Below are 57,671 nucleotides of genomic sequence, written 5' to 3' on the forward strand. Positions count from 1 at the left end.
TTACCGCTTTCCTGCCATGCTATGTTCCCGTGTCAGCTTTCGCCTTTCGGTTGGACAGGTTGACAATAGCGTTATCTTACTATGCGGCACCTTAAACCGCTGTTGACATTGCCCTATCTGGGCGCACGATTTCAAAACCTATATGCGTATCATTTGCACTGCCACCAGCATGCCAGCCTCTATGGTTCCACGGCAGGGTTTGATAAGTAGCTATAGAACCATCTTTCAGCTTGCCAATAAAGGCATGGGTACAAACTTGCCGACCATCTGGCCTATCTTGATTCCAGTGATTGTTGTACTGGTTTACCCCTAATAGACCATCATCAGGTCCGACATACCTTCTAAGATTAGGATTATTTGCACCGGTACTATGAACCATAATGCCTTTTGGTGTAATCTTTCTGCCCGCCTTATAACAAGCATTGTTTGTAAAAATAAGTTTCCTTAAATTCATTATTCATTTCCTCCTTTGTTGTGTAGTTGTGCTAAGATATCCTTCAATTTCTCTGGTATTGGAAGTCCCAGACGTCCTGCATTTTCAAGCATGGAAACCCCCTCGTTGGAGCAATAGAAAAAGATAATTGCCGTCCTAAGGACACTTCCATCCCCGATAAGATTTGTATCGATGATATGACCAATTCCCACCATAACAAAGATGAGCACCTTCTTGAAGATGCCCTTAAACCCGATTTCACTGGATAGCTTCTTATCAACAATGGCACACATAACTCCTGTGATATAATCGGCTACCATCAGTGCAACCAATGCATATAAAAATCCATCAAAACCTCCTAGAAACCAACCAAAGAATCCCCCAATAGCAGTAAGAGCAACTTGTATCCAGATCCAAATTTCCTTCATGATTTTTACCTCCTTCTTGATTTGTGAGTATATAAAAAGGAGTGCCTGCTATATTTGCAAACACTCCTGAATTGTTGTTTTTTTCTATATTTGTTTAGGCAAAGCTTCCCATAACCGCATATCCTCTTGACCCAGCGACCATATGGCAATTCCTCGTAGTTTCCATCGATATGCCGCTTCATTTGCCCAATAGACAAGGCTATCCACATCCTGATAATAAAGAATAGAAAACCCATCTGCATCCCCTAAAAACAGCCTTGATAACCAAACATTAATATCCTTGGGCACAATTTTTACTGCATAATCATTTCCACAGGTTAATGGAAGCAACTCGGAATGAAAGAAATCATAATCCATGGATATGTCTTGACTTCGTGTGGAAGCTTCCTCTACATCACTGTTTACCGTAAAAACTTGAAACTCACTGTCCCATGTCACACCAGTTCTTGCTAATCTGCCATATTCCGTAATAGTTCCATCTGGGAAGGTTACATCAAATCTTTCATAAGGCTCATAGGTCCAAGCATCACCAAGTCTTAACAATTCGCATAGAATTCGCCCATCAGATCGGACTCCGGCATAACCACCTGTGAATCCACTGATATTTGCTGTAAAGCGTAAAGTATTACTTGCTCCTGAATACACCCTTACAGAATTCCCACGAATCCGCATCTCTATGGTGTACATCCTTGGATTGAATCGCAGTTCAGACTCTGATGTTTTAGAAATCTCAGTAGGGTAACTTCCCAATAGGGGAGAACCATGATATAGCTCAATGCGCTGGGTATTGAAATTGAAACAGCAAAAAACACTGCCACAAAAAATTCCTGCACGACCGCTACCTTCTGGGGTAAAGGCTAGTCTTGCCCGTAAATGGACATCTGAAAAGCTGTTATAATTCCACGCAAGTTCTCCATACCCATCAAGCTGTGAGTATGGACGACTGGCTGTATCATCGGGGTTTTTCCACACCTGCCACTGACCGCTCAATGTTGTCCAGTAACTAGATGGAATTGGGATGTCATCACGAAAGTCCTCATACCATGCTAATGCAGAGTCTGGTCTTCTACGCAATACTTCAGTGGTTAATTTGAACCCTCGATCCGGCTCTGCCATCACCCCATTCACATCCTTAAATTTTCTAGGGGATAGCGTAAATTCTGCTTGTCCTGCAGAAGGTGACTGGGCGAAATTCGAGCAAACACGGAACCCATAAAATTGGACTCCTGGCACACCAACACTGATGCTGACTGTATGGGCCCCCGCTGAAAGGAATACATCAGAAGCCAAAGTAAGCCAACAAGTCGTCCGCCAATATGGCCACCATAACCTATTTTCACTGAAGGTAGTATTTACTCCGTCCAGTGCAACATGAATACTATTCCTATCCCATAAGGGAAAAGAGATACGAATGGCCACATCATAAACTCCAGCAGAGGAGATTTCAAATTGATATTCTGCTTCACCTTCTTCTCCAAGGGTAACCATTTGAGAAGAAACAGACACACTGCCTGAATAACTATCAGGTGTGCCACCTCCTCGATCTATATAAATCGTACCAAAGTCAGTGGATTGCTGTTTGCTGTAGGAGGTCAAATACCTGCGACGGTTATAGGTTTCTCCCAGTAAAGGGTATGTTCTAGAAATCGCATCCCATCCTTCCATATAATCGTATACTTGTGGCAAAGCCCAAGGCACCTTATCATAGTCGTCCCAATAAGCAATTATAGGGATCATAGGTTGCGGTGGGGCATCCCCCGTAAAGTTATATCCTCCAGTCATCCAAAGCTGTGCAGCATAATAGGTGTTTGATATTCCACGATACGTAATACCCAGATTTTCAGGGGTATCATGTATCCGCCAGTTCCAGCCATAACCAGGTAATCCTAAGAATACCTTCTCAGGTGTCATGACCCGAACCGCATAATTATAAATTCCTTCCAGCCAATTCCTAGGGGATACTGGCCCCGGTGCAGAACCCGCCCAAGCCATGCCATAACTCATAATTGCTGCAGTATCGCAGTATGGGTCTAAGTCCTCATAGACACTCCAGTTTTCTCCACCTACCGAGCCTTGCACACCAGTCATTCCTGGCAGACAAATGTTGACTAGCTTAGCCGAATTATAGGCTTTAACCGTATTATAGATATCTCGAAAGAGAGCATTGGCCGCATCTTTATTTTCATAGCCACCACCACGTTCCAAGTCGATGTCCACTCCAGCACACCAGGGATACTTATTCATAATACGAATAATCTCAGTAAGGAATTTATCCTTCGCACCATTTGTATTATTCCTAAGGGCAGTAAATATGGATGCTGTACCATGATTCATAATGGTAAGCAGCCACTTGATGTGCGGCCATCGGTTGATGTAAGTAAGCATACTGGAGATGCTTGTGCCCGTTTCTGTTATTGTTCCGGTAATATCTACCTCAAAAGTAAAAATTCCTACCGTATCCAAGCGATCCCCATAATCACGTAAGGCTTGATACATACGAGCGTTGCCCATGAAACTCCAAACCATGCACCGTTTCCCTTGCAGATAATCCCTCATGACCGCTCACTTCCTTCCTGCATTTCTTGAAACTCGAATAACACCCGAGCGGATTTTCTATCCTCCAGCTTGACTATATGTTTGCTGTCACTGGCTGCGGTATATTGAAAGAAACCCTCTTTGTCCGTTGGATTGCCATTCTTTAAACATTCTCTGGTTGAAGCCAATAGGGACAACTTATCACCTGGGTCTGCACTTTCTTTAAATTTCACCTTGTGCGCCCCAGCGCCTTGTGACAACTCGATACTTCCTTCCGCCATACTTTGAATCGGATAGATGTGACAATCCAAACCAGCAGAAGTTGAACCAAGATTAAACAGCACGATAGTCTCATTACTACGAACAATCCCATTATAAAATCGAACAGGCACAATAGCGCCATCTTCCCGATATTTTTGGAGCATGGTTTCTGTATGTGGGACATATCCTGTCAGGTTACTACCTTCCTGTGCCTGTATATCGGTAAAATAAACCGTACCGGTGCAGTCTTCAATAAGTAACTTCACTGTTATGCTTACAACTCTTTTATCCTCTTTACAATGAATGGTCTCAGCAAATCTTGTAAATATAACTGACAACTGCATCACCTACCCATCTAACGTCCACTGAATCTCGGATACGTGTCCAACCCAACCTGTAGCAATGGTGCCGCCTTGTAGAAACATATCTGTAAAGAAAATCTCCCCAGTGCAGTCTGTAATAAAAAGGCGAATGGTCAGGGATTTAATTTTGCTTAAACTCTTCGCAGAAATAACATGTGACGTCTGTGTGAAATATGCCATAGCACCACCCCTTTCCTAAAATAGATCAATAAGTCGTGTTTCCGTTGTACCATCCTCATATTCAATGTCAACTTCAATTCCTACTTGGCCATTTGGCCCTTTTTGTAGATTCTCCGATGCAATCTGTGCAGAGAGTGTATAACTTCTTCGGCTTGCTGGATAGACCGTTTGAGATAGGCTCTTTGTCATCCACAGTACACCATCTGCCTTAAAGGAGGCCTCTCCTGATACCCCATTATTAGGGTCAACGGTAAAGCCTGAATTGAGCCAATAGGTTATGCCATCATCGGCTCTTGAGTTGCGCAAATGGTTAAAGGGTACTAGGTCTTTAACCTCCTGCCTGTCAAGAACGTCCGCAGAGGAAAGGATATCGGCGGCTTTATCCCACCCAGCAGATGCATCCCCCAGTTCTCTTAAAGTTGTAGATAGTTCCAGTACTGTTTTCCAAGGCTCTTGTAGATTGTATTGTCTGCGTACTACACGGGTTTTTACAGATAGATTTAAGTCCCTATCATCTACGGTCACTATATCCCCAAGATTCCATGCTTCATGTTCATAGCCTGTCAGCACCGACAGGTCCATGGCTGAAAGGACATAAGAAATTCTCGGTCTTGCATATTGAGCCAACCGCATATTGGCAAACTCCAACATCTGATAGGGGCTACTAAAGGAAGAAGCATCCAGCGTTGCCACCCTTATTTCCGATGAGTAGCTGTAATCCTCCACATACTCTCTGTTGCCATTAATGGAAGCAAAGGTCATACCCTCTTTGCCATAGGCATAAAGCCGTGTAACAAGACTTCTTGTATCCACTACCCGCTGTATGCTTTTCATGTTTTTTCTGTAGCTAAACAGCGCACCACTATCGATGCCACTAAAGGTCAGAAGGTGCACCTCACGATTGGCACTATCAAAAATCAAGTCACCACCATGGATGTTTTGTGTGGCTCGAAGGATAGATAAGGCATTCTTTTCTGTGGACTCCCATGTCCTTCTGGTACTGACAGTAACATTCCCCAGCACCCAACCCGTATTAAGCAATGCATAACCCATTGGTACTTCTGGTGTCTCTGCAGTAAACTCCATGGGTTCTTTCGCTGTGCTAAATGAAAGATCATAGAAGGCTGCTTCTGCATATACTTGAGTGACCACTCTGCCATCGGAGTTTTTCTCATCTGATACCGTCCGAATGCGATACACATCATTAACGATTTGCACTTGCTTTTCATTGTCCAGGGTTTCTCGTTTTGGATCATGAAAGGGTAGCTTAAACTCTAAAAAATCGGCGCCATTCACTTCACTGGTTACCAAGATGTCAAAGGCATTTTCCAATACTGCTTCCCATGCACCGCTTTCATCCAACAAAACCGGTCTGGCAAACCCTAATTGCTCATAAGGCGGCTTTGGAATGTCATGGAGCTGTATCTCCAGAAGTCTCGGTGTTCTGCTGGTATCTTGAGTTGATAGGGTAATGCGATAGCGAATATAGGCTCTATTGGGCGATTGCAATTCGCCACTTGCACCGACTGTCTGCCACTGTGTCCAACTATCCAAGTCATCCGAAGTGGATGTTTCTACTAGGCTTATGGCCGTAATTCCAGCAGTGTATTCACTGGTGGCTGATACCCGCCCTGTTCCCGAAAGACCACAGGCTGTAGCAGTGGTATAAAGCTGACCACTTGGAGCAAAAACTCCATTTGTTTCTTTAAGTAAAACCGCACCGGGTTCGGTTAAGGCATCTACATCAGCAGTACTGTCACCACCGTTTGCCAATATGGAAGATTTGAAATGGGAAATAAGATCCTCCATTGAAAGAGCAGAATCCTTTTCATAAAACCAGTCATCAATCCCTCCTGCATAGTAGTAGGTATCGGCATGCATTCCCATGACAATATCTGCAACACAGCCTTGATTCAAATCTCCGGCAAATGTTCGGACCGGAGATTGCCAAATAGCACCATCACTACGGTCACAAAGTAAGTTCTGTACTCTTTTATTGCTTACCTCAATGATGGAAGCGATAAAATACCAACCGTTATTCCTTAGAGTAATGGCAGGTGTTTCTGTTTGATCATAAATCAGTGTTCCCGAAGCATTATACAGCATCAGACGTGGTCTGCCTTGATATAAAGATACATAAAAGATTGGCTGGTCTGGTCCTTGTCTGGTATTGAAAATAGGGATAAAGTTCTGACCAATGGAATAAGTGGTAGGATTTATCCAACCACCTACAACAATCTTCTCCCCTAAATCGCTAAAAAAACTACCGTCATTGGTAGCCACTAAATAGGTTCTTTCACTTGTTGGATTAATAATGTTCTGTCTAAAATACCTTCCCAATCTACCGGATACCAAGCTTGCTGATGTGCCTGACCATCCCGATACAAAGAAGTTTCTGTTGTAGCCTGAAGCATCCAAAAGCATTGTGTTGCCATCTGGTGTAGCTTCATTAAACCGCCACAGAGCGACTGTCTTATCATTTACTGGAAACTCACCTGTAAAATCTGTCTGTACTGTTAAAATTGATTTAATCGCCACCAGATCACCTCCATCTGCTCTTTGCTAAAACTCTTAATTCAGAAAATGTGGCTCCAACCACTGATACCGTTATTTCATTATCTCCTTTATGAAGAACAGGGAAATTCAATTCATCCAGACCAGGCAGTCCATTTCTCAGTGTATTTCCATTCAGATCGGTAATCTTAGCCGTCACCAGACCACTGTCAATGACTAAAACTTCATCTGCAGATAATGCACCCACCACTCGGAGTTCTTCACCATTTGTTGAAATAGAGATATAAGTTGATGCAGAACTACTAATAACACCCCTTAGCTGATATACAGGTTCAGAATCAGCGTTTCCGGTCACTCGCTCAACCTCATGGCTTCCTTCATTTGAAATCGTAAATATCTCGTCTGCTAAAGCATAAGCATGGGGATCAGGACAGATAAACTTTAAATCAAAAGAACCGGCTGTTCTAAGTATTCTCTCACAATCCACCTGTTCAGAAAGGCGAGCGTTAAAATAGCGATTAGGAATATCTTCTAACACAATTTGCTTTAAACCATTCATGGGATTTAGCCATTCAGCCAAATCATCGAGTGCACCGACTAAATCGGCAAAGCTTTTTTGCGGGAACACGTTGCAGTTAACAACAATAATCCGTTCTGCACTGTCACATCCAAAATCAGCGACACCTGCTTTTCCCGGTACAATTTCATAGGAATTTCTAAGGGCGGGGGATGCCTGCCAGCTTGTCAATCTTGCTTTTATTTTCATGTCCCTTGAGTTAATCCCATTATAAACAAATCCCATAACCGCCCTCCTTTAAGTTGTAATAAATCGTCCCTGTGCACGGGAGCCTGTTTGCATCAAGTTGTATAATTCCTGCGATACCTTTCGAATGTCATCCTCACTTCGAACAATCATCTGCTGAACTGTTACAAGGGGACCTCCACCCATCCCAGCAACATATCCACCAATGCCGTTTAAATTGACATTTGAGTTTACATCAAAATCCGTAGGGATTGCACCTTGGATATCCTCTGAAACCTTGCCCATTGCCTTGTCAAAACCATCACCCAAACCTTGGGCCATATTGTCCCCAATTCCAGCAAAGACAGTAGATGGCGATTTAATCCCTAGTAAACCTTTGACACCACTTACAATACCGCCTACAAAATTGCTCACTTTATCCTTAATCCAAGTAACCATTGAAGCGATTCCATCCCATAAACCTCTCACAATATTTTTACCTACCTCGACAATTGAAAGAGCCGCTTTGCCTATGCCTGTGATTATGGCAGTCACAATTTGAGGTAGACTCGCCACTAACTGTGGTATTGCTTTTATAAGACCTACAGCAAGCTGAAGTATGAGCCGAATACCCATATCAATGATTAGCGGTAGGCTATTGGTGATAAAATCAATAATTGCACTGATTATTTTAGGCAAAGCTTCAATTAACCTAGGCAGTGCATCCATAAGTCCCTTTGCCAGTCCCATGATGATTTTTAAAGCGGCATCCAAAATCTGATCCATATTGTTTAAAAGGGTTTCTACGATTAAATAAATGGCTTCAATAATTGACGGGATTAACTGTGGCAATGCATCAGCTATGCCAAGAGCCAATGCCACTACTATTTGAATAGCCGCTTCTATAAGCAAGGGTAAATTTTCTATGATGAATTCTGCTACCGTCATAACAAGATAAACCACCATATCAATAAGTGGCCCAATATTTGTAGTGATTGCATCAATCAATCCATTAAGTAAAGCAATGGCTCCATCCAGTAGTGGTGGTAGAAGGGTAGGAAGTAAGGCTACCAACACATTTACAAGTTCTGTGAGCATGGTCGATACCATGTTGATAACTTCAGGAAGATACTCACTAATCCTATTTATCCCTTTCATTAAAAAAGATGATATCTTTTCACCTATGGCTTCGATATCACCTTCTTGAAAACCGTCATTTAAGATTTCTGTTACTTCCCTTACCAGTGTGGTAACTTCTCCTACAGCATTCCCCGCCATATCAGAAAACTGCTCGCCGATAACTATCTGTAGTCCTTCATATGCCGACTTTAAACTACGAACGGAGCCTGCAAGTCCGCTCTCCATGGTTTCAGACATTTGTACTGCGGCACCTTCTGCATTGGCAAGCTCGTTATAAAGGTTGTTCATTTCCTCGCCAGTGCCTGAAAGCAGGGCATTGATACCGGCGATATCTTGTTTGTTAAAAATATTGCTTAAGGCATTTAATTTATCTGCTTCTGAAAGACCGCTAAGTTCAGTATTTAGTTCCGTTAATATTTCATTTAAGTCGCGGATATTGCCATCTGAATCGCTGACGCTTATCCCAAGGTTATCCAGTTCATTGGCGGCTCTTGAGGTAGGGGAGGTTAAAGCCATTACTATGTTCCTTAGCTTCGTTCCGCCTTCTGCACCTTTAATACCACGATTGGCAAGGACTCCTAGCATAACATTTAATGTATCTAACTCTTGTCCTGCATTTTTCATGGTGGCACCGGCTACTAAGATACCCTCACCTAATTGCTGAACATTGGTGTTAGACCTTTGAGAAGTCCTTGCCATCATGTCCATGTATAAGTCCATATCTGAAATTCCAAGCCCTAGAGCTGCCATAGAGTCGGTAACAAGATCCGATGCTCTTGCTAAATCCATACCACCTGCAGCGGCAAGGGTTAATACCCCTGGAAGTGCATCTATAGCCTGCTCAGCATCATAACCAGCAAGGGCAAGATAATTTAAAGCCTCCGCTGATTCTGAAGCAGTAAACCTCGTACTGGCACCTGCTTCTTTAGCAGCATCTGAGAGTTTCTTAAAAGCTTCTTCACCCTCTTCTCCAGCAAGACCCATGGTTGCTTGAACCTGTTTCATGGCATCTTCATATTCGGCGTAAACATTAAGGGAATCTTTTATCCATTTTCCTGTGGCAACTGCCCCTGCTCCAATTGCCGCCATAGCCGCTGCCGCCGCTTTTAACCCTGCGACTAAAACTCTCCCTGCAATGTCGCCCGCTTGTTTTAGTCCACCTACGAGTTTATCCAGTTTTTCCCTGTTGAGCTTTTTTACTTCTTCCTGGGATTCTTTTAGCTCACGCTCCATGTTATTTAACTCGGCATTGGCATTGTTTAGTTGTGTTTGCCAAGATAGGGTCCTTCTATCGTTTTCACCAAAGGAGGCGGCAGCATTGGCTAATGCCTTTTCAAGGGTAGCTACTTTCTCTCTTTGTGCATCTATTTCTTTATTTAGCTGATTATTTCTTGCTGTTATCGCTTGAATGGATTTATCATTTTTATCAAACTGGGAGGATACCAGTTTCATTTCAGAACCGAGCACCCTAAAGCTTTGATTGATCTCCCGCAGGGCATTTTTAAATTGCTTTTCACCCTCAATCCCAATTTTTAAACCAAAATTATCTGCCACCTTACCACCCCCTTAAATCCCTACTGGAATAATGTCATCGATAAATATCTCCCTTTTGGGTTTTGCCATGTCGGTGAACTGTTTATGAATCTCCCATTGATCTAAAAGTTCTCCAATGGGCATCAGCCAAACTTCTATCTCTGGTCTGTGAAGCTGGGTCACTCCGTAATAAATAAGTCGAGCAAACAATTCTTCATTGCTTACTCGACCTGAACGTTTTTTGAGTCTGTTTCCTCAGACGCTATATTTCGTTTTGTCCCTTTAAACATAGCCTCCATGATGGCATCCTTATAAGTTGCAAGTTCCAAAGGGGATGTAAGAAGTTCCACATCATCTTCAACTAAAAGTTCTCTTTTATCACCCTTTAGCCGGTTGCCAATCAAGATACTTTGATTGGCAAGCAAGGTGATAAGCCAGACAATCTCATCAAGGGCCATTTCAAAGTTTTCTGCGTTCATTAGCTTTTCACCTAAGTTTTCTAGTCCACCATACCTTTTTGCGATTTCCTTCGTTGCCTTTGTGGTTAAAATAAGCTCGTATTCCTGACCACCGATATTAATCAGCGCACTGCGTTCCTTATCCATAAAAATCCTCCTTATTCTCCTGATTCGCCGTTAGCAAATGTAGGCTCATATACTTCACTGAACCAGCCGGTAATAACTGCCTGATTTACACCTTCATCGCCCTCATTAACCTCTGCTTTCCATGGATGCTTCCCTTGACCATCCAGCATATTTCTGCGAAGTACAGTCCCTTCAATGGTAGGTGTTGAAAATGTAATGGTGTCACCCTTTGTGGCAAGGTTTGTTGCAGGGATACCAAACTTCACCCGGTACAGCCAAAAGTAACGGTATTTTCCGTTTGCTTTCTTTGCCCTAAAGCCAACAGCAACAGGATCACCACCGTCCTCACTGGTTGATATCAAAACATGATTATCATCAATTGTTGCACCTGTTAAATCCCCGGCAGCTTTCAGTCCAATATCATCAATGCCAAGGGATAATGTTCCGTTTCTGAATTCTTTAATGATCTCCGCCGCGCCATCGTCAGCATAAAGCGTTGCTTCAGCAAGTTCCACTGAAAGCTCTGCACTGATTGCTTTAGCCAAAGGCACCGGAGTTTCATAGGTTTCATCACCGTTTGACTCTTCAGTGATTTTTGCATAATAAAGTCTGTCAAGACCGATTGTAGCCATGTTTTAGCCCTCCTTTTCTATTTGAAATTCGTATGTTTTAGCCACATCTATGGCATAGTGATGATAGCCGGTATCATCTTCATGCCCGATATACCGGCGATCTGTTATCGTAAAATCCGCACCCAACAGAGTGCGGACAATTAAATTTTTTAAAATGGTATAGCTACCTTTAGCAAACAAAGAAAGCCTTACTTCTTGTACTTCATATTCCGGTGTGTTATCAGCATGAACCTCAAACAAATCAACTAGAGGTGTTATCACAAGATAAACATCAGGTGGAACACCGGAAAACACACCTGTTTCTACTGGAATGCTACACAAGTCTGCTATGAGATTTAATTCTTTTAAGATACTCATATCTTATCCACCTCTTCATCAAATCGCTGTTTCATGGCTTCGATACAGGGCTTTCTTGAAGTTCTTTTTGCTGGCTTTAAAAAGGGTTTAGGTGGTTGACCGGATTTCCCGTACTCTATGATATTGGCAATCTTGGCATTGCTTGCACCGTCTTTTCGTGGTTCTTTAAAGCCGACCTTCACGTTAAAATTACCGCTCCTATCCATTTTGGTAGGGGAGACACCTAGTGAAGCAACGAGTTCTCCTGTGGAACGGTTTTTTTCTTTTGTTCCACTACCGATAACACCTTGCAGATTGCTTTTTACTTTTGCTTCTACAACTTCTCCACCGGATTCCAATACTTTAGCAATGATTTCATCTGTCTTGTTTCCTAGCTTTGAAATTTTTAGCAGAAAATCCTCCGGCATTCTTACATCGACTTTAGCCACTTGACGCCACCACCTTTTTTGCTAGAACTTCAATATACATCCCTCGACTTTTTACATCTTCTACACCTGTGATTTCATAGCGTCCATCACTGCAAACAATCACCATCTTGGTAGTCACTGGGGTATCTGGTATCTTGCGAAAGCAAAATAGCGCAGTTGCTTCAGAAAACACCGCTCTATTTGACCACTTTTCACTGGCATGTCGCTCCTCCTTATATGCCCTTACTGAAGCGATAATTGTGTCTTCAGTCTTTCCAAAACCCTCGTTATCTTTGATTGTTTCAGTAGTTATGATAACGATATAAGTACTCATCTTTCCAAAACTCATAAACTACACCTTCCAATCCCGGTCAAGCCGTAAGAGTACATTGACCGTTTCCCTTGCCTGTTGTCCTGCCAATGCACTATCAGCAAAGAAGCCGCCAGTGCTACCATCCCTACTTTCATAGAAGTGGGAAGATAACATGATGACGGCTTGCTCGGTAGTTGGGGACATTGTATTTTCAGCATAATGCCCTTCCGGTAAATGCTGATAGCTTTCAGCATAGGATATGGCGGCATCGATGTAGCTTTTTAGAAGTTCATCATCTCGGTCATGCTCTAAAATCAAATTCATTTTGACTTTTTCAAACAGCGTCATCTCCGCCACCATCCTTTCATTAAGGTATATCTGCAGTCATAAGTCCTGCATCCTTTAATTTGGTAAGCAGAGCATTAAAATCCGTCACCAGAGCTTCTACGGTATCAGCAGTACTCACTGATTGATTTTCAAGAACAGGGAGGCCCGTTACTGTGGCTTCCTCTTTAATTTCTAGCACACCGCCAATAACCGTTTTTTCTCCACCCTGCTCGGTATAGTTCTTTGTGTTATAACTCATCATTTGCACCTCCCATTAAGCCTTTTGCTGTAGGATTTTAACAGCTTCAGGAAGGATCAATTTACCATCCACACGTTGACTTGCAAGGAAACCAACTTGACCAGTGGTTGCAAATAGCTCATTTAAACGCTTGAAAGAACGTCCTTGTCTGTCCGCAATCCAGTAGTAACCAAAGTCACCAAATGCGATGGTCTTTGCCCCAGCCTCAATAATTGGAGCATAGGCTGAAGTATATACTGGACGGTTTAGCAATGTATCTGGAGTACCCGCAGTCAGCGATGGCTGCCATAGATATTGGCCCTGTCCGTCTTTTAGTTTACGGATTGCTTTCACCGTTGCATCATTCATTAAGAACACTGCATTTTTTCTGTATGGTGCTTTTAATGAGTAGACAAGATCGATAATCTCATCTGCTGTAATTGCTGTAGCCGATCCTGCAGTAATCCCAAGCTGTGCTCCACCAGTCGCATTGAAAATGCCTGTAGGTTTTCCATCAGCATCTCCAACAAGAAATGCTTCCTCTTCCTTTGCTCCAATTCTTCTGGCAAACTCAGTGGAAATATAGCTTTCAAGATTAAATACACTATCGTTTAAGAGTTCATCCGAGACTTTGATCATCGTACCCAACTTATATGCACCAATGGAAGTCTGACCAAATACAGAATCACTCTCATCAAATTCCTCGCCTTCATCAAGCCAAGCCGCAGTTCCTTTGGTCACCACAACAGGAATTTTTCTGTCACCGCTTGAAGTCTGAATAATCTTTGCCAGCTTACGGAACACATTTTCTTCCTCAAGGGTTTGAATTAGGGTACGTTCAAATTCATCTGGAACAAGATATCCACCCTCAGAATCAGTTCCTACAGATAGGGAATTGAGTACATCATGTCTAGGATTTTTGCTTCGCATGACATTCCAAAATAACTTCTTATAATCATCACTTGCTCTTCCAGTCTTTGTTTCCATCCCTGGAATATTTGGTTTTCCAGTAAGAGGCATGTTCACAGGTTTGTTAAGCTCTGCTTCAAGTGCCTCTTGGCGTTCCAGTCTTGCGATTTCCTTACCTAGATTAACAATATCTGCCTCCATTTTGTCGTAGGTTGCGGCATCTTCTGCAGAAACAAGTCCATCACTGCCACGTTTTGAATCAAGAAATGCCTTTGCTGACTCCCATGCTTTTGCTCGTTTTTCACGCAGTTCAAGAATTTTACTCATTTTCATTTCCTCCTAATATTTTAATAAATTTAGCCGCTCATAAAGCGGCTCGGTTGACTGTTTTAAGTCTGGTTTTTGAAGTTTATCCATAAGTGAATTGGTCACTGCTCTTCTGCTAAATACAAAGCTATCTTGTGGCGGACTTTCTCCTGGCTTGAACATAATGGCATCTGCAAATCCAAGTTCAAGTGCCTTATTGGCATTCAACCATGTTTCAGCATCCATTAGTTGTGATAGCCTTGTTCGTGATAAACCGGTTTTCAGTTCATAAGCATTGATGATACTTTCCTTTACTTCATCTAGCATTTGTATTGCCTTTTGCATCTCCTCACTATCACCGATGGCAATGGTAAATGGATTATGAACCATCATCAGGGAAGTGGGAGACATTAAGATTTCAGTACCTGCCATGGCAATGACTGAAGCTGCCGATGCTGCAATGCCATCAATCTTGATTGTTACATTTCCTTTGTATTCCATAAGCATGTTGTAAATCTGTGATGCTGCGATACAATCACCACCAGGAGAGTTGATCCATACAACGATATCCCCTTCACCAGCCATAAGGTCTGACTTAAAAGCCGCAGGTGTTACATCATCTTCAAACCAACTCTCCTCTGCAATTGCCCCGTTTAAGTAGAGGGTTCGTGATTGTGTATCTTCATCACGCACCCAATTCCAAAATTTCCTCATTCGGTTTTTACCTCCAATCCTTCTTTATTTGCAAATATGCCCGCATCTGCCAGTTTGGTCATATTGCCATTGATAAGGTATAAATCACCACCTAGTTCAACTGGGATTCGGTCAAGATTCTCCAGTTCTCTGATATCGTTGGCACTCATCCAGCCATTTTGTCTGGCGGTGGCATAGCCGTTCATCCTTGAAACATAGTCCCCTCGAAGCAGACCGTCCACATTGAACTTGGAAAAATACATCTTCTTTTCATCTGGTCTTAAAAGGGATCGACTGATTGCCTGCTCCCATCGAATCACCCAAGGGTCCAAGGTGTATTTCACAAACTCAAGGGATTGTTGCTCAATATTAGAAAAGCTCGACTTTTCCAAGTCTCCAACCATATGGGGAGGCACACGAAAAATTCGAGCGATTTCATTGATCTGAAACTTCCTTGTCTCTAAAAACTGTGCCTGTTCTGGCGAGATGCCGATTGGCTGATATTTCATACCTTCCTCAAGCACTGCCACACGGTGTGAATTAGCGCTTCCTTGATAAGCCTTATTCCAGCTTTCCTTCACTTTTTGAGGGTCCTTAATCGTGCCGGGATGTTCAAGCACTCCTCCAGGCGCTGCTCCGTTGGCAAAAAACTTGGCTCCGTATTCCTCAGTAGCCATGGCCAGTCCCACAGCATTCTTCGCCATTGCAATGGGTGAGTAGCCTACAAGTCCATCAAAGCCAAGACCAGGAATATGCAGCACATCGGATGGATAGAGATAAACTTGGCTGTCTTTCCCAAGAGTAGGTGCATCCTCCGAACTTTGCTGATACAAATAAAAAAGCCGGCCGTTTCTGTCACGGTCGACCACCATTTTGTTAGGCATCAGCGGATATAAAGCAATGACTTCACCTTTCCCGTTTCTAATTATCTGGGAATAGGCATTTCCCCATAGTAAAAGGTGCGTCATTAATGTTTCCCGGAAAATGAAGGAGCTCATTTCAGGGTTTGGCTCATCATGCAATAAAAAGTATAGCGGATGATTTAGAGCTTTCTCTTTGCCACCGCTTGATGTGTATTTGTATAGATGAAGGGGGAGGCCTGCCACAGCCTCTGCCAGTATTCTTACACAGGAATAAACCGCAGTCATTTGCATAACTGTATGCTCATTCACTGGTTTCCCACTCGTTGTTCCACCAAAGAAGAAACTATAATTGCTTCCTGCTATCCTATCCTGTGGTTTATCACGTGCCTTGAAAATACTTTTTAGTAGTCCCATCTACTTCTCTCTCCTCTCCTAAAACACAAGTAGTCCTCGACCGTCATAAACCGAAGCACTCGTATCATTGCCACAGCGAATTGCTCTATCTAAAGCCATAATAGTGGCAACAGCACCATCTATTTTTTCTGTTGATTTCTCTTTATCTGGTTTAATGTTGCCCGCTGGATCAGTACGAATAAAAATATTATCCATCATCCATCTAAGAACAGGATGTCCACCATGTGCGACCTTTTCCTCCAAGGTTAGTTTCATAAGTTCCTTGGTTGGCGGACTCATATCTTTAAATCCCTGTCCAAATGGAACAACAGTAAATCCCATGCCTTCAAGGTTTTGTACCATCTGAACTGCACCCCAACGGTCAAAGGCAATTTCTCGAATATTATATTTCTCACCAAGACTTTCAATAAACTTCTCAATGAAACCATAATGCACAACATTGCCTTCAGTAGTTTTAAGGTAACCTTGCTTTTCCCATACATCATAGGGAACATGGTCACGATTTACTCTAAGATTAAGGGTTTCTTCCGGTAACCAAAAATAGGGAAGAACAACATATTTGTCCTCCTCATCTTCTGGTGGAAAAACGAGTACAAAGGCTGTTATATCAATGGAACTTGAAAGGTCTAAACCGCCATAGCAAACTCTTCCAAGTAAGTCTTCCTCATTCACGGCAAAAGTGCATTTATCCCACCTATCCATTGGCATCCAGCGAACTGCTTGTTTGACCCATTGATTAAGTCTTAACTGCCTAAATGTATTCTCTTCTGCAGGATTTTGCTTTGCAGATTCACAAGCGGCTTTTACCTTGTCGATTCCCACTGTAATCCCTAGGCTTGGATTTGCTTTTTTCCATACTCTTGGATCAGTCCAATCATCAGATTCCTCTGCTCCATAAATAACTGGATAAAATGTAGGATCAACCTTACGCCCTTCCAAGAGGTCTTTCGCTTTTTGATGTGTCTCATAGCAGATAGATTTGGTGTCTGACCCTGCAGTGGTAATAAGAAAATACAGCGGTTGGGTTCTTGCATCACCAGAACCCTTGGTCATAACATCAAAGAGTTTTCTATTGGGCTGGGTATGAAGTTCATCAAAAACAACACCGTGTATATTAAAACCATGCTTTGAATAGGCTTCAGCTGAAAGCACTTGATAAAAACTATTTGTCGGCTGAAAAACAATACGCTTTGTTGCCGACAGGATTTTAACTCGTTTACTAAGTGCCGGGCTCATACGCACCATATCAGCTGCAACTTCAAATACTATCGATGCTTGCTGACGATCTGCAGCACAACCATAAACCTCCGCTCTTTCTTCACCATCACCACAACAAAGAAGTAGGGCAACAGCAGCCGCAAGTTCTGATTTACCCATTTTCTTTGGTATCTCAATATAAGCTGTATTAAACTGTCTATATCCATTTGGTTTAAGTGTTCCAAAAATATCTCTGATGATTTGCTCTTGCCAATCTATGAGTTCAAAAGGCTTTCCTGACCATTTACCTTTGGTATGGCTTAAGCACTCAATAAAGTTGACCGCATAGTCTGCAGCATCTTTATCGTAATAAGATTCCTTTGCCATAAAAGCTGTCGGTTTATATTTCTTCAACTTTCTAATATGCGGTCACCTCCCAACAAGCATAAAAATAGACCTGCATCAAGCAAGCCTTATCACTCTATCTATACGAGAAACAGAGCCAATTTTGGCACTGTCCTCTGTTAATATTTAGTTATGTTCCATTAGTAGGATAGCAAGCGCAATTTCTGCATCCTCATCCACAGGTTCAATGTCCCAACCTCGGTCATAATTTGCAATAATCTTTCCGTTACGTTTAAGCATCAGCTTAGAGATGCGCCCTTCGTCAATGCCAAATTCCGAGCCATTCTCATAGCATTTTACCCAGTAATGGATGATACTGTCCTGAACTTTGATGCTACCTTCTCTCCACACGGCTTTATTCCTCCTTACCAGTCAGAATGAACCTAGAATAAGCCCCGATGTTATCTGCAAGGTAAAGAAGTAACTCGTCATATCCTTCCCTTAGAGCGATTTCCTGTACTTTTCGTACATCAAACATATTGGTTTCACCTGTGTCACGAATAGCAAGAATCTGTTGTTTTATCTTATCTGTCATCGTGAATCCTCCTGCACAGGTCTTCGCCAAAAGCTACTGAGAGGCTGGAGCCTGAATCCCAACGCACCATAATAGAACCAATATCGTCAACTCCTACAACTGTTCCTTTTGTGCCAATCTTTGGTGCTTGAATATCATCCATCTTTAATAGTTCTACTCGACATCCAGCAGGGTACTTCTCACGAAGGTTTAGCAGTTGTTCTTTACTGATTTTCCTCATTTTTTACTCCTCCTTTGAATGCCGCAGAACCGGTTAGATTTCTGAGCAATATTTTTCGTTCTTCTTTATACTCTTTGCCAATAAAGCCAAGGCGGAGTAAAAAGCATCTAAATGCGTATTTTTCATTTGGGGTTTCCTTTTCTTTTGCAGTAATGCGTTTCTGGTTTTGCGCCATCTCGCAAAGTGCAGAAATAAAATGGTTGTAAGCCTTAACCTCTTCTAGTGTTGGTATTTCTTTAAACCATGGGAATGAAACTTCATCTTCAGAAATTTCAATCGGCAAGTCTTCTGCTTCTAGTGCATGACGGATAAGATCGCCTTTTGCCTCAATAATCGCTTTTAGGTTTTCAAGTGCCTTTTCTGTAAAGCTACTCCTTGGCATTGATACGCAAAGGCTTAAAGCCTCACTGTCTGCGGTTTGTTTGCCCTCAGTGGCGTCAATTTGCTCCTCTGCGATAAAACCCTCCCTTGCCAAACACTGGGCCACCTTTTCGATTTCTTCGCTATCTGCCTTATCACTAAATTCAAGGATCCCATTCTTGTTGATGATAAAGGCATCCACCTCGTAAGCCATGCTGGGCATTCCAAGGTACTTTGCTTTAACACCTGTGATGTCGCTAAGTGCTGTCACTAACCTCTTTCGCTCTGACCCTGTTACGTTATAATTAATGATCATGTACAAAACCTCCTTTGTTTTGGTATGTACATATATCACTCTAAAACACTTATTTATCAAGCTTTTTATCGCTAATTCAGAATAGAAATATGGATTAAGTATTTCCTTCTAATTGTGTATACCAGACAATGCCTGACAGCACAAAACATACATTTGGAAGGGCTACTCCATTGCCCCACATCTTATACTCAGCAGAATCAGAATGCGGATTCTTTAGCCACTTAGATATTTGCTTTAGTGTCTTGGCTTTTGAATAACTACCGGTCACTTTACGGTGTGTTTCAAATATGTCATACCAGGTGCGAAGGTCATCCATCGTAGGGTTTTCTATCCCTAAATCACTACACCACCAATCGGGGAAACCCTGCAACCTTGCACACTCAGTTGGAGTTAGTCTTCTCACCGTATAATCTATCCCGTCATTATCATTGATAAGTGGCGGATCTTTGTAGTCGGTAGCAACTAAAGTATTAGCAAGTTCTTTCTCGGCATTTGTAAAAAATGATGCCTTACTTGATGAGTAGGTAGGAGTTGCCACTGCACTGGGACCCTGTGCATTCAGTGTTGAATTAATTCCATCTTCAGTAATTCCAAGATTTCTAGCATAGTTTTGACCGCAGTTGAAAGACTCCCTATCAATCGCATAAACGACAGCGTGCTTATCCACAGTATTTAAAGTAAAGCTGACTTCCTCATTAACACCATCACCTCGTGGTCCATTCTTGTCATCTCTGCCTATCATAGAACCTTGCAAGGCATAACTTTCTACCACAGCAATACCACCTTGATTGCTATCCGGAGCATTGCCGGACGTATCAATGGTTCTTGCCGTATCACTTTCATAGACATTTGAACGTGCATTGATTGTTCCTTCTGAGGTAAATCGCACATCGTAGGTCTTAGGATTTTCCACAACAAATGGCTGATTGTTGCCGCCTGTTCCATAAGTTGCAGAAATAGTTGGTGCAACATCAATCGGCCCACTAAAACGAGTATCCTTTCCGTGATTATCAAAAACAGCTGTATCCATAACACAAGGTGGATGATTTGACTTAGCACGTAGGGTACAAGTAATATCCTCTGTCACATCCATACGATTGCCGCCCTGGTCATTTAAGCAGATTGTGCCTGCCTCTCCAGTGCTGTCTGCAATATAGCTGGTAGCACCTTGCCACGAGCGGATGCTCTCCTTAGAATACCCAGACAAGCCTTCTGACTTAAATAGTATTTCTCCGGCACCCCCACCTGCAAAATCTGCGACAAGGAAGATTCGTTTTCTTCGTTGGGGAACTCCCCAGTATTGAGCATCCAGCACTCGCCAGGCAAGGGAGAAATGATCTCCCACGATACTTCCTGCTTGTTTCCATTTATCAGTTTTAGGAATTGATATGGTTTCATCTTCGATGTGGCAGATGCCTTCAAGGACACATCTGAAATCTTCTCCTTTGTTTGATGAGAACGCTCCAGGCACGTTTTCCCAGACAATATATCTTGGCTTTTTGCCATCTGTAGCACACCTCATTTCTTTTACGATTCGGATGGCTTCATAAAAAAGACTTGAACGTTTCCCATCCAAGCCATCACGCTTACCTGCTATGGATAAATCTTGGCAAGGGGAGCCAAAGGTAATAATATCTACTGGTTCTATCTTGCTGCCATCCATGCAAGAAATATCTCCATAATGTTTGATAAAAGGCAGCCTTTTGGTTGTCACCCTAATAGGAAACGGTTCAATCTCCGATGCCCATACTGGGGTAATACCGGAAATTAAACCGCCTAAAGGAAAACCGCCCGAGCCGTCAAAAAGACTGCCTAGGGTCAGTTTATTCATTGGCTACCTCCAATTCATCATATTTATAACTGAGTCCGTCCCTTTGAACACTTACTTCTTTTGAAGTGCCGACTTGCTCAATATGGCGTTTTACAATAACATCACAGAACTTCTCATCCAGTTCCACTGTGTAGCAAATACGCTCTGACTGCTCACAAGCAATTAATGTACTTCCACTTCCACCAAAGGGATCGAGTACAATTGTATTACTCATAGAGGAATTCAAAATAGGATAGGCAAGAAGAGGAATCGGCTTCATCGTTGGATGATCACCATTTCTCTTTGGTTTATCAAACTCCCATATGGTAGTTTCTTTTCTTCCTGTATACCACTGATGTCTTCCTTTCTTCTTCCAACCATAAAGCACAGGTTCGTGTTGCCATTGATATGGTGAACGTCCAAGTACAAGGGAGTCCTTTTTCCATATACAGCAACCGGATAAATAAAAACCGGCATCCGAGAAGGCTTTTCTAAAATTAAACCCTTCGGTGTCGGCATGAAATACATAGACGGAGGCATCGTCTGCTAATGCTTCCTCAATATTGATAAAGGCATCTAAGAGGAATTGATAAAAGGCATCATTTGTCATATGATCGTTTTTGATTTTCCCTGCAGAGCCTTCATAATTTACGTTGTAGGGAGGGTCTGTCACACACAAATTCGCCTTGTTTTTATTCATCAGCAGATCATAGGTTTCTTTTTTTGTGGAGTCACCACATACCAGCCGATGCCTACCTAGCGTCCATACGTCACCAAATTTGCTGATTGCAGGCTTTTTTAATTCTTCATCCACATCAAAGTCATCATCGTGAATTCCATCTTTAATGGTATCTTTAAATAAGTCATCCAGTTCTTTAGGGTCAAATCCAGTAAGAGATACATCAAAATCTGCTCCTTGTAAATCAGCAATCAAGAGGGCAAGTTTATCCTTATCCCAATCACCGCTAATTTTATTAAGGGCGATATTGAGTGCTTTTTCTTTTTCCTCATCCATCTCAATGATGACACATTCGACTTCTGATATACCCATATCAATGAGCACCTTAAGTCTTTGATGACCACCTACAACATTGCCGGTCACCTTATTCCAGATAACCGGCTCCACATACCCGAATTGCTCAATCGAGCGTTTCAGCTTTTCATACTCTGCATCACCTGGCCTTAAATCTTTACGAGGATTGTATTTAGCAGGAAGCAGGTCTTTTATATTCTTTTTTTCAATTATCATTTTCATTTTCCTTTCCGAGCTGATAATAGCCGCTCCATTAAATCATCTTGTGGACTTCTGCCACCGAACTCTACAGAGCAGTTTTCTTTTACAATCTGGTATATCTGATACCAACACTGATTTACTTGTTTCATGTATTCACGGCTCATAGCAACATACGGTGATGCTATGGCTGCTGATGTAGTAGGATGCTTTGCAAGAAATCCATATTCTGAAATACACTCCTCGCACTGAATCCAACGAGAAACACTCATGGCATATTGCTCGATTAGCTGGTTGTTTACTAACATTTCGCAGCTACGATCCTTTAACCATTTATAGGTTTCTATATAAATATCTTCTGCACAGAGGTCTTTACCGTTTTTCTGAGCCGCCTTTAGATAATCTTTTACTGGAGGAACATCCGTGCCTTCCATTTCTGCTGGCTCCGGCAGTACTTGAGCCCCGTTTAATCTGCCATCAGCAATTTTATCTGTTAGAGCTTTTGATTTTCTTCCTGCGCCAACACGCTGGCCACCTCTTGCTGTACCGTCCTTTGCCATTTTTCCACCTCGCTTTTCTAAAAGTCTTTAATACCCCCTTTGATTTCTGATTTTTACACGCAAGACCCCAGGCCGTTGTCCGCTATAAAAGGTGTAGAGATTTGAACCGCCCCTGGCTCACTTACGAATCTGTCTATCACCAATTTCTAAATGTATCTTGTTGTGGCAGGACTTACATAAAGACATCAAATTACTTTTGTCATGCGTACCGCCTAAAGAAATGGGGAGGATGTGATGTACTTCTTCAGCAGAGGTAAGCCGTCCGTTTTTCTCGCACATCTCACACAAAGGATGTTCCCTGGCATATCTGTCACGGATTCTCTTCCATGCTCTACCGTACTTTTTATTGACATCCGGTGAACGTTCAAATTTATCGTAGCGCCTGCGCTCCACTACTCTATGGTCCTCACAGTACCTCCCATCGGTTAGGTTAGGACAACCTGGGGTACTGCACGGTCGCTTTGGTCTTTTGGGCATCATTTCACCTCGCTTTCCGGGCATAGAAAAAGCCCTGCGAGGAATTCCCACAAGGCTTGGTAAATATTCTATTTTGCTGATTATATACTAACACAAATGCAATAGTGGTATCTTGTTGCAAAGTGTTGCAAGTTGTGCAAGCTATATTTTAATAGGATCTTTAGGAAGAGTTACATGGTTAAGAGCTGCATTATGCCATCTGTAGACTGTTGTTCTATCGGCATTAAGTTCATCGCCAATTTGCTCCCAGGTTAGGTTATGGACATACCGATACCGTAATACCATGCGCTCATCAGTGTCTGCAACCTCGTTTATAACACGCCTTATCTGCTCCTTGAGTGCTACAAGATTATCTACTTCTGTGTTTATTTTTCTTTCCAAATCCATAATCCGCTCCAAACACCTTACAAACTTGGCATCGGCATTTTGTGAGGTTTGAACTTTTTCATCCCAACTTGGTGATGATACACTTGTTGCCATTTCTCTTAAGGATTCCATTTCTTCGATGTCTGATTGTATTCTTTTATCAAGCCTGTAAGCTTGGTGTAAATATTCCTTTACTTTCATATCTCTCTTACCTCCGATTTTAATTTTTTGATTAGGATGTTCCCATCAACAGAGGTAAGTTCTCTATACCAATCAGAGCGGAAGAACCTCTCCACCTCGTTTTTCATTATTTTAGCCGGCTCATAGTTTGAACGTTTTTTAAGTTTCTTTAGTGCATCCCTATAATCTTTAACTGCCATTAAAATGATGGCATTGGATAAGTTTTCATAAGGTGTGGTCATCGCATTACCTCCAACTTTGCCTTTACAGCATCAATAAGAGAGGCTTGTGTTTCTTCTTTTCTTGTAAGAGCAGTCATTACATCTTCATCAATAGTACCTTTGGTAAGTATGTGATGGATAATAACCGTCTCGTTTTGACCTTGCCTATAAAGTCTGGCATTGGTTTGCTGATATAACTCCAATGACCAGGTGAGTCCAAACCAAATAAGTGTCGAACCACCGCTTTGAAGATTAAGACCATGTCCTGCACTTGCTGGATGAATCACAGCGATAGGGATATTGCCATCATTCCAATCTTCAATATCCTTCGATGCTTTTATTTGCCTCACCGGAAATCTATTCTTAATTCTCTCTAAATCATGTTTGAACCAATATGCAACGAGTACAGGTTTGCCATTTGCACCTTCAATTAAATCTTCTAGTGCATCAAGTTTTTTGTCATGGATGATATGTGTCTTGTTTTCACTATCATAGACAGCCCCGTTTGCCATCTGTAGAAGTTTTCCTGAAAGCACAGCAGCATTAACTGCATCAATCTCTTCATCACCTAATTTTGTGACCATATCATCTTTCAATTTAGAGTATATGTTCCATTCCTTTTCACTTAAAGTTACGAACACCTCATTGCTGACGTATTCTGGCATGGTGAGATAATCGGTAGATTTCATAGAAATGGTGATGTCTGATATTTGTTTGTAGATTTCCTCTTCAGCACCTTGCAGTGGTTTATAAGAAAATATAATCTGAGCATTTCGCTTATCTGGCTTAAAATAGGTATTTCGATAATGACTAATGTAGCGTCCGAGCCTTTGACCCAAATCAAGAATGCGAAACTCTGCCCATAAATCCATCAATCCATTACTGGAGGGAGTTCCGGTAAGGCCGACTATTCTTTTTACAGAGGGTCTTACTTTAAGTAGACTCTTAAACCGCTTTGCACCATAAGACTTAAAGGATGATAGCTCATCAATGACCACCATATCAAAATGAAAAGGAATACCACTTTTATGAACCAACCAATCCACATTCTCACGGTTGATGATGTATAACGTTGATTGTTTCTTGAGGGCATCGATTCTTTCTTTTTCTGTTCCCACTGCCACCGAATAAGAGAGTCCTTTTAGATGATTCCACTTTTTAATTTCAGCAGGCCATGTATCCCTTGCTACTCTTAAAGGTGCAATCACTAACACCTTGCAAACGAGAAAGCTATCTAAACACAAATCAAATATGGCGGATAAGGTAATTACACTTTTACCTAAACCCATTTCAAGAAATACAGCCGATATGGGATGGGATAAAATGAATTCAGTGGCATAGCTTTGGTATTCATGTGGCTTGTATTTCACTAAGTATCCCTCCAATCTGTTCTATATCATCAAGGCAATAGACTAGAAAGCCTAATGCCTCTAATTGCTTCTTTCTTTTATTTTGTAAAGGTCGCATCTTTTTTCCTGTCGCCTTACATTCGACAAAGGCGATTCTTCCCATGGGAAGTAACACGATGCGGTCGGGCATTCCATCTATTCCAGGACTCACAAATTTCGGGGCAATACCTCCCATGCTTTTTACTGTCGCTACCAGTTTTTGTTCTATATATTTTTCTTGCATAAATGACCTCCAACAATTCATCAGGAACAACAAGCACAACTTTTAACGTTTTTTCCTATACGCGCGCATACATACGCTCACGATGCTTTACTACTACTATTTATTAATTTATTACTAAGTAGTAAAACTCTTGTTCCACTCATTCAAGTAAAGCCAGAACATCGGTAATGACTGGGTTTTTAAGAGAACAAGCATAAGGAACAACTAAAGAACAAGGAACGACCTTACTCATTCTTCTCGTAACAACGTTGCCTACCGTAAAGGGGAAAATTACTTGTTCCGTTCTTGTTCCCTTGGTACTTGTTCCACCCATTAATCTTTTTCATAATGCCTGCAATGGCATAGGAGTCTGCAGGTTTCATGGCGGAGGCATCCCTTCCAAAGCATTCGCACCAAATTTCCATATTGCAAACAAGCGTACGTTCAACCGTACCGACACGGGATTCCCCACCAAATTCACTACCGTTTAGGTAGTTTCTTCGCTCGTATAAGGACAGGTCATTCCAGTCATCGGGTAAAAGTGTATCGAGGTAAGTGCGAACAAGCCCTTCTCGCTCATCACTCTCCATGGCATCTGCCTGCTCATTCGTTGCCAACTCTACATCACTGCCCTCTAAATAGAGCTTTTCACCCTTCCCATAAAGTACCAAAGTTTCTGCCCAAATCTGCTCTACATCGTATACGGACATCTGCCATGCTTTTCTTTTACCGTCACCACTAATACACACTGGCCAGAATCTTCGGTTACCCGTGATGTCTCGCAAAAATCCACTTTCTGCATTGGTAGAGCCGACAATGATACATTGACGTGGGTGGCTTTCAACATTCACCCCATAACTGGCACGGTATTTATCATCCGATCTTGAAATAAAGGATTTCACAACTTCCACATCGGTTTTTCTCATGCCTGCTAATTCGCCCAATTCTAATATCCAATACCCTTGAAGTTTTTCAGGACCTGCTTTATCTTTCATATCGGTGAGGGTTAAACTATCGGAAAACCAATCACCTGCAAGCTTTGCAAAGAAGGTGGATTTACCGATTCCTTGTGGTCCATTTAGAATTAAGACACTATCGAATTTTGTACCAGGATGAACAATTCTAGCGACTGCTGCTACCATCATTTTTCTGGTAACAGCTCTGGTATAGGAATTATCTGTTGCGTTGAAGTAATCAATCAGCAAGGTTTCAACGCGAAGGGTTCCGTCCCACTCTGATAAATGATCAAGGTATTCCTTGATAGGATGATAGGATCGCTCTGCTGCGACTGCTAATATGGCGTCCTTTGTTTTGGTTGGGGAGTAGATGCCATATTTATTAGATAGATAAACTTTAAGGGCTGCATTATCTGAATCATTCCAGCCGCCCTTCATCTGTTCCCAAGGCAGTCCGTCTCTTGCATCGATTCCATCACGGTGCTTATTAAAAGCAATAGATTCTAGTTCTGAATCGTTACGGATGATGAGAACTATATTATCCAAGGTGTCCTTAATCTTTCCTTGCTTATCCAGTTCAAGTGCTGTCTGCCAATTGTCCTCCGTAAAATCAATGGTTGCCTGTTCCATCCGCTCTTTCGTAAACTGTGCTTTTACTTCATCATCTTGGATGGCAAATTCGCACATGTTGATAAAGGATGGTAGTTTACTTGGAGGTGTGCTTTCTGTCGCTCGATCATCTAAATGACCAAACTTATGAATGCGAACAAGGTCAAAAGCATTAAGAAGCCGCCCATTTGCAGGGTCTGTTGCGTGGTGGGAATAGGCAAACTTATCATCATAGAGGATAACCCCGGCACTAGAATCAGCCGGGATATAATCATAGCGACCAGTCATTGCTGAAGGCTCGTATATATCCTTTAAAAACATATCGATTGCAGTGCTAACTGAGTAGGTACGGCAAAAAGTACCGATGACACCTTCTTTAGAAAGTGGATCGACTTGTTCCTTTAATGAGCGATCAATAACTTCTGATTGCCTGGAGGATACGGGCCAAGTACTGGTGTCTCGCCAATCATCGTATTTATTTAGAAACATATCAGGATCAAGGAGAGAGCCATCTTTTTCCTCATACACAAAGACACCGTTTCTTGAAGTAGACGGCCAATACATTAATCTTTCTGGTTCATAGGTCGTATCATCAAAAAGGTCGATGCCGATTTCTTTTGCGACCATGCGACTAACAGCAGCATATTCTTCCTCTCCCACATCACGAAAGAGAGGAATGATCAGCCTTAGTCTTGGATGTTCTGGAGTATGCTTATGAGTAGAATAGATACAACACCGATAAGGGAAGAAGGTAGAGATTTCTTCCCAGATAGTACTTGTGCCATAATCCATATCAAGGGTTAGCATGGAGCGTGATAGAACATTCCCTTTTTTACGTCTACCATCTTTTAAGTGACCGCCGACAAAACCCCCGACATCTTTAATGGAGTCCTGACCACCTTTTCTCATTTTTCGATATTCTTCTACGGTTTCAGTGGTACGCTGCGTGGTCTTAACACGAGAGCAGAAGTCCTCCCAGCTGATGTCTGTGTTTTTCCATTTCTTATCCATTCGGCTGTTGCCGTATGAAATTTTCATAGAGACTCTACCTCCTTGAAATCTTTATTAAAGTATCTAACCGGCTGTCTGCGTTTCTTTGCTTTTTCAATTTCAATACTCATACCTCTTGAAATCACATCACCGAGTACCCAGACTTCTTGGCATTTTCCCATCAAGATAATGTCCATGAAAATAGCAAGGTCACGTTCCTGTTCATTGTTATCATCCATAAACTGTGGAAACAGAAGGTGAGGGGCAAGCGGGATATTGCCCTTATCTAAAGCATAACGACAAAATGCTCGTGTTCGCTTATTATTGATTTCTATATCTCCGCTAAAAGGAGAGCAAATATAGACAAGGGGCTTAAAGGCAGCTTTTGCTGCTGCCTTTTCCTCACGGGTGATATTGCTAAGTGCTTTATGAGGAGTTGGGTCATGATACCCTTCTGCATTTTTCATATTAATTCCCATATCACACCTCCATCTCAATCTGCGGATAAATACCGTCTGCTTTCAACTGTTCATAGATAAAGAGTCTGCCTTTTTGTGTCCACTTGGTATGCACTTTCGTATGCTTTATACCTTTGCTATCTTCGTAAATGTGAGTATTAGTTTTGGTATATCCGTTGGGAGCATACTTTTGATAAAGAAGCCAAATATCACCTTGCTTAAACTGAATCCCTTTTTCATGAAGGTATTCGTTCATGCGCATGGCACTCCAGCCGTAATCTTTGGCAATAACAGAAATATTGACTGCATCCCTGCATTTAAGAACCACATCATAGTAAGTAGCCTTGGGTTTCATCTCAGCAATTTGCTGCTGACCAATCGCAACGGCCGCCATCAATTCCTTGTTCTTTTCACGTTCCTCTTTCAGTGCAGTAAATGCTGCGATAGCAAGGTCTGGATTTGCGATTAAATCATCTGTTGCATAAAGTCCATGTTTCCGAATAGCAGGGAGTACTTCATTTGTGACCCAGCGTTTGAACTTTTTGGCACTTGGCATCTTGCTTGAGAGGATGAGGCTATAGAGACCGGATTCATTGATTGCAATCATCGTTTGATTTCTTCCGATGGCGTCACGAATCGTTACGTCATCCTTGTCCTCTTCATCAATGTGGTCAATTAATGCTTTTCGGGTATTTGCGTAACCGAGAATACCAGCTACATCCTTACCGACAAAATAAGGTTGACCACCAATCGTTGTAGTACGTACAGAGCCGAACTCTGCATTTCTGTAAACTTGTAATTCCATTCGAATTACCTCCTTGTATTTTTTGGAGGTCTTGACCTCCTACCTAGTAGCCTTGGGAGAAGGTCAAATCTGACGGTTTTTATATTCTTGTTCTAATTTCTTTGTTGCCCGCTTTAATTTCTGAGTAATGTTGTTTTCATCAGCACCTGTGGAACTGGCATATTCTCGAATCGACATACCGTCAATGCGTACTGCAATGAACATATCTGCCCAGTTCTGCTTTTTGCCAAGAGCAGTGCGTATCCATTGGCAGACATCTTCATATTCATTTTGATAGGCTCGTTCGAGCTCATCTTTTCTAAAAACTCTATCATCGGCTACTTCTTTCATTAGAGGTTCTGAAGTATCACATTCCAGACCATCTGCATTTGGTTTGGCTATTGAATATCCCTTGTGCCTGTCAAATTTGTGCCAGTTATTGTATTCGGGCTTATTAAATTTTTCATTAAAGGCATCTTGAATTAACCGTTCTTTGTCAGAGTTTGGAAGCTCATCACCTTCGAGCGATAAACTAATCCACATTTCCTCGGTTTCTTTTTCATTTAGTTCGATAATCTGAAATTTGTTGTCGTATCTCACTGATAATCTCATTAGACTCTCCTATCCCGTCCTAGAAGGCGGCGGAGAACTAATGAATCTTTGAAAAAATGACCAACAGAATTACTTCCTAAAATTACGTATAGGAAATAAAACGGAGGATCACAAATTTTCTAATAACCTGTTATTGGCTATCTTAGAATCATTTATGAATCCGCCGTCTTCTGCTGGCCAGCTTTAGACGCATTTAATTTTTGTAAAGCTTGTACCTTACATTTATAAATATAATAGGTTTAAAAATTTCACGCCCAACTCGTTGAGTTGGGCCAAATTTGCCTATTTATCAGCCTTTTCTAAATTTGGGCATAAAAAAAGAACCCCTTTCGGGGTCCTAAACCAACTCATCGAGTTATCAACTTTTTTATTCTTTTATTTCACTACCTAGTTCTTGAATACCACATTTCCCTAAAATACCATTGAAATCATCAAGCGAAAGCCCTGGCATAGTATCCATAATACGAATATAAGTCTTATCGGGATCTTTATAATAATCTAGTTTATTATTTGATTTATCAAACAGCTTTTGCGTAATCCTCGTGCATAACTGCATACCAACACAGATGGCCATCAACACGTTCGTTGTCATATTGTTGGCTTTATCATTTTTTATTCTACCATGATAATTTTTATGGATTCCTGTCTCTTCATTAAACTTATCAGGATAATTCCACTTTCTATTTTCCATCAAAAACCACAGACAATTACATAGTGTTTTGGTAGGGTCACCAAGCAACTTAATGAGTTCAATTTCTTCCTCCTCATTATAAGAAGCTAGCTGTTGAGAAAATGCTTGATATGTTTCTTCAGGTTCATTCAGTAAAGGGGATTGGTACTTAGGATGAAACGTAAGAAGTCTACTATCAATACCTTCAACCTTCTTAAGGACCGTATACCCAAGCAAGTCTTTGTAAGTATTAGTGTATGTTACAAAATTCTGTTCACGAATATTGATAACACATTTAGAGAGATTTTTCTTTGCCTTTGGCGTTAAAAAGAGTTTTCCATCTTTTTGTGTAACATATTGGCTGTTGGCAAGTACAAAGTATCCGTCAGCGTATACAAAATGTCTCTCTGTTATCCAGTTCTGTAGAGTTGAATCTGAATCAATTATTTTCAATGCTTCAACTGGAGTTAATCTAACAAAATCTTGATTACTATTGATTTCTTCATAGACATCATTGTAATCAGAGAATTCTGATATGATATCCTCTAAACCAACTTCAATCAATCTATACTTTACTGATAGCCTTGACGTTATAAAGAAGCTGCTTAAATCCTCAATCAAGGTGTCACAAGAGTATATCGTATTTTCACCAGATGCTTTATACTGCTCAATAAACTCTAACGCTTTCCTTTTGAAGCAATTTTTGGGCATCAGGACTCTAGGAGCTAATCTATGTGCTTGCCATTCCAACCATCGAACTTCATTTTCTTTTGTGTTCTTACCCTCTGGTGGTGTAAAGAAAGTCTCGGATTGTCGGCATAAAATTGGATATAATTTTTCAGATTCATTTTTATTTTTAACCTTAAGAATTTGAAAATATGTTTTATCTTTTTCCCAGTGTAGTGCTTCATGAATGAGCGTATTTCTTTTCGAGCCTTCACCATATAAAGACTCGGACAAAGGGTCAATTAATACTGTTCCAGCACTGAAGGAAGTTGATAAATATTTACCTGTTTCCCTGTCATATATATCAACATCTGCATCCAAAAGTAAACAACATCCAAAAACATCTAGGTCGCTTGATAAATGAACTTCTTGAACAGTAAGCCCCATATCCTTAAGAATGTCATCAACCGGAAGAGGCATCGGTTCAACCAATGCCTGTTTACAGTATTTAGTCAGAAATTTTGTTGCATAGTCATCAAGGCGATTCTTTCCAAGAATTAGAGCACCTGATTTTTTATTGATATCGAATACATCACTTGGAGTTATCTTCCTTTTCATAATCTACCTGTTCTCCTTTTTCAATATGATCCAAAGGCAACTCTGACAATAACTTTCTTGCCTCTTTCCAGGTAGGGTAGAACTCCTCCACAAGTGAATTGAATCTATGGGTGTGATTCTTTTCTAACAAGTGTACCAGTTCATGGATAACAACATATTCAAGACATTCTATTGGTTTCTTGGCTAGCTGTAGATTAATCCATATTCTTTTTTTATCAATATTGCATGTACCCCACTTAGTTTTCATATTCTTAATTTTGTACTCATTAGCATGGAGGTTTGTTTTTGTTTCACACCTTGAAACAATCCCATCCAACACTCGTTTAAGTTCTTCTCTGTACCATTCATTGAATGCCCTCTCCCTTGATTCTTTAGTTGATCTTTCGGGAGCAGTCAATATTATCTTGTTTGGTAGTTTTGAAATTTCGTATTTGTTTCCTTCATAGACAACTTGTAGCCGATATGGCTTTCCCCACAGGAAATGGGATTCTCCTGAAACATATTCTCTCTCAGTTTGACGCGCCTGTGACAGCATCCTGTCTCTTACCTTAGTGATTTCTGGCATTTTCTTTAATACAAAGAGCCTTATCTCTTCATCAGGATAATCGCTAGGAGTACTAACTGTCACACTGCCTGGTATTCTGTTTGTGTTGTAACTACAATTATAGCAAATCGGAGTGCTTTTTTCATTGGTTTTCGACAAAACAAAACCTTCACCCATCGGGTGAAGGAAAAAAGATGTTAAAAGTATTGTCGTTACGTTCTTTGCACGCTGTTTTGCGAAATTACTTGAATAATTCAGGATATATAATAGCAAAGAAAATCTATTAATAAGCTCAGTTGATACATAGAAAGCTAGTACAGTAGTTCATAGTTGCATCAGAATAATGCCCTGAATCTCCCTACAGTCGTTTCCCTTATACACAATCTGAATCTTCACATCATCAAAGTCGAATTTTGTCGGACGATTTTCACAAACATTTAAACAAAATTGTTGATTTTTCTTTTCTGATCTAGTACAATGTAAGCAAGTTCAAAAAGAGAAATCACTTGCAAGGAAATGAATATTCTGATTTGTCAATCTGAACGAAAAATTATACTACATTCAAGGAGTTGGTTTTAAATGGTAAAAGTAACAAAAAATGTAAACAAATTAGTTGAAAACATGAAAAACCCATCATTGCTTTCGGAATTGGCAGTGTTTTACTTGGCGCTACTATCGTAGCCTCAGCTAGTACATGGGCAAATGCACAAACATTTACTGTGAATGCTAATACAAATTGGAATGGAGTAAATACATTAGGTACTCGAATTGGTGCGCAGCAAACAACAAGTGAGGGACGATGGGATTCTCATACTATCTCACGTTCAATGGCTTCAAGACCAAGTGTTCGTTTAGTTAACTCTGCTGGTGCGATTCGTGGTTCTTCAATGGGTGTGGCTGATGATGGAAGAACTGTGACTGGCTCTCATACTGGAGAAGCAGGATTTGCTTATTTTATCCAAGTAAATCCTGCATGGAATCAAGTTACAAATAATCAGTCGGTTCGTTTACAACATCGTGTACGCTAGTTATTTAATTTAAAAGCTTAAAAGAGCCGCATGTGAAAAAATGTGGCTTATTTCTTTGTAATTGATGATTAAATTTGTAAAGATCGTGAGGTGGTATGTGTGTGGGTCAAAATGTATAAAAAAGATTTTTTTTCTAAAAGTACGGTTATTATTCTCGTCTTACTGGTTTTAATTAGTGTCATTAGTTTTTCTTTTTCATTAGCAGAAAAAAATGAATTTAGGGCTTTACTCGGTGATACAAGTCCTGATTTAAATCAGGAAGCTCTGATTCATTTTCTAGATGGCTATACAGGAATTCGGTTTTTATTTAATTATTGGTTCAATTCTGCTGGACTTTTTGCAATTGGATTAATAACATTATATGCATGGAGTGGTGCTTTTCTAAGCCCGAGATTGCAAAATGAAAAAGACAATGGCTTTGGAAATTTGACAATGACAAGAATCCCTTTTAAAAAACGTTTAAATCAGATGTTGTTAAGTCAATCTTTTTATATTATGAGTATTGTACTCATTTCTAATCTTATTTCATTGTTACTGGCATTGATGTTCGGAGGGATGCCTACTAGAGGGGTTTTAACTGAAATGAGTGCTGGATATGAATTGACAAGGTTTCAAGTGTTTTTGGTTATTTTTATCCAAAATATTTGGATTTCACTACTGGTTATTTTTGTAAATGGTATTACACTTCTATCGAATGTGTGGATCAAAAATAAGTATCTGATTCAAGCCCTTCCTATCTTTCTTTTTGTTTTCTTACCTTATTTATTAGGTACTGTGTTAGGGAATTTAATACCTGCGACAAGTCGGCTAATAAGCCCCTTTTTTCCAGAGTTTTTAGTTACTGCTATAAATGATACCTTTAATGCTCATTTTGATATGTTATTAACGTTAAGAAGCTTTGCACCTCTATTTGTTTTTGCTTTCTTATTCTTTATTTTATATTACCTAAATATTTCCGCTCATTCGAGGAATTATTTATGAGTAGAAAATGTGGCAGAAGTACAAGTTATCTAGTTATTTTTGGTTTTATTCTTTATTTAGCTTATGATTTTTCATTAATGGATGAGCGTGCTTTTTTACCTTTTATAGATGCATACCTTAATCATTTTCAAACCTATTTTTTTGTGATTACCTTGTTGATGCTACCTTTTATTTTATTTGAATATATCCCTGTTTTAAGCATTGAGTATCGTGTAAGGCTGGGAAAGAAACTATTTCATGAGTGGTTTAGCATGATCCTATTTAATAGTTTAAAAATCAGTCTCTTCATCTTTTTGTCATTTTTGTTAAGCGGATTATTGTTTAGGTTTTCATTTATACTGAGTCTACTTTATATACACGCATTTGTTAGATTATGGACTTTTGCTTTATTTACGCAACTGTTGTTTTATATTGGATATATTTTCTTAAAGCATATCGCATTTGGTTTTTTGATCCTTATTTTTTCTAATTTTCTTTATGTAACAACTGTTATGAGCGCTCATTTCATTATGGAAACAAATTTTGATTTAGACCTTATTTCTAACTGGTTTATTGTTAGTATTTCTATCTTAGTGTATATACTGTTATTGTTTAAGTTTAAAGAAAAGGACAATTTTTTATGAAAATAAAATTACTCTTTGCGTTTTTATTTACCTGTTTTCATGTCATTTTTATTGATAGAATAAATACTTATTCCTTTGCAACGACTTTTTCCTTATTAATTCCCTTTGATATTGAAACAGGCAGTTTGAGATTAATGTCACTCTTTTTACACCTTGTCTTTTGTATCATATTTTTAGTCTATGTCCAGAAAGAATTATACATACATTTTCAATTGATAACCTACACACGAACACGAACAACTTTAAAAAAACTGGTTTTTATTCTTTCCAAAGATTTATATAAGAAGATCGTTTCTCTTTTTATGATTCAACTGGCTGTGTCATTTTTATTTTCACAAATGAGTGCCGATTCTAACATAAGAGAGGTTATCATATTAATGGTCTCCTTGCTTTTTTCGGTCTTTTTGTGGAGTGAGATTTTTATGATCTTTAAGTTAAAATCAATTGATTCAAAATTTACCTATTTAATGTTACTTACTGTTATCCTGGTATCGTATTTGGTCGTAGATTTTACAATAATCGCTCATTTATTTATCATTGGTACTTGGGCTTTGCTAGAGATGCCAATTCAGATTTTACTTTTAAAGTTATTCTCTTGGGTAGGGCTATTTGTTTTTAAAGTATTGTTTTTTAAAAAATTTGAATATTTAGGAGTCGTTAAAAATGATTAATTTAAAAGATATCAGTAAGGTTTTAAAAGGAAAAGAGGTGCTAACAAATATAAACTTAACCCTTAATCCTGGGGAAGTGACTTTACTTTATGGGCACAATGGTAGTGGTAAGACTATGCTACTTAGAATGATTTGTGGTTTAATTAGTCCAGATAAAGGAGAATTGTTACTAGACAGTTCATTCAAGTTTGGTGTAATTATTGAAAATCCAACATTTTTCTTAAACGAAACAGCTTTTTACAACTTAAATTATCTTGCTACAATTAACAAGCGAATTGGTGATAAGGATATTTTATCATGGTTAAAGATATTTAACTTATATGAAGTAAAAGATAAGCGTGTCAAATCTTTTTCACTTGGAATGAAGCAAAGGTTAGCACTTTGTCAAGCTTTTATGGAGAATCCAGATGTTTTGTTGTTGGATGAACCATTTAATGGTATTGACGATGAAAATTTAGAAATTGTTTATAACTTGTTAGAAAAAGAAAAGAAGAAAAAGAAAATAATTGTTATTGCTTCGCATGTGAAAATTCAAGTAGAAGGATTAGTTGATAAACAAATTAAAATGAGTAATGGAAAAATCGTTTGATTTGTTAAGAATATTTAATCAACTAATTTATTAAATATGTTGTCGTAAAGTTAGCTTGAATTGTAATTAAAGTTCCGTTTCAAATGAAAGCTCCGTGTTTAGTTAAGATATGGAGCTTTTTTAATGCGAAAAATGTGAAGATGTTGAGTAAATAGTTTATAATGATGGTGAAAACAGGATAAAGAAAGACACTAAAAGTACTTTCAAACGATGAGATTTTTCTTACTTGTTATGAAAGTTCCGTAACAGATGAGTGCGTTATGAGTGGTCCTGTTGGTTTTAATTAAATGGTGCTAGAGAGATTGACGTCAATTGGTGGTACAAATGACAATCGATTACACTCAAGCACCTTTTCATTTAGTAGTGATGATGCAATTTGATAAGGAGAATGATATTGTAAGGATTTTCTTGGATAGTTGTTTACTTGTAGCGAAACAGCATTTAGTTTCTTTAGTGTAAGGAAATTCATGCTCTTTCCTTTAGGAACACATTCACGAAAGTGAACATGGTTCTTCTCGCATTTTGCTTTTTGATCTGAACGACGAGCTTCACAGAAGAACACATTGATGAGTTTTTCTCCAGTAAGCAAACTAGTTTCAATGGACAATGGATCTCTAAATTCTTTGCCATTATCACCTAGAATACATTCAAAGGTGTCTCTAAACAACTCATCGCCAAGCGCTTGTTTCAGAGTGTGAAACACTTGAAGCACTTGTTCTTGGGTAATACTTTTTAATAAAAAATAGAGTTGAAGGTTAGACTTAGTATGTAGTAATGAAAGTACTGCGGATTCATTTTGTCCTTTTAGTCCTTCAATGGTATCCATTTGCCAAACATTCGCTGTAGGATAATCTAGTATAAACTGAGTAAAATCTTTGAAACTTCTACCTATAAGATAATCATAGCTGATTGGTTTTGCTTTAGGTTTGCTTGTGTAGCGTTGTTTATACGCTACTTTTCGTTTCAAATCTACATTTTTAACAGTTAGATAACCTCGATTAATATAGTCATATACTGTAGAAGCAACCGTAGATAATCCCGAGGTATGTAGAATGACTTCAATGGATTGTTTGTTTTTAACACCTTTAGAAATAATGTTATCTAGAACAGCTAATTGAGCTTCAGATAGCCTTGGACCTTGTTTATGATCAGATACATTAAACAAATATTGAGTTTGTGCATGATTTGCTTTATAAAAGAGTTTTGGTAAAGAACAGTCTTTTAATGATGCACATGCATTACAGACATGAGGGAACTGCTTCACTCTTGGACACTGTGGATACTCTTGAAAGTCATCACAGAAATCAGAACAGCGTTCCACACGACAATACTTACATTTACCAGCAACACAAAGATTACATAGTCTTGTCTTTTTGCATGAACTTTGTAAGCCACAAATATTCTTAGCATTTGCACGAACGTAAAGATAACGATGTTTCTTAATTTCTTTTGAAACTGTACGTGCATCTTTATTTACTTCAGATGCAATTGAAGAAAGCTTGGCATCTTCGTTCAAGTAAAACTCGATGATATCACGTTGCTTTTTATTTAAATGTTTGTATCCTGTTGTTTTCATAGTTTTAGTTTCCTTTCCAAACAGGACCACACAACACTATTATAGTGTAAGAAACTTTTACCGGAACTTTAACAACAAAAAAACCTCTGATCGGAACTTTCAAAAAAAATCAACGTGTCGTAAAGTTATGAGTTTTATATGAGAAATAATGCATACATAATAGATTTTCTTTGCTATTATATATGTATTTCTATGATCTAATTTCAGATTAAATTGAAATAAGTGTATGGCATTAGCTACCGCCACGGAGGAGAACAGACCGTCTTTTTGGGCTGTTCGGGGGGTGGTTGATGATGACAGAAACGGGCTTTGTAAAAGATTCTTTTTTGTCACAACTGTTTAGATTGGTATTTTCTGCTTTGATTATAAGAAGGTGTGGTTTATTTTTGAGTTTTTCTTTTTCCATTCTCAACAGAGAAGTAAAAAGTCTGGTTATTCATAGGAAAATCATTATCAACGTTTCTGTTTTGAAATGTTGTGAATTAAATAGATAGCTTTAATTTTTAGCAAATTTTCAAAACCTCTTGTATCAACTTTTTAGACCAGTATCAATTGTTGAAATTCCAAGATAAACAGCTGAGAATAAACCACCACCATTTTACACCAGACTACCACTTATCAACTCGGGTTTTATCTTCTGCACAATTGAAAAGATTGAGTGTAATAGCACGCCATAGACAAATTAGACATATCTTTTCAGTGGCTAATTTTCGGTGTGATATTTCATTCGATCAAGAACCGCAAAAAGATTTTTATTGTCGACCCTTCGGCAAGGCGAATATGTTGAATTCGTAAGTTTTGATTGCTGCAGGTTTGATATCGCTAGAAAATATGCATTTTCCTTTTAGGTCAAACTCATTAAGTGCCTGCTCAAACCCTATTCTAATTCCGCCCAAACCACAGAATAAATCTATAAATGTTATTTCGTTTGTTTCTCGTTTAAGTTCTGATTCCAATTTCTTTATCCCCATTTCAAGTAATTTTCTACATTTTTGCGAGAAGCTATTACAATCAGGCAACGGTGAATTCTCGATGAATTTTCTATCTTTGCTATTCAAATAGATTGTTACAGGTTGCTTTTTATCTCTATCGCTTTTCCTACCAGAGCCTTCTCTGTATCCTCCATGCATACTTACACCTCCATTAGGTGCTACTACTATACCACAAAAGCATTGTTTTTTCAAGTATAGCAAGTCCCGTTTTACTGATTGTTTAGATAAGCAGGTGGTTTTATATTACTAAAAAATACTTACAGTCATCTTGTCAACTTGCTCCGATTTTCACAGTAATAATATCCACTCACCATATTTTTTACAGTAATTTCGTCAACTCGCAAGGCTGAAAGTAATTCCATCTACACAACCCTACTATTTTTAGATTTTAGATATGTTCTCACAATAAAAATTTCCGTGACCTTGAACTCGACTTAAATATAAGTTCAAATCACGGAAAGCCTTTATTTACTTATCTTATTACATCCTTACTTCTCTACCCTTGACATCAATACTACCGTCTCAACGTGATATGTCTGAGGAAACATATCTACGGGCTGAACTTTTTCGACTGTGTATCCACTTTCGGATAAGATCTTCAGATCTCTGGCCAGTGTCCCAGGGTTGCAGCTGACATAGACCATTTTTTCCGGTTTCATGGTCAGTACAGCATCAATGAATTCAGGTGCCAGACCTTTTCTAGGCGGATCGACGACGATGACATCTGCACGCTTATCTGCCTTTGCCCATTCTGTAATGATGTTTTCAGCTGGTCCGACTTCGAATGAGACATTGGCTACACCGTTCGTTTCGGCGTTCAGTTTGGCGTTCTCTATTGCAGGCTCTACTATTTCCATGCCGTGTACATGTTTAGCCTGTCTAGACAAAGCTAAGGTGAGTGTCCCGATCCCACAGTAGGCATCGATCACGGTTTCATTTCCACTAAGTCCGGCAAAGTCTACGGCAGTCTGGTACAGTTTTTCTGTCTGGACTGGGTTAACCTGATAGAAGGACTGGTGTGAGATCGTAAAGGTGAAGCCCAGCAGATCGTCTTTGTAGCTGTCCTGACCGAATAACACTCGAGACTCCGTGCCAAGTATGACGTTGGTCTTTTCCGTATTGATATTCTGGATCAGGCTGACCATTTCCGGTAGAGCTCTCGTCAGTGCAGAGACGATTTCTTCTTCTCTATGGAAATCATGTGTGTTGGTTACTAGTACAACCATAAGTTCACCGCTGAAGTACCCTCTTCTGACAATGATATGACGCAGCCAGCCGGTGTGCGCCTTTTCATTGTACGGTTTGACATGGAACTTGGGCATGATGTCACGCACGGTAAGGATGGCCTGATCGATTTTCGGATCCTGGATCTTGAAGTCCTCTATCGGAATGACGTCATGACTGTTCTTACGGAAAAATCCTGTAGTCAGACGACCATCTATTTTTCTGACGGGCACCTGTGCCTTATTTCTGTACCCAAAGGGGTCGTCCATTCCAATGACTTCTTCGACAGCGATATCACTCAAATTACCAATTTTACTCAGGACTTTTTCGACCTGTTCTTTTTTAAAGTTCAGCTGTGCTGGATATGACAAATGCTGAAGAGGCATCGTACCGGTCTGTGCATAGATTTCATCTTCAATCTCTACGCGGTCCGGACTTTTTTCAATCACTTTGAGTAGCTTACCAAATCCGAAAGTCTTTTTCGTTTTGATTACTTTGAATTCTACGGTTTCTCCAACTAGAGCACCTTCGATGAATATCGGATAGTATTCTATCTTTGCGACACCCATTCCTTCATGAGTCAGATCAATAATCTCTGCTTCCAAAGTCTCGTTTTTCCTGACAGGCGTCGCTGTCTTGTTCTTATCTTTTGACATTACTCGTCTCCTTATGGTTCATTACTTATCTTCAGTATACATGTCACACAACGAAAGCGCACAGAAAATAATCTGTGCGCTTTGTGTGCTTATACTTCATCCAATTGAGAAACACCTTCAAGAAATTCACTTTCTTTTTCGATGGTCACGGCATCCCTGCTGTCGACAGTCAGATGCATTCCAGAAAGGTCAGCTACCAGTTCCATATGCTGCTGATACATGACAAATTCTGCCGGTGCATCACCACCGTACTCGCCATCGATATTGATCATCAGTGGTTTATCGACCAATGACTCGGCTTTTACTGAAGATGTCTTTGTATAGATGATTTTCGGGTGATTGACGTGCCTGCCGTCATTAATGACTAAGGTAAGTAGTCTCAGAATTTCAGCAATGTTCGTCGTTTTAACAATGATCAGCGTAAATTTGCCATCGCCCAGTTTCTTGTCAGGAGCGATTTTCTCAAATCCGCCTACTGAGTTGGTCAAGGCGACAAAAAGCATGGAAGCTGTCCCTTCATAAACACCGCCATCATAAGAAATGCTCACCGGCACTTTACCTATACGTGGAAGCAGTTCAGCTCCTTTTACAAAGTAAGCAAGGGAACCGAAAATGGACTTCATGTTTGCCGGTACATCATAGGTCACTTCGGTCAGCGATCCCGCTGCACCGATATTCATGAAATAACGTTCCTGTGAAGCGGTAATAACTTTACCGATATCCATTTTGACAAACTGATGGGTGTTGATTAACTCAGCTGCTCTGACAAAGTCGTTACGCGGAATGTTGAGTGCTCTGGCGAAGTCGTTCGTCGTCCCTGCAGGAATGACCGCCAGTTTCGGGCGTGATTCATGAGGAGCAATCCCATTGATGACTTCATTGATCGTCCCGTCTCCACCAGCAGCAATAATGAGATCGAAACCATCTTTCGTACATCGGTCCGCTTCATTTTGAGCACTTAGAGGAGTCGGGGTGGTACAGAACGCACTCGTTTCGTACCCGCATTTTTCATATACATTCAAAATCTCCGGAAGTGCTCGTTTTAATGTTTCTCTCCCGGATGTGGGATTATAAATGATCCTGGCTCGACGTCTCATGTACATCCTCTCCTTTACTCTATCTATCTTTTGTCCAGCTCTTGTTTCAATAATTTGTTGACCATTCCAGGGTTGGCCTGACCTCTTGTCTGTTTCATGACTTGCCCGACGAGGAAGCCTAATGCACGGTCTTTTCCGTTCTTATAGTCTTCGATGGACTGTTCATTTTTATCAAGTGTGTCAGTAATAATTGGAAGAAGTTTAGATGGATCACTTAACTGAACCCAGCCCTTTTCTTCTACTAAAGCTTTTACATCTGTGCTGCCGTTTGTGACAAGCTCTTTAAAGACTTTCTTGGCAATTTTAGACGAAATGGTCCCGTCAGCAATCAGGTTGATCATTTCTGCCAGTGATTCAGGCGTAAGAGCTGTATCCAGTAATTCGACCTGTTCACTGTTCAGGTAAGCCGATACTTCACCCATCAGCCAGTTCGAAGCCTGCTTAGGATCGGCACCATTATCGACCGTTCCCTGGAAGAAGTTGGACATTTCAACTGTCGCCGTCAGAACAACCGCATCGTATTCAGGTAAGTTGAACTCTTTGACATAGCGTGCCTGTCTTTCTTTAGGCATTTCCGGCAGAGAGGCTCTGACTGAATCGATCCATTCATCGCTGATGACCAGATTTGGAATATCCGGTTCAGGGAAGTAACGGTAGTCACTTGACCCTTCTTTCGTACGCATGAGGATCGTTTTGCCCGTTGACTCATCGTAACGTCTGGTTTCCTGATCCAATGCACCACCCGCATTCAGGATTTTCTCCTGACGGCTGATTTCAAAGTCCAGTCCTTTTCTGACATAAGTAAAGGAGTTCAGGTTCTTCAGTTCAGCTTTTGTTCCAAATTCTTCCTGACCGAATGGACGCAAGGAGATATTCGCATCACAGCGCATTGATCCTTCCTGCATCTTCACATCAGATACTTCAGTGAATTGAATCAGCTGTTTCAGTGTCTCCAGGTAAGCATACGCTTCTTCAGGCGAGCGCATATCTGCTTCAGAAACGATTTCGATCAGAGGTGTACCCTGACGGTTCAGATCGACATAAGATGAACCGTCCTCACCGTGCATGTTTTTTCCAGCATCTTCTTCAAGGTGTACCCGTTCGATACGGATTTTTTTCTTTTCACCTTTGACCTCGATTTCGATCCATCCGTCATATCCGATCGGCTGGTCAAATTGAGAAATCTGGTAAGCCTTAGGATTGTCTGGATAAAAATAGTTCTTACGGTCAAATTTTGTATGGGTCGCGATTTCACAGTTCAAAGCGAGTGCGGCTTTCATTCCAAACTCGATTGCTTTTTTGTTAACAACAGGAAGCACACCAGGGTGTCCCCAGTCGATAACATTTGTGTTCGTATTTGGTTCTGCACCAAAGTGAGCCGGGGATGGAGAAAACATTTTTGATTCAGTTTTCAGTTCAACGTGTACTTCAAGTCCAATTACGGGTTCTAAATTCATTCTTTATTCTCCTCCCTTGAATGCTGGTTTTTTCTTGTGGAAGTCTGTTTCTTTCTCAAATGCATAAGCGACACGATACATCATCTGCTCATCAAAATGCTTACTGATGATCTGCATACCAACCGGCATATCATTTGAAAAGCCGCAAGGGATGGAAAGTGATGGCACGCCTGCAAGGTTCACAGGAACCGTCAGAATATCAGACATGTACATAGCAAGTGTATCGTCTATTTTTCCACCGATTTCAAATGCAGTTGTCGTCGTAGTTGGTGCTACAAGCACGTCTACATCTTTAAAGACTGTATCGAAATCGTTTCTGATCAGAGTCCTCGCCTGAGCTGCTTTCTTGAAGTGCGCATCATAGAAGCCAGAACTCAAGGAGAATGTCCCAAGCATGATCCGACGTTTCACTTCAGGTCCAAATCCTTCTGAACGGGTCTTGACGTAAATGTCTTCAAGTGAGCTGACATTTTCTGAACGGTAGCCGTAACGGATCCCGTCGAAACGCTGCAGGTTACTTGAAGCTTCAGAAGAGGCGATAATATAGTAGGCTGGAACACCATAACGTGAATGAGGCAGACTGACTTCAACAATTTCCGCTCCCAGTTCTTCATAAATTTTTAGAGCCTTACGAACTGATTCTATTACACCAATTTCATGAGCGTCTTCATTGAAGTACTCTTTCGGTACACCAATACGCAAACCTTTTACACCTTTATCGATGCCATCAGTAAAGTCTGGTGTTTCTCCACTGTAAGATGTAGAGTCTTTTGGATCATGTCCACTTATTGCGTTGAGTACCAGAGCATTATCCTTAACTGTTCTAGTAAATGGACCGATCTGATCCAGACTTGAACCGAAAGCAATCAGCCCGTATCTAGAGACACGTCCGTATGTTGGTTTAACCCCGACCAGTCCAGTAAAGGCAGCCGGTTCGCGGACGGACCCACCGGTATCTGAACCGAGTGAAACAGGCACTTGACCAGCCGCTACAGCCGCAGCTGAACCACCGGATGATCCACCAGGAACTTTAGAAAGATCCCAAGGGTTACGCGTCAGTTTGAATGCAGAGTTTTCAGTGGATCCGCCCATGGCAAATTCGTCCATGTTCAGTTTCCCGACTGAGATCATTCCTGCTTCCTTCAGTTTTTCAGTTGCTGTCGCATCATAGATAGGAACGAAGTCTTCCAGCATTTTAGAAGAGGCCGTTGTGGTTACTCCTTTTGTCAAGATGTTATCTTTGATCCCAACTGGCAGTCCGCTTAACACATTATTCGGATCGATGCCTTTTTCATCTGTTTCTCTAGCAGCCTGCAGTGCTTCTTCCTTGCTGAGAGCCAGGAATGCACCGACTTGCTCATCAGTTTCTTCAATACGTCTATAGGATGCCTCAACCAGGTCGACCGCTGTCAGTTCTTTACTGACGAGTTTGTCATGCAGTTCTTCTAATGTGTAATCTAGAAAGTTCATTAAGCTTCACTCCCTCCGTTGTCAAACATTGCCGGCACTTCAATGTAGCCGTCTTTATGGGTCTTCACGTTTTTAAACAGGTCTTCTCTATCTGTCCCGCTTTCAGATTTATCTTCACGCCAGACGTTATGCTGATTCAGTCCATGATACGTGCCTTCAATGCCTTCCGTATCCAGTCCCTCCAGCTGCTCGACCATTTCGATGATACTGTCCATTTCTTTAGTAAATGTAAGAATATCCTCTTCTCCAATCTCAAGCTTAGCCAGTTTAGCAACCTGCTTTACTGTTTCTTTGTTTATTGCCATCTTGTTCATCCCTTCTTTCCACATTTGCGTGTTTTTAATTGAAAATCATTACGTAATATTCCTGGTCATCACTGTCTTTCTGAAGAAAAGCTTCCATTCCGTTCAAAGATTCCAGTCTGATTTCGACTGGAACATTTTCTGGCAGATAATTGATTGCTGCTTCATTGACAAATTGAGTAAAGGCAATGATTTCACCTTTCCCATAAAACTGAGTCATGACATTGATCTCTAAATGAACCAGCTGCTCCTCTATATAGTGACTGACACCTGTAATTCCGCTGACATTAGGGAAGAACCCTTCTACTTCAGAGCGGAAATTAGCAAAACTGTTTCCTTCCGCACTCTGCATGCCTTCCAGCGGGAAGACAAGCCGATTTTCATTGATACGATTCCAGCTGTTTACAGAATCGCTGCCACTATCGCTTAATCCTTCAGCGAAATACGTTCCTGGTGCCAAGCTGTCTCGTCTGGACTGCTCAAATAAAGCTACCATGATCGGGACATCGGCCAGTTCTTCCATTTCTCTTAAGTAAGAAACGATCTTATCCGCCATGACCTGTCCTTCTTCAAGCAGCTCATCCAGAGGAATAATCTGTTCCTGATCTCTATTATCACCGTAGTAGTCCACAGAGTTCATTGCAAGACCAATGCTGATGCCGGCCAGTTTAAGGCCATCATCTGTTTGTTCATAAAAGTTATGTTCTAGAATAGAACTTAAATATATGGGATTCCGCTCTTGTGAATCTGCTCCGGAATTGTCTTCGGGATTCAAGCCGAGGTCTTCACTTGCTTCTTCTGTTGTTTCTTCGTTATCCTCATCTTCTTCAACAGGCTCCTGTCTTCTCAGCCAGCTGTTAATGGTTGCGGATGGGATAAATTGTCCTTCCTGGAAAAAATGATCACTCGTTGGAAAATAACGCTGAGCATGACGCATCAAGTCACTTTCGAAAGTTCTCATATTCAAATTGGAATTCAGTCGACGAGTAATCCCTCTCGACTGGCTCGGAGCGTAAGTTCCGTCTTCTCTGACAACAGGACGGTAATATTCAGAATCAATCTGTACTTCTACAATGGATGACTCTTCATCTTGTCCGTCAGCTTCACCTTCTTCAGATATTTCACCATTTTCAGCAAGTGGCTGATTTGGATCGACAGGATCCGGAAAGAATCCACAGGCAGACAGAAACAAAGCACTTGTCAGCAGCATGCCTATTAGCCGTTTATTTTTCACTGACTTCCACTCTCTTTTCTTTTCATTTTTAAATCTCCTCTATTACTGTTGTTTCATCGATAATCGGCACATCCAGACTTTCAGCCTTTGTCAGCTTGCTTCCAGCCTCTTCTCCAGCAATCAGGTAATCTGTATTTTTCGATACACTGCCGGTTACCTTTGCACCTAATTCGATCAGTTTTTCCTTTAACTCGTTTCGTGTAAAGTGTTCCAGCTTTCCTGTAATGACAACTGTTTTATCAGCAAACATGGAATCTGTTTTTACTTCTTTTTGTTTGATCCCTGTATAAGTCATACTTACTTCAGCTTTTTTGAGCTTGTCGATCAGGTCTTCTGCTTCTTCCAGCTCAAAAAACGAATGGATACTGTCTGCTATTTTTTCACCGATGCCTTCGATAGCTCTGATGGATTCCAATGACGCCGCCTTCAGATGATCGATCGATTCAAATTCTTCAGCCAGCAGTCGGGCTGCTTTAGATCCGACATGTCTGATTCCGAGTCCGAATATTAGTCGTTCAAGTGAATTGGACCTTGAAGCGTCAATGGCTTTAAGCATGTTGTCCGCTGATTTATCAGCAATTTTGTCCAGTTCAAGCAGTGCTTCTTTTTCAAGATAATACAAATCGGCTACGTCTTTGACCAAGCCTTTTTCGTAAAGCTGACTCACCACTCGTTCTCCCAGTCCATCTATATTCATAGCATTCCTGGAAACAAAATGGCTCAGTCGTTCTTTAGCCTGCGCACTGCAGGAAGGATTCATACATCTGAGGGCTACTTCGTCCTCAAGATGCATCAATTCGCTGTCACAGGCCGGACAATGTGTTGGAAAGACATAAGGCTCACTGTCCTCACTTCTCTCGTCCACATCTACTTTAATGACTTCGGGAATGATGTCTCCCGCTTTTCTGACCACTGCTGTGTCACCTAGTCTGATATCCTTTTCGATCATGAGATCGATGTTGTGCAGACTGGCTCTCTGAACAGTTGTCCCTGCCAGCTGAACCGGATCCATGATTGCTGTAGGTGTCACGACTCCAGTCCGGCCGACAGACCACACCACTTCACGAATCGTCGTACGGGCTTCCTCTGCCGGAAATTTATAAGCTATAGCCCAGCGTGGGGCTTTGACTGTATAGCCGGCTTTTTCCTGATTGACCAGTTCATTGACCTTGATCACGATCCCATCGATTTCATAGGGAAGTGATGTCCGTTTTTCCTGATAGTCTTCAATGAATGACCATACGTCACTCATCGAATCGAAAACTTTTCGCTCAGGATTGGTCTTCAGACCGAGCTGGTCAAGCATCGTTAATGCAGCATCCTGTGTGTCGACCGGCTGTTCCGATACGTTAGTCAGGGCGTATAAAAATACGCTGAGATTTCTTGACGCCGTAACTTTCGGGTCAAGATTTCTCAATGTGCCTGCAGCAGCATTACGGGGATTGGCAAAGACAGCCTCGCCCTGTTCTTCTCTTTTTTCATTTAATGCAATAAATGATGATTTCGGCATGTAGATTTCGCCTCTGGCTTCAAGCGTCAGGGGCTTTTTCAGTGTCAACGGAATCGATTTTATTGTCCGTACATTAGCCGTGACATTTTCACCCACAGTTCCGTCTCCACGCGTAACTGCCTGCTGAAGTTTGCCGTTCACGTATTTCAGCGAAACAGCCAGTCCGTCGATCTTCAGCTCACAGTGATAAGAATAAGGGGCATCTACTAGTTGAGCGACACGCCGGTCAAAGGCCATCAGCTCGTCTTCTGAAAATGCATTGTCAAGACTGAGCATAGGGGTGTCGTGAGCAACTTTTTCGAACCCTTCCAGCAATGTTCCACCTACCCTTTGAGTAGGAGAATTGTTCTGTATAAGTTCCGGGTAAGCCTCTTCCAGCTCAACCAGTTCGCGGTACAGCTTATCATATTCCTCATCAGGGATGGTTGGCTGATCCAGCACATAATATTCATGACTGTACTGATCCAGTTTGCTGACCAGTTCATCTACACGTATCTTGGCCTGGTCGAAAGATTTCTCATGAGACACCATGCTGATCCTTCTTTCTCTTATTGTATTTATATTACATTATACTTTCTCGATCGGGGCAAAACTGGCCAGAAGCGGCTTTATCCCGATACCTGGAAAAGCGATATCCAGCTGCAGGTCGTCTCCTTTTCCGCTGACCTTCACAACGGTACCGTCACCCCACACCTTGTGCTTCGCCTTGTCTCCAACGGTCCACTCCAGTTTTTCAGCTCCGCTGTTTCCAGTCGGATGCGATGAAATTTTCGGTGGCCTTGCACGTTTTGCAGTTTTAGCAAACGGATCATTGGCACTACCTCCAAATCCCTTGTACATGCCATTGGAGAAAGGACGGATCGTGTTTGATTCTTCACGCTCAACAGCTTCCGCATCGATTTCATCCAGAAAACGGGAAGCTCTATTTGACTGGACACGTCCGTAAAGCGTACGTGTTGATGCATTCGTCAGATAAAGTTTTTCTTCTGCACGAGTGATACCGACATAAGCCAGTCGTCTCTCTTCTTCCATTTCTTCTTCCTCCATCTCTGCTCTGGATAGCGGGAACAGCCCCTCTTCCATCCCGATCAGGAAGACGATCGGAAATTCAAGTCCTTTTGCTGCATGTAAAGTCATCAATGTCAGTTCACTAGTCGGTTCTTCTTCCAGATTATCAAGATCGGAAATAAGTGACAGGTCAGTCAGGAAGTCGATCAGGCTTTTTTCCTCCTGGTCCGATTCGTCATACTGATTAGTAACGGTCAGGAATTCCTGAATATTTTCTACCCGTGTTTCAGCTTCAAGTGTCCGCTCTTTCTTCAAAGTAGGCAGATACTCAGACTTATCCAGCACTTCTTGTGTCAGTTCTGTAATCGACAGAAACTCAGACATTTTGCGGAAATCCTGAATCATCATGGCAAAGCTTTCGACCTTTTTAGCGGCACGTGCCGGCAAGTTGATACTCGTCGCATTGAGCGCAGCATCGTACAGGCTCCAGCCCATTTCTTCCGCAGCAGCTGCCAGCTTGTCGACAGTCGTATTTCCGATGCCTCTTTTTGGTTCGTTGACCACTCTAGCAAAGCTCAAGTTATCTTTAGGGTTCGCGATCAGGGTCAAGTAAGCCAATGTGTCCTTGATTTCTTTACGGTCATAGAATTTATGTCCACCGACCATTTTATATGGGATATTCGTCTTGATCAGCGTTTCTTCCATTACACGTGACTGAGCATTTGTCCTGTACAGCACAGCAAAGTCCCCGTATTCTTTAGTCGGGTCACTTTCCATTTCTTTCTGAATCTGCTGAACGACGTATCTTGATTCTTCGTGTTCATTTCCGCCTCGGTAATAGACTACTTTGTCTCCACCGGCATTGTCTGTCCAGAGGTTCTTCTTCTTACGATTCAAGTTGTTGGATATGACTGCGTTCGCAGCTTTCAGAATGGTCTGTGTCGAGCGGTAGTTCTGTTCGAGCAGAACGACTTTCGCATCCGAGTAGTCCCGTTCAAAGTTCATGATATTTTCCATATCCGCTCCACGCCAGCCATAGATGCTCTGGTCCGCATCACCTACGACACATAAGTTACGCAGTCGACTAGCCAGGAGGTTGACGAGCTTGTACTGAGCATGGTTGGTATCCTGATACTCATCCACGTGGATATACTGGAATTTACTCTGATAATATTCAAGAACATCCTTATGCTCCTCGAACAGTCTGACAGTCAGCATGATCAGATCGTCAAAGTCGACCGTTTCTGACTGTCTCAGTTCTCTCTGATAATGAGTATAGCAGTCAGCAACTATTTTGCCGAAATAGTCGTGCGCTTCGTTGCTAAATGCTGCTGCATCCTGCAGCTTGTTCTTAGCGTTGCTTATTTCTCCAAGAATCGCTCTCGGATTGTATTTCTTCGGATCGATATTCAGTCGTTTAAGTATTTTCTTCATCAATGTGAGCTGTTCAGCTGGGTCAGCTATCGTGAACGATGAACTGTAGCCGATGCGGTCGATTTCTCTTCTTAAAATCCGTACACACATCGAATGGAAAGTCGAAACCCACACTTCGCTTCCGCCATGCTCGACCAGCTTGATTACTCTGCTTTTCATCTCCGACGCTGCCTTGTTCGTGAAAGTGATAGCCAGGATATTCCATGGACTGACGCCTTTTTCCTGAATCAGATAAGAGATGCGGTGGGTCAGTACTCGTGTCTTACCCGATCCTGCTCCTGCCATGATCAGTAAAGGTCCGTCAGTATGCTTGACTGCCTCTTTTTGCTTGGGGTTCATACCTGTTAATATATCGTCTCGCAGTACCACTTTCTTCATCCTTTCAAGTCTTCATACATTGTCTTATTATACAGAAAACCAGGGGCTCTTTCCACACCTCTATCATAGAGTTTGGACTTTCGTCATGTGGTGTTCGCCCCGTGGCAGCACAAAATCCCTTTGCCCGGCATATCCTGTCGGTTAAAGGGATTTTGTGCTTGCTCATGTATGGTGATTTAATTTAGTCAATGCCCTGAATCAAGTTGATCAGAAGCTGGTTGAGTAGAATCCTTACTTCTCGTCTTGCATAAACATAATTGTTTTCTCCAAGCAAATCTGAAATATTCTGATAGTGGGACAGTTTCACTTGACGACTTTCGTTCAATATCATCCGGGCATGACCATCAGCGCCATAAATCGAATGAAGAGTCTGGAGAATCGAGTGATTCATATATAGATTGTCGTGATTTTCCAGGACAGTCTTCCAGAACAGATTTTCCAGCTGTTCAAATTCTCCAGTTTTAGACTTTATAGTCTTTCGCATCTTTTCTGTCAGTATGGAAAAACGTCTGTGAGACAAATCTGTTTCAGACCGTTCCATGCTATATAGGACATGCTGAAACAAAGTCTCCAGATAATATAATCTGTCTTTCAAACCTTTCAAATCAATAGCGGTCTGCGCGACAAACACCCCTTTATTAGGAAGAATACTCACAAAACCTTCTTCTTCCAGACGTAAAAAGGCATTCCTGATAGGCGTGCGACTAACTTCAAGTACATCTGCGATTTCAAGTTCCTTGATCTGTCGTCCCTCAAGCCACTGGCTGGTCGTAATCTGATTTTTTATAAAATCATATGCTTTTTCTTCAACTTTTCTTCTTCGTACCATAAGCCCGTCCTCTTACTCAACAAATTCTCTTAATGTGTCTAGTGTGTCTCCTATATTGTCAGTTTCAATAGTTATATGGCCGCACTCATCAGTTGATGAGCTTCCCCTGTTATCATAAAATGTGTACTGCCAGTCCGGCTTGACTTGTGCCAATGTATAAGCTGACTGAAGATGCTTCTGCTTCACTGACTGCATGATGATTGCCCGGTCAACTGAGGTATCGATTCGCAGCGGCCATCCTGTTACAGCTTTAATGTGTGCATCGTATTGAGAGAAATTCAAGTAATTGAATGTATAATGGCATCCCCGATGTGGGTGTGCGACAATTTCATTGACATACAGTGCGCCACTTTCAATGCTGAACAGCTCAACGGCTATCACTCCTGTGAAGTCCAGCTGTTCGGCAATACTTATGCCGATACGTTCAACTTCTTTTGCAATATCATCACTTATCCGTGCAGGAGCAATTGAATGGTTAAATTCATTTCGTACGTATCTCAGTTCACACACCGGGTAAGTAGACAGTCTGCCCTCCTTGTCTTTGAGGATCCCCAGGCAGAGCTCCTTGTCGGCTGGAATCCATGCTTCAAGCACACACGTTCCATGTTTAAGAAACGGTTCTGCTGAGTCAATGTCACTTTCATCATAAAGGATCAGATGATCCTTGAACCGCTCATCAGCACTGTTTGCTTTAAGTACACACGGAAAGCCGATTCCATTGATGGCTTCTCTTATATCATCGAGCGAGACGATTGTAGCATAAGGTGCGATATTTACGCGCGCTGACTCCAGGAATGCCTTCTGCAGCATCCGATCCTGAGAAACAGATAGGATCTCTTCACCTTGAGGCACCGGAACAGCTCTCATCATCTTTCTAATTGCATCATTGTGGATAATTTCTGATTCATAGATAACTACATTGCTTTTCATTGCAAAATCGAGCAGTGCTTTCTCATCATTCAAATCAGCTTTCAAAAACCAGTCTGAAGCTGATTTTGCCAGACAGTCTGCATCCGGATCGATCAGTCCGACTGTATATCCAAGCTTTTTGGCTGACAAAGCAAGCAGTCTTGCTACACTTCCTCCACCTATTATTCCGATCGTACTTCCCGGTCGAACCCAGTTACTCATGTCACTTCACTCCAATTCTTACTCTTCAACGAACGGACTTTCCTGTGGATTATTCTTCACTTGAGCTTTATTATTTTTCATGCGTTTTGTCCAGAATCCGCCATTGATATACTTAGGTTCGTAAGATATAACAAACGCCTTCGGTTCAATTTCATGAATCAGCTTGTACAAGCCTCTTTCGTTGGAACGCGGAGTGAGGATTTCCAGAACAAACCGGTTGCCTTCAGGTCCGTAGGCTTGAGAAATCGTCACGCCATACCCGTTCCCGCGAATTTCTTCAGCGACATCCCAGCCATTCTCAGGTACGATAGTCGTGACGAGAATATAGCCTAGAGCCAATTTATCTTCTATTTTCATACCAGCATAAATACCAGCTCCGAATCCTACTGCATAGACAATGACATTGAATACATTATCCAGATTGTCCAGCACTAGTCCGAGCCCTACAACATATATGGCAACTTCAATCATGGCTACGAAAGGAGCCACTGACTGGCACCCTTTCATTGTCAGCATCAGTCTCACCGTGCTTAAAGTGACATATACGACATTGATGATAAATATTGCTGCAAGTATTCCCCAATTTAATCCCACTAATCGATTCCCTTTCTGCTTGTGATAATAAGAAAAGCTTCGAGTGCCGTTCAGCCTCGAAAAGAAAATACCTTAGTATCTGTTCGAGCTTCAGCTCTTACAGATATACTTGAGATCAACCGAGCGATAGCGAGTAGATGAAATTTAACCCCGAATTGCTGTGACTCTAGCATTTCCAATGCGTAGAGACAGAGTATCCGGCAGAAGAGCTTCCTGCCCAATGGGTTAATTTATCTTTTTCTCGAGAGGCTGGCACTTTAAGCTAGACACGCAATTAATCTTAACCTTTACAAATTAATAAGAATAGAGGCCAAGACAGCGAATCTGTCTCAGCCTGTTTCAAAGAGTACAGGTGAACGATCCCCTTATGACTCTTCTTCTGCTCCATTTGAATGTTGAGCATCTTCTGTTTCAGTTAATTTTTCAATGATCAGACTACTGATCCTTGATCCTTGATCCTTCCATCTTATCTACAGTCAGACGGAGCTGCTGTACTTCGATATAAGCCGACTCTTCTTCATCTGGAATACTGCCGTACTCTGTGATGAAATATCCTGCAATCGTGTCTACATCCTCAGAGTCGATGGTAGTGTCAAAGAACTCATTAAATTCATCAAGTGGTGTAGCTCCATCTACACTATAATGAATCTCGTCTATTTCTTCAATTAAATTGTTTGACTCATCATACTCATCATCAATTTCTCCAACGATTTCTTCCAGCAGATCTTCAAGAGTAACGATCCCGACAACACCACCATATTCATCGTTCAATATTGCCATCTGATTCTGTGTGCGTTTCATCTGAAAAATAAGATCGTCAATGTAAATCGTTTCAGGAACAAACAGCGGCTCGTTACTGATGGACTTTAAGTCGATCGAATAGAGGGGCTGGTTTTTCGATTCCTTAAGCAGATTCTTGACGTGAACGATACCCAATATGTTGTCTTTGTCTTCAAAGTACAACGGGACCCGCGAATGAGGGGTTTCAAGCATTTTCTGAATATTCTCCTCGTTCGGATCATCATAATCAAGCATGAATGCATCCGTTCTTGGCACCATTACCTCGCGGGCGATTTTATTATCCAGTGACAGAACACCCTTCAGCATTGAAAACTCATCAATATCGATGACTTCATGCTGATGACTGTGTTCAAGAAATGATCGGAATTCGTCTCTGGTGATAGCTTTCTCGTTCATTTTGAAGTTAATCGGCAGGAAGCGTTTAAGGCCTCTCAAGCTAAGATCCATCACCCATACAACAGGTCGCGTCACTGTACGCAGGACATAGACCATACCCGATAGTGCCATGGCTGTCTGGTCAGGATTCTGAGCAGCAATCGCTTTTGGCAGCTTGTCTCCCAGAAGAATAACGATTGGAGTCATGATCAGAGAACTGAACAGGACTCCAGTAGCCAGATTCTCAGTAAATGGAAAATCTGCTGCTGTGAAAATCAGACTCACAAAGTAGACAGCTGCTCCACTGATCAGTAAAGATGAGAGCATCAGGCCCACCTGAATAGTAGTCAGAAAAGCATCCGCCTGATCCAGTATTTTAAGGACGCGATTTGCTTTTTTATTGCCTTCTAAAGAACGCTCAATCATTTTATTGGGATTGATCGAAACAATTGCTATTTCAGCTGCAGACAGTATGCCGTGAACTGCAATCAGACTGATGATGATTATTATTGGCCCAATAAAGGGCTGTATACTCCAAGGGTCACTATTCATAACTTCTCCTTTGTTATTAAAAACCTTTCATACAAAAAACACAGTCAATATATCATATACACATCAGGGATACAACAAGTATTTCATCTTGTCACGAAACTGCCTTAATTGACGGCATAATCTGATATAGAGGGTTTGAGATTATCAAGGAATGTGTCAAACCGGTCAATGACATCTCCACTTCTCTGTCCTTCAAGAAAACCAACGAACGAGTAGGTCTGATCATCTGCATCAAACACATATAAAAAGCCGTTTGTATCGTTTCCTTCTTCTCCAGCGACTTCTGCTGTCCCTGTTTTTGCTCCTGTAGAGTGGCTCACATTCTGAAGTCCACGAGCTGTTCCATTAGGATGCATTACACTCTCTATCAGACCATCCCTTACAATACTGACAGATTCATCAGTGAACAGCTGATCACTATTTTCTCTCTGTTCATTTAACAGAACTGTCGGATAGGTCAGCCGCCCGTTGTTGACGACCGGTGAATAGAATACCAGCTGATGAATGAGGTTCATCAGGACTTGTCCCTGTCCATATGCTGTGTCAGCAAGAAGCGTTTCACCGTCAATGGTATCATCGTTAGCAAACTGTGCTGGTGTCATGTCAAAAGGAAGATCAAGGTTATCTCCAAAGGGGAGTTGATTTAGTGACTCAGTGAAGGCCTCTTCCCCCATATCCAGAGCTTCCATGGCAAAGTAAATGTTATCAGAATAAATTAGAGCTGTTGCGAGGTCGACATCGCTCACACTTTCACTGACTCTCGTAATGCTGTGATTTCCAAAACCTGGAAGATCAGGTGACCACTGCAGGCCTTCGATCCGGTTTGTTTCATCAGGATCGATTCCGCCGTCATCCAGAAGAATAAGAGAGGACAGGATTTTAAAGGTCGATCCGGGAGCGTATCGACTTGTATAGCGATTTACAAAAGGAGTGTTTTCATCATCCATGTAGCCAGAATATTCTTCAGCAGAAATACCTCTCGTGAAGGACTGCGGACTGTATGATGGTGCACTGACTAGAGCCAGCAGCTCACCTGTCAATGGATGCATAACCGCTCCTGCACCCGGTTCATTCTCAAATGAATCGAAGAGGTCTCTTTGAACATCACTGTCTATTGTCAGACGAACGGACTGTCCATTTTGTCGCTCGTTTTCTATGATGACTTCTTTTACTTCGTCACTGGTATCTACTATTGAAATCTTGCCTCCAGTATGTCCTCTGAGCTGAGAGTCAAAGACGGCTTCAAGGCCGGCTTTCCCTACGATCTGTCCGGATGCCAGGGTCGGATCTTCCTGAATGTCTTCAGCCGTCACTTCACCGATATAGCCAACGAGGTGCGCAGCTGCTTCATTTAAAGGATAGACTCTTTCACTGGTACGCTGATACCTTACCCCAGTCACTTCCGGAGTCTCACCTTCCTCAACTACTGTGAACGGCACTAGACTTTCATCTGTCACCCATGCCTGATTCAGCAGGTTCTCAAGATGGTCGACACTGACATCGAATGTCTCGCTGATTATGTCGAGATTAGTCGCTCGCTGGTCCCCTTCTCCAAGAGATGCCGGATACAAGCCAGCCTGATAGGCATCTCCTTCTCCAGCAAGAAGATTGCCATGCCGGTCATAGATCGATCCTCTATCAGGTTCTGTAAAGGACACACGTACGCTGTCCCCTTCTTCCATGCCGGGCAGTATAAGCGAGGGGGCCCACTCAAGTGTTATGTCGTCTTCCGTTTCCTGAATGACTGTCTCATATCTCAAGTCATCCAGACGCCCTAAGACGGTGTCCATGCGAAGCGTGTAAGTCAGTCTATACTGATCTGCTTCTTCATCTAGGAGAATCTCCTGATCCATAACAGCCAGATCATTTGCACCGATCCCCTGAAAAATCGTTTCATAGCGCTCGGCAAGTTCTTCTTCAGTATAATCAGATTCAGATACCGATTGAATTGATAATGTGGAAACAAAAGTATCAAAGTCGGATGCTGTTTTTGCTGTCAGGTAAGAGTCGACTGCAGCCTCCACGTCTTCCTGACGCTGTATCGCCCGCTGCTCTTCTCGCCAGTTTGTATAGACGATCCATCCTCCGACAGCCATAACGGTTCCGACTGCAATCCAGATCGATCGTCTGGTATTCCTGTTCTTTGGTGTTCTTCTGCTATTATTCAACTCAGCAACTCCTTCAAATCAGATTAGTTTTTCTTCTTCAAATCGGTCTTTTTCTCTTTCTCTGTAATCCATCATCTTGCGGCTGAACAGCTCACCATTTGATGGTGGCGTATAGGTTATTGCATTAGCTCCGGCATCGATGGTTTCGAGGATACTTTCATTTGTCGGACCGCCTGTCGCAATGATCGGAATGTCCGGATAAGCTTCTCTTAATTTTCTTACTATCTTGCTTGTTTTTGACGCACCGGATACATTGATGATGTCCACTCCAGCCTTGATTTTCTCTTCAATGTCCGTATACTCAGATACAACTGTAAGTATGATTGGAATGTCGATCACTTCGTTGATTTTCTCAATCGTATCAGTCGGTGTCGGAGCATTGATGACGACCGCTTTACATCCATGAGACTCGGCAAAGAGAGCC

57 protein-coding genes (1 of these 57 running past the window's edge) are annotated in these 57,671 nt (G+C 41.3%); 5 read left to right on the forward strand and 52 right to left on the reverse strand.

Annotated elements, in window-relative coordinates; translation table 11 throughout:
• Positions 1 to 91 precede the first annotated feature (91 nt).
• The 36 genes from ACYQ2O_RS00900 to ACYQ2O_RS01075 all read right to left on the reverse strand — a co-directional run bounded on the left by ACYQ2O_RS00900 (position 92) and on the right by ACYQ2O_RS01075 (position 32,726).
• Positions 92 to 454 (reverse strand): peptidoglycan recognition family protein, encoded by a 363-nt coding sequence (locus ACYQ2O_RS00900; protein ID WP_346025384.1) that lies wholly within the window; start codon positions 452 to 454, stop codon positions 92 to 94.
• A complete protein-coding gene (locus ACYQ2O_RS00905; RefSeq protein ID WP_346025383.1) occupies positions 454 to 861 on the reverse strand; it encodes a phage holin family protein in 408 nt (135 codons plus the stop codon). The genes ACYQ2O_RS00900 and ACYQ2O_RS00905 overlap by 1 nt, the downstream gene beginning before the upstream one ends.
• Positions 862 to 945: 84 nt before the next feature.
• The gene (locus tag ACYQ2O_RS00910) at positions 946 to 3,417 is read right to left on the reverse strand and encodes a glycosyl hydrolase family 18 protein (protein WP_346025382.1); all 2,472 of its coding nucleotides are present in this window, start codon (positions 3,415 to 3,417) and stop codon (positions 946 to 948) included.
• Positions 3,414 to 4,001, reverse strand: coding sequence for a hypothetical protein (locus ACYQ2O_RS00915; protein WP_346025381.1), 588 nt, complete (start codon positions 3,999 to 4,001; stop codon positions 3,414 to 3,416). Before ACYQ2O_RS00915 ends, ACYQ2O_RS00910 begins: the two co-directional genes overlap by 4 nt.
• Before the next feature lie 213 nt (positions 4,002 to 4,214).
• Positions 4,215 to 6,737 (reverse strand): phage tail protein, encoded by a 2,523-nt coding sequence (locus tag ACYQ2O_RS00920; protein WP_346025380.1) that lies wholly within the window; start codon positions 6,735 to 6,737, stop codon positions 4,215 to 4,217.
• A 4-nt stretch (positions 6,738 to 6,741) separates the two neighbouring features.
• Complete coding sequence (locus ACYQ2O_RS00925) at positions 6,742 to 7,515, reverse strand: distal tail protein Dit (RefSeq protein ID WP_346025379.1); 774 nt, start codon at positions 7,513 to 7,515, stop codon at positions 6,742 to 6,744.
• Between the two features lie 12 nt (positions 7,516 to 7,527).
• Positions 7,528 to 10,149: a phage tail tape measure protein gene (locus ACYQ2O_RS00930; protein WP_346025378.1), complete on the reverse strand. Its 2,622-nt coding sequence runs from the start codon at positions 10,147 to 10,149 to the stop codon at positions 7,528 to 7,530.
• A gap of 200 nt (positions 10,150 to 10,349) precedes the next feature.
• Positions 10,350 to 10,733 (reverse strand): hypothetical protein, encoded by a 384-nt coding sequence (locus ACYQ2O_RS00935; protein ID WP_346025377.1) that lies wholly within the window; start codon positions 10,731 to 10,733, stop codon positions 10,350 to 10,352.
• 11 nt (positions 10,734 to 10,744) lie between these two features.
• Complete coding sequence (locus ACYQ2O_RS00940; RefSeq protein WP_346025376.1) at positions 10,745 to 11,344, reverse strand: major tail protein; 600 nt, start codon at positions 11,342 to 11,344, stop codon at positions 10,745 to 10,747.
• A gap of 3 nt (positions 11,345 to 11,347) precedes the next feature.
• Positions 11,348 to 11,701 (reverse strand): hypothetical protein, encoded by a 354-nt coding sequence (locus ACYQ2O_RS00945; RefSeq protein WP_346025375.1) that lies wholly within the window; start codon positions 11,699 to 11,701, stop codon positions 11,348 to 11,350.
• A complete protein-coding gene (locus ACYQ2O_RS00950; protein ID WP_346025374.1) occupies positions 11,698 to 12,129 on the reverse strand; it encodes an HK97-gp10 family putative phage morphogenesis protein in 432 nt (143 codons plus the stop codon). The genes ACYQ2O_RS00945 and ACYQ2O_RS00950 overlap by 4 nt, the downstream gene beginning before the upstream one ends.
• The gene (locus ACYQ2O_RS00955; RefSeq protein WP_346025373.1) at positions 12,122 to 12,457 is read right to left on the reverse strand and encodes a head-tail adaptor protein; all 336 of its coding nucleotides are present in this window, start codon (positions 12,455 to 12,457) and stop codon (positions 12,122 to 12,124) included. Before ACYQ2O_RS00955 ends, ACYQ2O_RS00950 begins: the two co-directional genes overlap by 8 nt.
• Positions 12,458 to 12,460: 3 nt before the next feature.
• Complete coding sequence (locus ACYQ2O_RS00960; RefSeq protein ID WP_346025372.1) at positions 12,461 to 12,769, reverse strand: head-tail connector protein; 309 nt, start codon at positions 12,767 to 12,769, stop codon at positions 12,461 to 12,463.
• A 19-nt stretch (positions 12,770 to 12,788) separates the two neighbouring features.
• On the reverse strand, positions 12,789 to 13,007 hold the full coding sequence (locus ACYQ2O_RS00965) for a Head fiber protein (protein ID WP_346025371.1): 219 nt from the start codon (positions 13,005 to 13,007) through the stop codon (positions 12,789 to 12,791).
• Positions 13,008 to 13,022: 15 nt separating this feature from the next.
• Positions 13,023 to 14,222 (reverse strand): phage major capsid protein, encoded by a 1,200-nt coding sequence (locus ACYQ2O_RS00970; protein WP_346025370.1) that lies wholly within the window; start codon positions 14,220 to 14,222, stop codon positions 13,023 to 13,025.
• Positions 14,223 to 14,234: 12 nt separating this feature from the next.
• Positions 14,235 to 14,915, reverse strand: coding sequence for a head maturation protease, ClpP-related (locus ACYQ2O_RS00975; RefSeq protein ID WP_346025369.1), 681 nt, complete (start codon positions 14,913 to 14,915; stop codon positions 14,235 to 14,237).
• Positions 14,912 to 16,171 (reverse strand): phage portal protein, encoded by a 1,260-nt coding sequence (locus ACYQ2O_RS00980; protein ID WP_346025368.1) that lies wholly within the window; start codon positions 16,169 to 16,171, stop codon positions 14,912 to 14,914. The genes ACYQ2O_RS00975 and ACYQ2O_RS00980 overlap by 4 nt, the downstream gene beginning before the upstream one ends.
• Positions 16,172 to 16,189: 18 nt before the next feature.
• Positions 16,190 to 17,791 carry a terminase large subunit gene (locus ACYQ2O_RS00985; RefSeq protein ID WP_459795835.1) on the reverse strand — a complete coding sequence of 534 codons (1,602 nt, stop codon included), beginning with the start codon at positions 17,789 to 17,791 and terminating at the stop codon, positions 16,190 to 16,192.
• Between the two features lie 108 nt (positions 17,792 to 17,899).
• A complete protein-coding gene (locus ACYQ2O_RS00990) occupies positions 17,900 to 18,124 on the reverse strand; it encodes a DUF7678 domain-containing protein (protein WP_346025367.1) in 225 nt (74 codons plus the stop codon).
• 4 nt (positions 18,125 to 18,128) lie between these two features.
• Complete coding sequence (locus tag ACYQ2O_RS00995) at positions 18,129 to 18,308, reverse strand: DUF5049 domain-containing protein (protein ID WP_346025366.1); 180 nt, start codon at positions 18,306 to 18,308, stop codon at positions 18,129 to 18,131.
• Positions 18,298 to 18,528: a DUF4314 domain-containing protein gene (locus ACYQ2O_RS01000; RefSeq protein WP_282866185.1), complete on the reverse strand. Its 231-nt coding sequence runs from the start codon at positions 18,526 to 18,528 to the stop codon at positions 18,298 to 18,300. Before ACYQ2O_RS01000 ends, ACYQ2O_RS00995 begins: the two co-directional genes overlap by 11 nt.
• On the reverse strand, positions 18,512 to 19,204 hold the full coding sequence (locus tag ACYQ2O_RS01005; RefSeq protein WP_346025365.1) for a virulence protein: 693 nt from the start codon (positions 19,202 to 19,204) through the stop codon (positions 18,512 to 18,514). Before ACYQ2O_RS01005 ends, ACYQ2O_RS01000 begins: the two co-directional genes overlap by 17 nt.
• A 94-nt stretch (positions 19,205 to 19,298) precedes the next feature.
• Complete coding sequence (locus ACYQ2O_RS01010) at positions 19,299 to 21,035, reverse strand: DNA (cytosine-5-)-methyltransferase (RefSeq protein ID WP_346025364.1); 1,737 nt, start codon at positions 21,033 to 21,035, stop codon at positions 19,299 to 19,301.
• Positions 21,028 to 22,263 (reverse strand): site-specific DNA-methyltransferase, encoded by a 1,236-nt coding sequence (locus ACYQ2O_RS01015; RefSeq protein WP_428830632.1) that lies wholly within the window; start codon positions 22,261 to 22,263, stop codon positions 21,028 to 21,030. Before ACYQ2O_RS01015 ends, ACYQ2O_RS01010 begins: the two co-directional genes overlap by 8 nt.
• Positions 22,264 to 22,265: 2 nt before the next feature.
• Positions 22,266 to 22,805, reverse strand: a complete 540-nt coding sequence (locus ACYQ2O_RS01020; protein WP_170821624.1) for a P27 family phage terminase small subunit — start codon at positions 22,803 to 22,805, stop codon at positions 22,266 to 22,268.
• A 117-nt stretch (positions 22,806 to 22,922) separates the two neighbouring features.
• Complete coding sequence (locus ACYQ2O_RS01025; protein ID WP_459795828.1) at positions 22,923 to 23,306, reverse strand: HNH endonuclease; 384 nt, start codon at positions 23,304 to 23,306, stop codon at positions 22,923 to 22,925.
• Between the two features lie 117 nt (positions 23,307 to 23,423).
• The gene (locus tag ACYQ2O_RS01030) at positions 23,424 to 23,849 is read right to left on the reverse strand and encodes a DUF1492 domain-containing protein (protein ID WP_323380906.1); all 426 of its coding nucleotides are present in this window, start codon (positions 23,847 to 23,849) and stop codon (positions 23,424 to 23,426) included.
• Positions 23,846 to 24,070 carry a hypothetical protein gene (locus tag ACYQ2O_RS01035; protein ID WP_346025362.1) on the reverse strand — a complete coding sequence of 75 codons (225 nt, stop codon included), beginning with the start codon at positions 24,068 to 24,070 and terminating at the stop codon, positions 23,846 to 23,848. Before ACYQ2O_RS01035 ends, ACYQ2O_RS01030 begins: the two co-directional genes overlap by 4 nt.
• A complete protein-coding gene (locus ACYQ2O_RS01040; RefSeq protein ID WP_346025361.1) occupies positions 24,067 to 25,419 on the reverse strand; it encodes a DEAD/DEAH box helicase in 1,353 nt (450 codons plus the stop codon). Before ACYQ2O_RS01040 ends, ACYQ2O_RS01035 begins: the two co-directional genes overlap by 4 nt.
• A complete protein-coding gene (locus ACYQ2O_RS01045) occupies positions 25,400 to 25,681 on the reverse strand; it encodes a VRR-NUC domain-containing protein (protein WP_073110220.1) in 282 nt (93 codons plus the stop codon). Before ACYQ2O_RS01045 ends, ACYQ2O_RS01040 begins: the two co-directional genes overlap by 20 nt.
• Before the next feature lie 224 nt (positions 25,682 to 25,905).
• Positions 25,906 to 28,263, reverse strand: a complete 2,358-nt coding sequence (locus ACYQ2O_RS01050) for a virulence-associated E family protein (RefSeq protein WP_346025360.1) — start codon at positions 28,261 to 28,263, stop codon at positions 25,906 to 25,908.
• Positions 28,260 to 28,694 carry a DUF7768 domain-containing protein gene (locus ACYQ2O_RS01055; RefSeq protein WP_346025359.1) on the reverse strand — a complete coding sequence of 145 codons (435 nt, stop codon included), beginning with the start codon at positions 28,692 to 28,694 and terminating at the stop codon, positions 28,260 to 28,262. The genes ACYQ2O_RS01050 and ACYQ2O_RS01055 overlap by 4 nt, the downstream gene beginning before the upstream one ends.
• A 1-nt stretch (position 28,695) precedes the next feature.
• Positions 28,696 to 29,478: a phage antirepressor gene (locus tag ACYQ2O_RS01060; RefSeq protein ID WP_346025358.1), complete on the reverse strand. Its 783-nt coding sequence runs from the start codon at positions 29,476 to 29,478 to the stop codon at positions 28,696 to 28,698.
• 63 nt (positions 29,479 to 29,541) lie between these two features.
• Positions 29,542 to 30,069 carry a hypothetical protein gene (locus ACYQ2O_RS01065; RefSeq protein WP_346025357.1) on the reverse strand — a complete coding sequence of 176 codons (528 nt, stop codon included), beginning with the start codon at positions 30,067 to 30,069 and terminating at the stop codon, positions 29,542 to 29,544.
• A 367-nt stretch (positions 30,070 to 30,436) separates the two neighbouring features.
• The gene (locus tag ACYQ2O_RS01070; protein WP_346025356.1) at positions 30,437 to 32,023 is read right to left on the reverse strand and encodes a helix-turn-helix transcriptional regulator; all 1,587 of its coding nucleotides are present in this window, start codon (positions 32,021 to 32,023) and stop codon (positions 30,437 to 30,439) included.
• Positions 31,998 to 32,726 carry a M48 family metallopeptidase gene (locus ACYQ2O_RS01075; RefSeq protein ID WP_459795829.1) on the reverse strand — a complete coding sequence of 243 codons (729 nt, stop codon included), beginning with the start codon at positions 32,724 to 32,726 and terminating at the stop codon, positions 31,998 to 32,000. Before ACYQ2O_RS01075 ends, ACYQ2O_RS01070 begins: the two co-directional genes overlap by 26 nt.
• Before the next feature lie 560 nt (positions 32,727 to 33,286).
• On the opposite strand from ACYQ2O_RS01075, the gene ACYQ2O_RS01080 reads away from it, so the two are divergent.
• The 5 genes from ACYQ2O_RS01080 (at position 33,287) to ACYQ2O_RS01100 (ending at position 36,459) form a co-directional block, all read left to right on the forward strand.
• Complete coding sequence (locus ACYQ2O_RS01080; RefSeq protein ID WP_346025354.1) at positions 33,287 to 33,595, forward strand: hypothetical protein; 309 nt, start codon at positions 33,287 to 33,289, stop codon at positions 33,593 to 33,595.
• A 99-nt stretch (positions 33,596 to 33,694) separates the two neighbouring features.
• Positions 33,695 to 34,576, forward strand: a complete 882-nt coding sequence (locus ACYQ2O_RS01085) for a hypothetical protein (protein WP_346025353.1) — start codon at positions 33,695 to 33,697, stop codon at positions 34,574 to 34,576.
• Positions 34,573 to 35,199 carry a hypothetical protein gene (locus tag ACYQ2O_RS01090; RefSeq protein ID WP_346025352.1) on the forward strand — a complete coding sequence of 209 codons (627 nt, stop codon included), beginning with the start codon at positions 34,573 to 34,575 and terminating at the stop codon, positions 35,197 to 35,199. The genes ACYQ2O_RS01085 and ACYQ2O_RS01090 overlap by 4 nt, the downstream gene beginning before the upstream one ends.
• Positions 35,196 to 35,870: a hypothetical protein gene (locus tag ACYQ2O_RS01095; RefSeq protein WP_346025351.1), complete on the forward strand. Its 675-nt coding sequence runs from the start codon at positions 35,196 to 35,198 to the stop codon at positions 35,868 to 35,870. Before ACYQ2O_RS01090 ends, ACYQ2O_RS01095 begins: the two co-directional genes overlap by 4 nt.
• A complete protein-coding gene (locus tag ACYQ2O_RS01100) occupies positions 35,863 to 36,459 on the forward strand; it encodes an ABC transporter ATP-binding protein (protein ID WP_346025350.1) in 597 nt (198 codons plus the stop codon). The genes ACYQ2O_RS01095 and ACYQ2O_RS01100 overlap by 8 nt, the downstream gene beginning before the upstream one ends.
• 283 nt (positions 36,460 to 36,742) lie before the next feature.
• Here the strand turns inward: ACYQ2O_RS01100 and ACYQ2O_RS01105 are convergent, their stop codons facing one another.
• From ACYQ2O_RS01105 to ACYQ2O_RS01180, 16 genes are all read right to left on the reverse strand, one after another.
• Positions 36,743 to 38,035 carry an IS30 family transposase gene (locus ACYQ2O_RS01105; protein ID WP_459795830.1) on the reverse strand — a complete coding sequence of 431 codons (1,293 nt, stop codon included), beginning with the start codon at positions 38,033 to 38,035 and terminating at the stop codon, positions 36,743 to 36,745.
• A gap of 752 nt (positions 38,036 to 38,787) precedes the next feature.
• Positions 38,788 to 39,165: a DNA cytosine methyltransferase gene (locus ACYQ2O_RS01110; protein ID WP_346025347.1), complete on the reverse strand. Its 378-nt coding sequence runs from the start codon at positions 39,163 to 39,165 to the stop codon at positions 38,788 to 38,790.
• Positions 39,166 to 39,515: 350 nt separating this feature from the next.
• Complete coding sequence (rlmD, locus tag ACYQ2O_RS01115) at positions 39,516 to 40,907, reverse strand: 23S rRNA (uracil(1939)-C(5))-methyltransferase RlmD (protein WP_346025346.1); 1,392 nt, start codon at positions 40,905 to 40,907, stop codon at positions 39,516 to 39,518.
• An 89-nt stretch (positions 40,908 to 40,996) separates the two neighbouring features.
• Positions 40,997 to 42,004, reverse strand: a complete 1,008-nt coding sequence (locus ACYQ2O_RS01120; protein ID WP_346025345.1) for a diacylglycerol kinase — start codon at positions 42,002 to 42,004, stop codon at positions 40,997 to 40,999.
• Positions 42,005 to 42,027: 23 nt separating this feature from the next.
• The gene (gatB, locus tag ACYQ2O_RS01125) at positions 42,028 to 43,461 is read right to left on the reverse strand and encodes an Asp-tRNA(Asn)/Glu-tRNA(Gln) amidotransferase subunit GatB (protein WP_346025344.1); all 1,434 of its coding nucleotides are present in this window, start codon (positions 43,459 to 43,461) and stop codon (positions 42,028 to 42,030) included.
• Between the two features lie 3 nt (positions 43,462 to 43,464).
• On the reverse strand, positions 43,465 to 44,931 hold the full coding sequence (gatA, locus tag ACYQ2O_RS01130; RefSeq protein ID WP_346025343.1) for an Asp-tRNA(Asn)/Glu-tRNA(Gln) amidotransferase subunit GatA: 1,467 nt from the start codon (positions 44,929 to 44,931) through the stop codon (positions 43,465 to 43,467).
• Positions 44,931 to 45,236: an Asp-tRNA(Asn)/Glu-tRNA(Gln) amidotransferase subunit GatC gene (gatC, locus tag ACYQ2O_RS01135; protein ID WP_346025342.1), complete on the reverse strand. Its 306-nt coding sequence runs from the start codon at positions 45,234 to 45,236 to the stop codon at positions 44,931 to 44,933. The genes gatA and gatC overlap by 1 nt, the downstream gene beginning before the upstream one ends.
• A gap of 34 nt (positions 45,237 to 45,270) precedes the next feature.
• The gene (locus ACYQ2O_RS01140) at positions 45,271 to 46,467 is read right to left on the reverse strand and encodes a CamS family sex pheromone protein (protein WP_346025341.1); all 1,197 of its coding nucleotides are present in this window, start codon (positions 46,465 to 46,467) and stop codon (positions 45,271 to 45,273) included.
• Positions 46,468 to 46,495: 28 nt separating this feature from the next.
• Positions 46,496 to 48,508, reverse strand: a complete 2,013-nt coding sequence (ligA, locus tag ACYQ2O_RS01145; protein WP_346025340.1) for an NAD-dependent DNA ligase LigA — start codon at positions 48,506 to 48,508, stop codon at positions 46,496 to 46,498.
• A gap of 36 nt (positions 48,509 to 48,544) precedes the next feature.
• Complete coding sequence (gene pcrA / locus ACYQ2O_RS01150; protein ID WP_428830631.1) at positions 48,545 to 50,797, reverse strand: DNA helicase PcrA; 2,253 nt, start codon at positions 50,795 to 50,797, stop codon at positions 48,545 to 48,547.
• 181 nt (positions 50,798 to 50,978) lie between these two features.
• Positions 50,979 to 51,626 carry a GntR family transcriptional regulator gene (locus ACYQ2O_RS01155; RefSeq protein ID WP_346025338.1) on the reverse strand — a complete coding sequence of 216 codons (648 nt, stop codon included), beginning with the start codon at positions 51,624 to 51,626 and terminating at the stop codon, positions 50,979 to 50,981.
• 12 nt (positions 51,627 to 51,638) lie between these two features.
• On the reverse strand, positions 51,639 to 52,757 hold the full coding sequence (locus tag ACYQ2O_RS01160; RefSeq protein ID WP_346025337.1) for an ATP-grasp domain-containing protein: 1,119 nt from the start codon (positions 52,755 to 52,757) through the stop codon (positions 51,639 to 51,641).
• A gap of 18 nt (positions 52,758 to 52,775) precedes the next feature.
• Positions 52,776 to 53,351: a DUF2179 domain-containing protein gene (locus ACYQ2O_RS01165; protein WP_346025336.1), complete on the reverse strand. Its 576-nt coding sequence runs from the start codon at positions 53,349 to 53,351 to the stop codon at positions 52,776 to 52,778.
• A gap of 435 nt (positions 53,352 to 53,786) precedes the next feature.
• Positions 53,787 to 55,079, reverse strand: coding sequence for a hemolysin family protein (locus tag ACYQ2O_RS01170; RefSeq protein ID WP_459795833.1), 1,293 nt, complete (start codon positions 55,077 to 55,079; stop codon positions 53,787 to 53,789).
• 104 nt (positions 55,080 to 55,183) lie between these two features.
• Entirely contained in the window at positions 55,184 to 57,247 is a 2,064-nt protein-coding gene (gene pbp4, locus ACYQ2O_RS01175) for a penicillin-binding protein PBP4(5) (RefSeq protein ID WP_346025334.1), read from the reverse strand.
• Between the two features lie 18 nt (positions 57,248 to 57,265).
• Positions 57,266 to 57,671, reverse strand: partial view of a beta/alpha barrel domain-containing protein gene (locus ACYQ2O_RS01180; RefSeq protein ID WP_346025333.1) — the 3' portion only. It continues 293 nt past the right edge of the window; the window shows 406 of its 699 coding nt (coding positions 294-699); its start codon lies beyond the right edge, outside the window; it ends in the stop codon at positions 57,266 to 57,268.

Source organism: Alkalibacterium sp. m-11, from assembly GCF_054658155.1.

What these genes read in the sequence shown, in the direction of transcription:
- ACYQ2O_RS01060 (WP_346025358.1), bottom strand. Translation starts at nt 29,478, where the DNA reads ATGGAATTACAAGTTTACAGAAATGCAGAGTTCGGCTCTGTACGTACT.
- ACYQ2O_RS00945 (WP_346025375.1), bottom strand. Translation starts at nt 11,701, where the DNA reads ATGAGTATCTTAAAAGAATTAAATCTCATAGCAGACTTGTGTAGCATT.
- ACYQ2O_RS00960 (WP_346025372.1), bottom strand. Translation starts at nt 12,769, where the DNA reads ATGACGCTGTTTGAAAAAGTCAAAATGAATTTGATTTTAGAGCATGAC.
- gatA (WP_346025343.1), bottom strand. Translation starts at nt 44,931, where the DNA reads ATGAACTTTCTAGATTACACATTAGAAGAACTGCATGACAAACTCGTC.
- ACYQ2O_RS01025 (WP_459795828.1), bottom strand. Translation starts at nt 23,306, where the DNA reads ATGCCCGGAAAGCGAGGTGAAATGATGCCCAAAAGACCAAAGCGACCG.
- rlmD (WP_346025346.1), bottom strand. Translation starts at nt 40,907, where the DNA reads ATGTCAAAAGATAAGAACAAGACAGCGACGCCTGTCAGGAAAAACGAG.
- ACYQ2O_RS00915 (WP_346025381.1), bottom strand. Translation starts at nt 4,001, where the DNA reads ATGCAGTTGTCAGTTATATTTACAAGATTTGCTGAGACCATTCATTGT.
- ACYQ2O_RS01105 (WP_459795830.1), bottom strand. Translation starts at nt 38,035, where the DNA reads ATGAAAACAACAGGATACAAACATTTAAATAAAAAGCAACGTGATATC.
- ACYQ2O_RS01065 (WP_346025357.1), bottom strand. Translation starts at nt 30,069, where the DNA reads ATGAGATTATCAGTGAGATACGACAACAAATTTCAGATTATCGAACTA.
- ACYQ2O_RS00965 (WP_346025371.1), bottom strand. Translation starts at nt 13,007, where the DNA reads ATGAGTTATAACACAAAGAACTATACCGAGCAGGGTGGAGAAAAAACG.
- ACYQ2O_RS01095 (WP_346025351.1), top strand. Translation starts at nt 35,196, where the DNA reads ATGAAAATAAAATTACTCTTTGCGTTTTTATTTACCTGTTTTCATGTC.
- ACYQ2O_RS01170 (WP_459795833.1), bottom strand. Translation starts at nt 55,079, where the DNA reads ATGAATAGTGACCCTTGGAGTATACAGCCCTTTATTGGGCCAATAATA.
- ACYQ2O_RS01035 (WP_346025362.1), bottom strand. Translation starts at nt 24,070, where the DNA reads ATGACCACACCTTATGAAAACTTATCCAATGCCATCATTTTAATGGCA.
- ACYQ2O_RS01160 (WP_346025337.1), bottom strand. Translation starts at nt 52,757, where the DNA reads ATGAGTAACTGGGTTCGACCGGGAAGTACGATCGGAATAATAGGTGGA.
- ligA (WP_346025340.1), bottom strand. Translation starts at nt 48,508, where the DNA reads ATGGTGTCTCATGAGAAATCTTTCGACCAGGCCAAGATACGTGTAGAT.
- gatB (WP_346025344.1), bottom strand. Translation starts at nt 43,461, where the DNA reads ATGAATTTAGAACCCGTAATTGGACTTGAAGTACACGTTGAACTGAAA.
- ACYQ2O_RS00975 (WP_346025369.1), bottom strand. Translation starts at nt 14,915, where the DNA reads ATGAGGAAATTTTGGAATTGGGTGCGTGATGAAGATACACAATCACGA.
- ACYQ2O_RS00905 (WP_346025383.1), bottom strand. Translation starts at nt 861, where the DNA reads ATGAAGGAAATTTGGATCTGGATACAAGTTGCTCTTACTGCTATTGGG.
- ACYQ2O_RS00910 (WP_346025382.1), bottom strand. Translation starts at nt 3,417, where the DNA reads ATGAGGGATTATCTGCAAGGGAAACGGTGCATGGTTTGGAGTTTCATG.
- ACYQ2O_RS00900 (WP_346025384.1), bottom strand. Translation starts at nt 454, where the DNA reads ATGAATTTAAGGAAACTTATTTTTACAAACAATGCTTGTTATAAGGCG.
- ACYQ2O_RS01090 (WP_346025352.1), top strand. Translation starts at nt 34,573, where the DNA reads ATGAGTAGAAAATGTGGCAGAAGTACAAGTTATCTAGTTATTTTTGGT.
- ACYQ2O_RS00955 (WP_346025373.1), bottom strand. Translation starts at nt 12,457, where the DNA reads ATGAGTTTTGGAAAGATGAGTACTTATATCGTTATCATAACTACTGAA.
- ACYQ2O_RS01055 (WP_346025359.1), bottom strand. Translation starts at nt 28,694, where the DNA reads ATGGGAATTAATATGAAAAATGCAGAAGGGTATCATGACCCAACTCCT.
- ACYQ2O_RS01005 (WP_346025365.1), bottom strand. Translation starts at nt 19,204, where the DNA reads ATGATCATTAATTATAACGTAACAGGGTCAGAGCGAAAGAGGTTAGTG.
- ACYQ2O_RS01045 (WP_073110220.1), bottom strand. Translation starts at nt 25,681, where the DNA reads ATGCAAGAAAAATATATAGAACAAAAACTGGTAGCGACAGTAAAAAGC.
- ACYQ2O_RS00970 (WP_346025370.1), bottom strand. Translation starts at nt 14,222, where the DNA reads ATGAGTAAAATTCTTGAACTGCGTGAAAAACGAGCAAAAGCATGGGAG.
- ACYQ2O_RS01120 (WP_346025345.1), bottom strand. Translation starts at nt 42,004, where the DNA reads ATGAGACGTCGAGCCAGGATCATTTATAATCCCACATCCGGGAGAGAA.
- ACYQ2O_RS01000 (WP_282866185.1), bottom strand. Translation starts at nt 18,528, where the DNA reads ATGAGGAAAATCAGTAAAGAACAACTGCTAAACCTTCGTGAGAAGTAC.
- gatC (WP_346025342.1), bottom strand. Translation starts at nt 45,236, where the DNA reads ATGGCAATAAACAAAGAAACAGTAAAGCAGGTTGCTAAACTGGCTAAG.
- ACYQ2O_RS01030 (WP_323380906.1), bottom strand. Translation starts at nt 23,849, where the DNA reads ATGAAAGTAAAGGAATATTTACACCAAGCTTACAGGCTTGATAAAAGA.
- ACYQ2O_RS00925 (WP_346025379.1), bottom strand. Translation starts at nt 7,515, where the DNA reads ATGGGATTTGTTTATAATGGGATTAACTCAAGGGACATGAAAATAAAA.
- ACYQ2O_RS01155 (WP_346025338.1), bottom strand. Translation starts at nt 51,626, where the DNA reads ATGGTACGAAGAAGAAAAGTTGAAGAAAAAGCATATGATTTTATAAAA.
- ACYQ2O_RS01010 (WP_346025364.1), bottom strand. Translation starts at nt 21,035, where the DNA reads ATGAATAAACTGACCCTAGGCAGTCTTTTTGACGGCTCGGGCGGTTTT.
- ACYQ2O_RS01015 (WP_428830632.1), bottom strand. Translation starts at nt 22,263, where the DNA reads ATGATAATTGAAAAAAAGAATATAAAAGACCTGCTTCCTGCTAAATAC.
- ACYQ2O_RS01020 (WP_170821624.1), bottom strand. Translation starts at nt 22,805, where the DNA reads ATGGCAAAGGACGGTACAGCAAGAGGTGGCCAGCGTGTTGGCGCAGGA.
- ACYQ2O_RS01110 (WP_346025347.1), bottom strand. Translation starts at nt 39,165, where the DNA reads ATGCATGGAGGATACAGAGAAGGCTCTGGTAGGAAAAGCGATAGAGAT.
- ACYQ2O_RS01100 (WP_346025350.1), top strand. Translation starts at nt 35,863, where the DNA reads ATGATTAATTTAAAAGATATCAGTAAGGTTTTAAAAGGAAAAGAGGTG.
- ACYQ2O_RS00935 (WP_346025377.1), bottom strand. Translation starts at nt 10,733, where the DNA reads ATGGATAAGGAACGCAGTGCGCTGATTAATATCGGTGGTCAGGAATAC.
- ACYQ2O_RS00940 (WP_346025376.1), bottom strand. Translation starts at nt 11,344, where the DNA reads ATGGCTACAATCGGTCTTGACAGACTTTATTATGCAAAAATCACTGAA.
- ACYQ2O_RS00980 (WP_346025368.1), bottom strand. Translation starts at nt 16,171, where the DNA reads ATGGGACTACTAAAAAGTATTTTCAAGGCACGTGATAAACCACAGGAT.
- pcrA (WP_428830631.1), bottom strand. Translation starts at nt 50,797, where the DNA reads ATGAAGAAAGTGGTACTGCGAGACGATATATTAACAGGTATGAACCCC.
- ACYQ2O_RS00995 (WP_346025366.1), bottom strand. Translation starts at nt 18,308, where the DNA reads ATGACAGATAAGATAAAACAACAGATTCTTGCTATTCGTGACACAGGT.
- ACYQ2O_RS01070 (WP_346025356.1), bottom strand. Translation starts at nt 32,023, where the DNA reads ATGAAAAGGAAGATAACTCCAAGTGATGTATTCGATATCAATAAAAAA.
- ACYQ2O_RS01050 (WP_346025360.1), bottom strand. Translation starts at nt 28,263, where the DNA reads ATGAAAATTTCATACGGCAACAGCCGAATGGATAAGAAATGGAAAAAC.